Genomic DNA, 57671 nt, shown 5'->3' on the forward strand with positions numbered 1-57671 from the left:
ATAGTTCCATCAAACCAAACTGATCCTACACAATACTGCTTAAATAGTATTAGTGCATTAGAACAAGCAATGCAGACTTATGATAGTGCTGTTGCAACTGCAAATGCAAATAATCCAATTTGGTTAGCTTTAGGTAAACCTGGCTTAGATGTTGTTGTACCCGGAATAACATCACCATCACAATTATTTAGTGCTACAAACTCTAACATGGTATTATTCTTTAGCGATCCAGATATATATCCATATCCTATTTAGGAAGTGATAAGTTATGAATAAGATAAATAAGTTAATTTTTTCTTTTCCATCAAAAATTTTAAATAAATCATATATTTTAGCTTTAATTATAGTTCCTATTACTATATTCTTTCCAATACCTTCAGTAATATTCACTTTAATATTTGTAGGATTACTCTTTCAAGGGCTTTATTTACAGAGACTTATGTCCACGAACAAACCTTATATGGTTATTGAAATTCTTGCGATCCTATCATTTATATATGCTATGTTATTCTTCAAAGAATTATATAATTTAACAAACTTAATCTTTTTATCTTACCTAATTCCAGTTTCACTATGTATTTTTAGGCTTAGAAGGGAAATTAGGATAAAGATTAGTTATTTAGAAAACTCAAAAGTAGCTTTTCTTCTTTTGCTTTCAGCCTTTGTATTAGTTTGGTTTGCGAGCGGATTCTTAGATCTAGTAACAACAACTATCTCTCTGTTTGGTCAATTCGGCTCTTCCTTTATATTGTTAGACGCATTATCTGCCTTTGCCTCAGTTACTGCAAGTTCGTGGTTTATGATAAGCATGGGAATTTGGTTAGGAATACTTGGAATATTTAGGGTTATTGAATATAATAAATTGGAAAATAAGATAAGATATCTGCTAATGATGTTTGCTTACGCATTTTACAGTATTTATCTGCCATCATTTTCACCAATTTCGAATGAAGTTCAATATATTCCTTACATGTGGTTTAATGGTCTTGGGACTTATGGGCCTGTGGAGCCTTCATACTTATTTGACGGTATAATAGGTACTTTTGTAGTTACCGCAGTATTATCATTTATGTTTGGTTCAAGGCAAATATGTTCTGTGACATGTACGGCACCATATATGTTACAAGGAACATTCCTTGACTCTATGAAAAAGTATAACAGATCTTCAAAAATCGGAAGAAAGACTTTAACCTCTAGGTTAAGCTCATGGTATAAATGGGTAATGATTTTAACGTGGTCTTCTTTATTGGTATTTGCCGTTCTCTCGTACTTAGATTATGAGGGTATTATAACTTTTTCAATTTTAGGCAATGATCCTACAGTATTTTATGCAAGCTTGTATTTTAACGTAATTTGGTATATCCAATTCATGTTAATGCCATTTCTGGGGAATTATGCTTGCGTAAACAACGGGATTTGTGCTTGGGGCTCATTTAATCAATTATTTGGATATTTAGGATTTTTCAAGCTTAAAATAAAAGATCCTAAACAATGTTTAAATTGTAAAACAGTAGATTGTGCGAATGCTTGTCCAGTAGGTTTAACAGATATGAGGGCATCTTTCATAAAGAAAGGAGAATTCAAATCATTCAAATGTATAGGTGTAGGAGATTGTATAGAAGCTTGCCCTTATAATAACATAATGTTTTATGATTTTAGATCTTGGATTAGATCAAAGTTAAATAAGAAGGGGATAATTAAAGATTCTGTTGAATTACATTAGTATTATATGCTAAATATGCTGAAATATATTCAAAGATATAATGGTAAAATAATTTTTTATTCTTTGATTTTCTTCTCATAATTATTGAAACATTTTAGTTTTCATAGAAACTATACTTACTAGTAACTTAAAGTAAAGTAATCTTTCTAAATTCGTATAAAACCTTAATAAGAATATTTTTCCATTAAAGTCTGACTTTATAAAAAAGTATTAATTTCACATAATAGATTCCTCATAACTCAGGTTATTTTCAGCTTCTGATTAGTGTATTAATAGGTGAATAAAAATAAATATTTAATAGTAATTGAATAAATAGAAGTATAAATGTCCATATGGTAATTGAAACGTAGGTTATGATTTAAATAGCTAAATATTTTTTCTTAGTATAGTAATATTAACTCATCTTTGAGTTCTTCAGAAATAAATATATAAAATGGATTTTCTCTTATTTTTTTAATTACACTCTCTATTTCGTAATCCTTTGGTCTTATAATACAAAACGCTCCCTGCCTAGGAAGAATATAATTAAAGAACTTCTCTTTATCCGAAATAATTTTAATAGGAATTATAAGCTTTTTAGAGAAATTAAAAAATTTCATGAGAGACTCTACATTATTAATATCTACTAATTCAACCATGCTGACACCTTTATAATCAACTAATTACATCTTTATAAACTTTGCTTAAATTTCTTTTAACAGGGTTTATTTTCCTTTATAAATAAATCTACGATATTTCCAAAGTCATTACTTTTTTTGGCTACTCTTATTATCGTATTAGTAAATTATAATATAATTAAAAAATTTACTATCTAGGTAAATTAATAGATTATGAATTTATAGTTTTTTCATAATAATTGCAAAAGACTAGTTTTACCTTAAGATGTTAAAATTGGGCGAGACAATCGAGGCCACAAGATATATTTTGTATCGATAAATATCATTTATCCTATGCATTTCCTATGAAAGGCATTATATATTCATTTAATCAAAACTTGTCTTAAGGTAAGGATAAAGAACGATAAAATTCCTATTCCTTGTAATGGTGAGGCCAATATAAAAATTGGTGTGGTAAAGCCAAAGTCGTATAGCAGTCTCATGATTAGTCCTATATTAAGTAAGAAAAATGGAATATATGAGGGCTTTACAGAAACCCTCTTTTGAAAAGCATTAACAAATAGATCCATTAAGACAACATCTACTCCAAAGACTGTATTGAAAAGGAAACCAACTGCAATTGAGTGAATGAATACATCATAGTTAGAAATGAAAATAGAACCAATCAGTAAATAAATCCATGCAGTAGTTAAATGTAATATTGGATATCTTCTTCCCTTTGGTCTGTAAAGTCCTGAAGCGTGAAATGATAAAAACCAAGCAAAGAGCATTAACACACTTTCTCTAAATCCCATCCCTACGACCAATAAAATGAAGGCCAATATGTTTTCCCAATTTCTTGAACTGGATATTTTAATTCTAGTTACTAATCCTATATCCCTAGTCATGACTGCAAATATCATACTTGTTGGAAATATTAGATTCAAATAAGGTATTGCATATCCTAACCCAATTTGAACTGAGATTATAACAATTGTTATCATTAAAGAATAGAAAAGTAACCAGTTATAAACAGTCGGGTTTATTCCTATTCTTGATTTTCCAAGATATTCTTGCGAGTAGTAAAGTAAAATATTCATCGCAATAAGAATAAAAATAAATCCCAACTGTTGGTTATAGAAAAATGAGATTATACCGAGAATTGTAAATACTAGATAAGACGCTATCAGCCGATTATCTGCAGTTTTTCCACTCCATTCTATGCTTAACGCTACGAATATTTCATTTCCAATTAGTGAACCAAAGAAACCATATATCATTATAAACCAGTGTGCTGGAAATAAACTACTTGTCGGATCTATAAAGAATCCTTGCATATTCATAAATTCGAAAACTGCTGGTATACCCCCAAATAGTAGAAGTGTTATTCCTGAAATCATAAGTAATAGTGGTAACTTCATATGTTTCGATTTGTTTATGTGAGTTTAATATAATATACCTAAAAGATTAGGGGTGAGGTGAGCTTGTCGTTCATTTTGTCAGTCTTTGTGACACTTGTTACGGTCACAAGTAATTATAGTCAAATAATATTTGTAATATTATTTGAACTCATAAAATTTCATTTGAACTATCTTTTGTACACTTTTAATTATCAGTGAAATTAGAGTTACTCTAATTAAATCCTTTATCCTACTTTATCAAGATAGTATTTAACTACTTTTCTTAAAGCTCTCCGTAATATTTCTTCCAGAGTTGGTGCAGAAACGTTCAATCTATTAGCCAATTCGGTTAAAGTTATGCCTCTATCATCATCAAAGTACCCTAATCTATAAGCCAATTTTAATATTTCCATCTGTCTCTCAGTCAACTCGTTACCAGTTATCTCGTTTGTACTTATTACAGTAACCTTAACTCCTTGACTTGTTAGCTTTGATAAAAACTCCTTTAATGAGGAAGTATTAGGAATTAAGAGAGTATAAAGTAAAGTTCTCTCTTTAACAACTTTTATCTTTTCTACAACAACGTCAGAGGTATAAAGCACTTTACATACAGAACAACCATTTGTTCTAACCCATATTCTGTTATCTGAGAGCCTTAATACCTTACTATTACCCGATTTAAGTTTTAACACATCTTCATTTTTAACTTTGTTATCGAATAATACTATATGATCAGTTACATTATCTCCTAGTTTAACATTCTCTACGCTTGCTTTTAGGCCCATAGTAGATATAAGCTTCATTACCTCACAAGGATGATCCTCTATCAATAGAGTAACTTCAAACGGTGATTTAGGCATATACTATAACTCGTCAACTCGCTTTAAATATCTTATCTAGAAATTCCTTTAATGCTACAGCATTATTATATGGTGATTTAGATGTATAAAGTAGAGTCACATTTTCCCCTTTTTTAATCAACTGTAATAAAATATCCAGTTTAGGATTCTTACTAAGTTCTTCAAAATATTTCTTTTTAAACTCTTCCCACTTATTAGGATCATGATTAAACCATGTTCTTAATTCATCGCTAGGCGCTATATCTTTAAGCCATACATCTACCTTATCTTTCCTAACACCTCTAGGCCATAATCTATCAACCAATATCCTAATCCCGTCATCTTTTTCTACTGGATCATAAATTCTCTTTATTTTTAACATATCTCTCATTTCCTTTTTATCTAAAAACACTTTAAAATTACAGCCCTAATAGATTAGGTAATTGTTCCGGGTATGAATGATTAATAGCAATGTTAAACCAGCCCAGCTTCATCACCCTTCAGATCCTAGTGGCAATTCATCGTTCAACTATAATTAGCTAAGAGAAGAATAAAAATTAATATGAGAAAGAGCTGATTTACCTCATAGTGTTTACCCGTGGCGTAACTTATCCTTACTTTTAACTACTTCTAATTTCGCCATAGGCACCTTTGTTACCGTAAATTCAGTAATGATAAAATTTTATTATAGTAATATTTTCTTTATTATCCTAACTGAGAAATGATTTAAACAATCTAATTCGAGAGAATTTTAACTTATCTTAAAAATTAATCTTGGAAATTTAGTCAGAATAATATAGATCATATTCACTTAACCCAGTAAACTCAAAGTATCCTGAAAAGTTTCTCATATCAGTTATAATATCCTTTAATATATCACGTTCTATTTCTTTAGGAAATATTTTTTCTTCATTAAGATTGTGATCAATAACTATGCGAATGTATCTTTCAGCCCAATCCTTTCTTCTCTCCTTTAATACAGAGTTCCCATATTTTTCTATGAGTAAGTGATCATTAGAGAGGGGCTTAACATTAATCCCCATCTTTTCAAGAACTGGAAATACGTATTTATCCTCAATTTTTGCATGCCAATTGACAATAAAATAATGAGTATTTTCTAGCATCTTCCATCCTAACTCTATATTTAAGCATTCCTTGATCATTTGAAAGCGGACTCTAAGAATTGAATGCTCAAATTTCAATAGAGAAATTGGATCTATTATCATAATAAGAACTTTACAAAACTGAGAGTATTAGGTAATAAATATTTTGGTCAGATTTTAAGATAAGAAGCTCAACACATTTTGCTCCTTTATATGCAAGAAATCCTTTTACTTTTTTTCTTTCGTATTCCAAAATGATCAATTAAACTATTGCCAAGACGAGAATTTTTCTTATCTAATTTTATGAAATCAATCAAATTATCTTTTAAACTATAAGTTCACAATATTTTTATGGGCTATATAGATGCACATACGCATGTGTGGTTTAAGGAGGCTTTACCTAATGATTTCTTCGATAACAACTCTGGCTACAGCTTCACGCCTCCAAATCTTACAGATATTTTAAAGGAAATGGACAATGCAAATATTGATTATATAGTAATAATAGCTTATCCTAGTAGGGAGGTATGGAATACAAAAGAAGATTTCCCTATCAACATGATAAAAGTTGTAAAGGAATATGCAAATAGATTTTCCATTATTGGAGGAATAGAACCTAATAGGCTTACTTTACAGGAGGCAAAGGAATGGTTAGAAAAACAATATGAAGCCGGAGTATCTGGTTTTAAACTTCACCCTGTTCATTCCCACGTAAAGCCAAACGCATATAGAGAAGAAGAAGGGGGATTGAAACAACTTGAATTATTATATGAATTTGCACAAGACCACGAATTGCCAGTTATTATCCATACTGGGACAAGTATGTTCCTAAAAGCTAGGAATAAATATTCTGACCCTATAAATGTGGATGACGTTGCTGTGGATTTTCCGAAATTGAAAATTGTTATGGCTCATATGGGTAGGCCAAATTATGTTCCTACAGCGTTCCAATTAGTTAGGATAAGAAAGAACATATACGCAGAAATCTCTTCAATACCACCTAAGAAATTATTAGAATATTTAGCTAGACTAGAAGAAATAAGTTATAAAACTATTTACGGTAGTGACTATGGTGGTCCTGGGGTAAAGAGTATTAGTGAAAATTTAAGAGAATTTCTTTCACTAAATATTAGTGAGAAAGCTAAGTTAGATATTGCAAGCAATAACCCTAGATCAATGTATAAGCCTTTATCCGAATTGATGTAATTTCTATGGAAATTAAAGGATTAAATCACAAATTATTTTATCTTGGTCTATAATTGTAATTTTACGAACCTTATAATAAGTTTTTAGAATATTAAGCTTTTCTCTTGTAAATGTTCTACTTTTCAATAAATATTAACTGAAAGCTTCTAGGAACTATAAACTTAGATTTATGATAGGTGCCAAATATGCAATACTTAATCCTCATCTATATAACCTATCATGATTCAATAAAACAGATTTACTCTAATTTTCCTTATGCACTCAGATTAAGTGAATCTTGTTAGTATAACAATTATAGGAGATATGAATATTAGATAAAATAAGCTACCATCAAGAAAGCCGAAACGTATAATAGTTAAGTAATATATCATAACTCCAACCAGGTCTAACCAAAGACCATCGGCTAGGCCAACCCCTCCAATTATTCCAGATGTTTCTTGGCCTGTATACTGTCTTACAATTTTATTTAACTCCCTTCCTCTTAAATAATCAGCTAATGTACTAAAAATTACTGTAGGCATAAAGATTAAGGGAAAAGTGTTTAGTGTTAAAGGCGATATATATTCACTATACGTTACGTGCACAAAAATCAAATGAACAAAATACCATATAACTGTAACAATAACGGGTAAGGCTAAAGCAAAATATCTTGAGCTGACCACGCCTATAGGAGTAATCTCACCTGTTATTTGATTTATTATAACAGCCGGTTTCATGGAAGTCCAAAATACTAGAAAAGATATACCAAATATAAGTAGAATTGTTAGTAAGGTTACGTGATATATTGTGTTTCCCGTATACTCTATCGCAATAATGAACATTGGAACTAAAGAAAGGTTAATTAACGTTCTACTTGTGCCTATAGCTAAAAATGAAAGCAGTAATCCGACTAATGCACCATAAAGAAAGAACGTTATTTTTATCCCGGTATAAATTGAAAGTAAAATTAGAGCAACAAACATCACAGTACCCATCCATAGCTGATGAGTAGGTAATGAATCCTTAACTTCACCTTTTTTGTATCTAATTGCTGACATAATTAATGATGGTGGAATTGCAAAAAACAAGGCTAATACTGAACCCGTGAAAATTCCTAGTTTAAATGGAAAGTTTAACGTGATGTGAAAAAAGTAGTAATTAATAAATAATGACCAAAACCAGATAATATAATACTTCCCAGTCTCATTACCTTCAAATAACTTATAAGTTATAAAGGACACTATTGTAGAGTAAACTATCAGATTTACCAAAATATCTAGAAGTTGATTAAAAATCACAGAAAGATTAGGAATTTTTGGCAGAATAACATAGAAAATATTTGAAAAATGTATTATAAGGAATGATAATATTCCAGCTATGAATAGTTTAAATTCATAGGAATAGAACTTTATAACCACACTTAATCACTTTTTTACTAACATATATACATTATAGTTTAAAGTACAACAGTCTCTAACATATTTACGTAACTTTTAATTACTTTTAATCAATTCTAATCCCCTTAAAGCTATCAAATAAGCTGAAGCCATATGCCTATCAAAACCCCTCAACCTCATTAACCTCTCATGTTCATCAGAACTAGTAGTAACCCCTAGGATTAACTAAGATTACATTGAAACCCAACCTCAACGCCTTAGTCTTATCCTTAGGAGAACCATGCGAAACAACCTCAGAATACCACCAAGTCTTAAAAGAAACAACCCTAGTTACCTACTTATCTTAGTGATGGTTGTTAACACGGTTAGAGATTTGGTCAGCTCCCTTAACTTGAGGAGTGTAGAGGAGTTTCTCCGGTTCGTTGAAATTCGTTTAGGGGGTGCTATAGGTTTGATGAAAACTTTTAAGTTACGTTAAAGTAGAATAACTGCTATCACGAATATAGGCACTATATGCTACCGCCTCTAACAAACCTACGGGGATAACGAGTTCAGTGCGTCTCCCACATCGAAATCCTTGACATCAACTTCCTCACCCTTGGGTACTCTAAGACGCTTCTTGAGTATGCCCTTGTAAACACCATCCTTTAAAACGTGATATGCTATGCAAGCAAGCTTCCCCGCAAGTGCATATGTAACCTGCTTTACACTCTTGCCCCTAGCAATGAGCCTCTCGTAAAACTCGTTAAATGGTTCAAGAGGCCCCACATGCTTCGCCTCTAACATTCTTGTGGGAACCGAGAATCTGTGGGTGTTAAACATGAATCCTATATATAAATCTTGTGATTGCAATACCGTGATTTCCTTACATAGTGTTAACTATGTTCAGCCCCTAGAGTAATTTGTTACTCTCTCCTACACGGGGCTTAGTCCCCACTTGTTAGATCGTTCTAGGGGCTTCACAGCCAGCCTCTCACAAGGGGTGTTATCCCCATAGTGTCCTTGGGCTTATGTTGTTTTTCTCCTTACTTGCTTATTTATTTTACTCTCGTGATACTTGATTTTAGTAGTTCGGTTGAATTGCGTGGATTCCCCGTAGGAGGAGAGTGTCCTGAGTGCAAAAAGAGTTCGTCCTTTTGTTCCCGTTATTCCCCTTCATATGTTAAGGTCCACCCTCTAATATACAAACTTTTCTCAAAAAATTAACTTTTATTATATCTTTTTCGAATTTAATTCATTTTGTTCTTTACACGAAAAAAGAGACTCTCATATTGACGTAGTTCCTTACGGTTTATGGTGATATTCCAAAAACTCTTTTTTCTTGTTTTCTACTGAGTCTCTATTAAGTGCTGCTGTTTTTCTTCTACCTTTCTCTCCTTGAAGTTTATGAGAGAAAATAATTTTTCCTTGATTTGTGCAAGTGTTTTTGGGTGGATAGAGTCTGGTATTATCAACCTTGTTCTCCAGGGTGATCCGCTCCATCCGCTTTATTTGAAATTATTTTTGTAAAATGAATGAAGTCTAAGGACTAGGTTTAAAAATCTATGAAAACTATAATTCTTATAAAAAATTATGTGGCTATTTATTTCTAATTTCAGATGAATAATATAATTCTTACCGTTTTTAAGAAGAAATTTTATATTTTAAGTTGTTATCTTTTAAAAAGTGTTTAGTACTAGAATTTTCAGATAAATCCTTAGACTCCAAATTCATTTTACAAAAATAATTTCAAAGAATAATTTCCTCTAATTACAAAATTTTGTAATTAGAGGAAAAGTTAAGGTGGATGGAATGGTATTACATTAGGGGGAATAACACTTGATAATACCAGACTCCATCCACCCAAAAATACTTGCACAAATCAAGGAAAAATTATTTTCTCTCATAAACTTCAAGGCTGAAGAAGTAAAGAAAACACTTATAACAGCAGCACTTAGTAGGGATTCAGTAGAAAACAAGGCAAAGGAATATCACCACAAACAGCGAGAAACTACGTGTAAGAACAACCACATAGAACAAATGCTAAACTTGATCAAAACAATCTCAATCAAGGAATTGGGTGGGAGAAAAGTGTAAGAATCTCAATAGATTGGACATACAAGGGAAAACCAGTAGAAGGATTAAGCGGATCAGAATATGGTTATGCATGGAATTACGCAACAACAAGAGTAAAGGGAAAAATACTAATACTAGCATTCACACGCGTAGGAAAAAGGAATGACAAGAGTAGAGATAGTAAAGAACTTGATGGAACATATCTTGGCATTAGGCCTTGAAATAGAACTAGTAGTACTAGATGCTGGGTTTTACTCAGTAGATGTGATCAACTACTTGTCAAGATTTAATTACATTATAGCAGTACCCGTGGAGAAGGTTGGAAAACATCGTAATTTTGACGGAGAATACACAGTAAAATCAAGTGGTAAGAAGGCAACATTCTGGCTAATAGTACATCATGGTAGGGAAAAGAAATACTTGGCAAAGGGGACAAACCTAGACGTGAATAGGAGTATTGTGATAAAGTAGTATAATAAGGTTAGGACACCAATAGAGACATCATACAAGATAATCAAATCATTCCTAATCTTTACCTCGTCAAGGAATTGGTTATTCAGATTATTCATCTTCGTCCTAGCAATACTAATCTACACACTATGCTCCTCAAGGGGACAACAAGCAAAGAAGACTTCCGCTTACTACTAATTATCTTGTTATTACAAGATAATATTACTTTGCAAGAATATTTAGTTAAACTATTTTATCCAATTTTTAACTCTATTAAATTATTTTCGAGATGATGAAATTGGGGTCTAAGGAAATGCCGTTTATTATAATATGTATTCATTAAGAAGAATAAAGATACTATAGCACTTGTTTTTTTTTTAAAAAAAAGAGCGTTAAACTTATATATACCAGAAATATAAATAATCATAAGAAGGGGGAGAGAATGAGAAAACTCTTAAGAATTATCATATTGCTAGCACTAATATTACCGATGATATTTCTAGTAAGTAAAGAGACTAATGGCTATTCCGCCTCAACTTCAACCCAAAATCTTAGGCTTGTAATTTCTACTCAATGGGCTTATACGACTGCTAACGGTAATCAGACAAGTACTGCAGACCAAGTAAGTGTATATTTTGCTAATGGTACAACAACAGTAAACGGCATAACAATACTACCTGTATTCGTAGTTAATCAAGGTCAAGTTGTAGCATCTGGATGTTGGTATGAAAATGATGGAGGATTGGGAGATAGCAATGGTCCCACAATGATTCAGTATATTAATATAACTAACAGTCCTCCTAATACATACATCTATAACGTATCTCCTATTAATTGTTGGCAATATGGTTTGTATGCAACACAAACACAGCAAGCGTCATTTTCACTGACTATTACTGTGACCCCAATAGCTGGTTATTCGGTGTCTGGCACAGTTACAGCTGGAGTTTCTGAGACTTTTTACGTCTATCGTGTTGAAGGAGAAACTTATCGACCACCAGCTGCTAATCCTAATTATGTAGAAGAATGGAAATGGGCTATCAATGATCCTAATGCAAATCCCTATGCTCAAGCCGAATGGACATGGCCAACAGTTACGTTAATATATACTCCTACAAGCAATGGGTTATATCCAGAATATCAGTTAAACTTTACAGTATTTACACTGGGGCACTTTTGGGATGACTGCTTCCCATGGTCTATTTCACAAGTTGGTGCAGGATGGACAATTGTAATTTCCCCTTAAGAGGTGATCTATTTGAATAAGTGGAAATTAATATCTATTATTTTGATTGGGATAATAGTGCTAGAAGGTTTAGTATTATTTATTAGTCAACATAGATATATAACTGTAACCAATTTATCATCTGGTAATAGTGCAAAGTTAGGTAGTAAACTAGTTATGGCAGTTTCTTCTCCAGAATATAGATCGACTCCGTTAATTGGTAATTATCCATTTGTAATTAATAGTGGAATACTAACCAAAAACTTAGCGAATTATACTCTAATTATTGCATATGTAGATATTAATCTAAGCAAAGCAAAAGTAGGTGAATCATTCATGGTTTATCCATCTATTAACGTTGGTAGTAATGTCCCAGTACAATTCTTCAATAATCCTATACTAAACGTTACAATAGTTAAAAATACTATATTTAGTATGGACGGGTCAGAATATCTTAATTTCAGTATAAAAGTGAATATAACAGCATTAAATAGTATGGGAGAAGGAGGTATAACTACGATACTAGATGCTAATCCTCCAGAAAGTACAGCTTTATCTACAATATATGGCAATACTTTATTATTAGTGGGATTCCATGCATATAATTCTTCCGTAATAAGGCTAGAATTTTATGTGGCTCCAAATACGGTATCTTAAAAGTCATTTTTTATTTGTTTAGGTTTAAATTTCTTTTATGGATCCCAATCCATAGGCATTAATAATTTATGGTGAGAAAACGTGAATTCGTGGAAGACTATTTCGGTTATATTAATTGCAGTAGCTTTAATATTAGGAGGAGTAACTGCCTATAATATATATGATGTGTACTTTGTTAACCATAATTCTAATAATCCGCTATATGTATTTACGTCAGTTTCTACTCCTACATATAAACAAGATCCCGTTATAGGAAATTATAGTTTTATAATAGGTTCCGGTACTACATTTACGAATTTAGGAAATAAAACGCTTGTAGCCTCGTATGTTTACATTAACCTAACTAAAATAAAAATAGGGGACAGTTTTCTAGTCTTTGCACCGGTAAATAATGGTTCGGAGATTACTAGGATATTTTACCTTAAGCCTATAGTAAATATTACTATTTTAAATGATTCAGTATATATTTCTAAAGGTTATAAGTACTTAAACTTATTAATAAAAGTCATATATCCTGCGTTTGTAAACGATGTAGAATACGATAGTGCAACAATTATCTTAAATTATTCTATAGAGGTGACTTCAATGATTCATATAATTGATTATACGTGGCTATACGTTGAATTTTTAGCATTAAACTCGACAGTATTAAAGATGGAGTTTTATGTGGGGCCGACGACTTTTTAGCATTAATATTCTCTATGTAACATCGATAGTTAAGTATTTTATTTTTAGATAATAAGTGTGGTAAATATGTGATAGTTAATTTTTCTTAAACCATAAAATATCTTCATTTGCCTTTGAATACTATGGTTATTTATATATTAATCGAAGAGAGTTTATATAAAGAAAAAATAAAATGATTACTAGTTGCGATGAAAGCTAAACTCTAGTTATACTCTATATAATATGAATATATTTAAGGTAGATTTAAATTCTCATAAGATTAATTTAATTGTGTGAGTTTAGAGGAAGAAATTAAAAAAGTATTGCTCAATAATCCATCTATATTGATAGATGTACTAACTGCTAGACCAGAAATAATCTACCAAGTATTGGCTAAGTTGACTCCTTGGCAGAATTTGGCTACTAAGCAAGATATTGAAAAATTGAGTAGAGAAATTGAGGACATCAAGCAAAATATGGCTACTAAGCAAGAATTGGAGGAGATTAAAAAGACGATAGTTACAAAACAAGAGTTAGAAGAAATAAAGAAGACAATTGTTACGAAGGAAGACCTTAAAAATATGGCCACAAAACAAGAGTTAGAAGAAATAAAGCAAAATATGGCTACTAAGCAAGAATTGGAGGAGATTAAAAAGACGATGGCCACAAAGGATGATATAAAGAGACTAGAAACTATCATTACTGGTCTTGGTGCTAGATGGGGGATTATGAACGAAGACTCTTTTAGGCAAGGCATTAGAGAGATTCTAAGTAGTACTGGCTGGAAGGTTTCAAGGGAAATTCTCTATGACAAGGAGGGGTATGTTTATGAAGAACCTTCTGATATTGAGTATGATATTATAGTAAAAGATGGTAATGTTATATTGATTGAGATAACTTCCTCATTAAAAAGAGGAGATTTGCCAATAATAAAAAGAAAGAAGGAATTATATGAGAAAGTTAAAAATGTTAAGATAACTTTAGTTTACGTTATAACACCCTTTGTTCACGATAGATATCCTGAGAGAGTTAAGGCGATGGCTAAAGATATGGGAATAGAAGTAATTTATCCTTAAGCTTGTTATGAGGTGGAAATGACTAAGAAAGAAATTATGATAATTTAGTTTTAATATAATATTTATAGGACTAATATTGCGTTTTCAAGGTTTTAATATCTATTAAATCACGTAAATTACTCTAAAACAAAATTTATAAATGGAAATCATATAGAAGTTCTTCCTTTTCAGTTATATTCTCTTCAAGCTTAAATTCGAAAGACTGCATTTATTGAAGAGGACAGTTTTAACTTAGTATATTATGCCCCAATGATAATTTTGAACACGACACCTCCTATAATCACTACCAGCGTAAGTAGGAAAAGTATCTTATAATTTTCTGTTGACTCTCTATTAATTAGGGTAGATAGGCCTAGTAATAGCGGTGTTAAATCTATTAGATAATAGTATGAAAAGCTTGATAATGCATCAATTCCCAATATAATAGTCCACAAAGTAATCATGAGTTTTTCATTATAGTTTATAAATTTAGGTAATATTCCAAAATAATATATTAATGTAGGTATTAATTCATAAATATAATAGTTAATACTAACAGATGATGTTATGATCAGGTAAGCTGGTAAAACTGAATACAAGAAAATATATGCCCATTTAGGTAAAACGCGTAAGGGAATAATATTGCTAAGAATATCATTGCATTCTCTAAGCCCTTCACTTCTAAAGTGTAAAGAAAAAACACTGAGGAAAGCAATAATATTATTGAAATGGAATAAATAATGTAAAATGCATGAATGTGAGATAAAAGCCCACCGGCTATGAATAGAAAAATTAATGATGCAACTGCTAGAAATTGAGGTAGATATTTGGTATATTCGGATTCCTTTTTATCATTTCCCGGGCTAAGCATTATTTCCACTAATTGTCTTCCCTTTTCATTAAGCATATAATACTCTCCTTCTTTTGTTATTAATGGTTGGAGAATTTTGAGATGATAATTTAGTTTTCCAGTAGATAAATTTAGATCATGTAATATATCTGAATAGGTAGCTTTGTTTTTATTATAAAGATAAATTAATATTTCTCTTCTTGTCTTATCTTTTACAATTCTCGTAAAATTGTCTTCCATGAGCATTTTGAGTAAAATGGTTCTTAAATATTTTCCATCTGACAAGATTTTTCAAAACATTTTCATAACATAAAATTCAATATTAATATTGGGCTCTAATTATATCTTAGTTTTGAAAAGGATCTGACTTTCTTGCACTTTTGTAATATTTTGTCTTCATCGTATTAACATTAATTTTCAGAGAAGTATTCCAGAATGTATAAAGAAAAGTATTTTATCTGTGTAAATAGAAAATTTCAATATAAAGTAGATATGAGTACAAAACTCTTTAAGTACAATTTTGCGAATGATATGCCGTATGTTTTTTACTTAGTTATTAACTATAACACTTAGTATTGGCTTTCATCAATTTTAACCTTTTTCCTATTCTAAGTTTTTTAGTTATTTTAGTATATCTTCTAAAGTTCTCAGAAAACATACTTATGCCAAGTAACGTACTCCTGATCATTGTATTAATAAAATAGATTTTATATTCTGTCAAATTATAGGGCAAGGCACTTTCCTTAAGTCTTATACGAACTTAGAGATACTATTGTACTTTAGATTATGAACTAGTATAAATGCAGTTACTAATCTTTGTAAGCATGTTAGCTACATTTAGTAATCCATTAAACTCTATTATGGTTGATATATTACTGCCACGTTCAGGGTTTGTCCGTTAGATAATGTAAGCTGTATATAATAAATATTTCCAGTGACGAGAGTTAAAGCAGTTCTGAAGTTTATTGTGATCGTGTTAAATCCTATATTTAACGTGTTTGGTGAGATATCTGATGTTGTGTAATTTGTTCCTAACAGTAGTGCACTTATTATCTGCACTGAATATTGTGAATTGATTGTAACTAAAGCAATTCCATTACTTCTAAGAGTTCCTATACCCACTTGCGAAATGGGTCCACTCGGTAATTGTAGTTGTGCAAGCTGGGAGGTTGTTTGAGATAATCTTTTTAATAGGTTACCTAGACCAGTATAAACTAGAATGAAACTTATTAGGATTAGAATATAACCTACAACCGATACTATAAGGCCAATTACAGATCCAATTATCATAAGTAAACCAGCATTCTTCAGGTCATCGTTTAAGTAAATTTCTCCAGCTCTTCTATATGCTAAAGCTAGCAAGATGTAACCTATAAGGCCAATTATTCCACCTATAAATAGAACTATTACTCCCCCTACAAGCGATGGTAAAATAGAGGGAAGTGGTTGTTTAGATAGTAAAGGTAAGATAAAAATAACAGTTACTAAAGTTCCTATAGATCCAATTACAATTCCAATTAATATTAATATTGTCCCGGTTATTCCGTTTCCTAAATCTTTTCCGGTAGATACTAATATACTAAAGCCTTCTTTCGTTCGATAAAAGGACAATATAACTAATGGTAATGTAATTAATGAAGAGATCAAACCCATTATGAGAACTGTAGTAATAGAGGAGGTAATTCCAGTTATAGAGAAAGAAACTCCTAAGGTCAGTATTCCTAATATTATTCCTAAGAATGAGACAATAATATAATATAATGCTCCATCTCTAAGCTTTTCTAGTCCTAAAATCTCAATATTCTGTTGAGCCATACTATAAAATTCATATAGAATGATAAAAATTTTATCCTTGGCCAATTTTCTTTTTAATAAATCTCTTAACTAGAAAGAAACTTATTGTTACTAAGCTTAAATCTATTAATTATTCATGCTTTTCCTATAATCTGATAATAAATATTAGTCAAAAAATTATTTTATTTCACAATAACACAGATATAATATTTTTATTAGCCTATAAATTTCTTTCTGATACTAAAAATATCAGCTTAATATTTTTGCTTCATGAAGTCAATTATTTATATGTTAATGAGGAATATATATCATGCTATTAAAATTTGTGAAAGATTTATTAAAAATAATGATAATATCGTATTAAGTAAAGTTAGTAAACTATAGATATTTATTAAAATACAAAATTCAAGTTAAAGCCGATCTGATGCGGTTATTTAACTTTTTATAATAAGATAATTTATACCTAAATAAATAACGAAGAAAATAGCTAGAAATGCCTCCGTAATATCAGTAAAAATTTCTAGTAGCCACATACTCCCTAAACTGAAAAGAAGTGCTGAAAGAACAAACTTTAAGTGTGGCAGTCTAATTTTAGCTATTTGTGCTTTTAACAATGCTGTAAGAATAACTACAAGAATGCCAGAAATTATTGTTCCTAATAAGGCTGAAAAGTAGCTTTGAGGAATTAATGCTAAAATTACTAACGCAGCTTCTAACCCTTCGACTGCAGATACGGTAAATACTACTCCTATGCCTTCTTCTTTTTCTTCTTCTTTTCTCTTAAATTGTTTCTTAAAATATCTTCTTGCACTTCTAATTAATCTATAACCGAAGTAAAACAGTATTATTGCTGCAACTAAAAGAAAATAGTTAATAGGTACTAGATAAATGTATTTTCCTAACGTAAATGTTGGTATTAAAACAATTAACACTCCAGCTATAGCGTAAATAAATGGTAAATTGTTCTTTAAAATATTATGATAGATTGCTGCTACAGCTCCTGCTTCTGATAACTCAAGTAAAGAAATTCCTAAAGAGGCAAAGAATACTCCTAGGTCCATGAGATTAAAAGGGGGGTTGTAGTTATAAAAAATTAATATCTTAATTTTTACCTTAACTACTCAGGGGGTATCTCTTTAAATAAAATAGTTAAGTCTACACCCTCTCTTTTATGCTTTAAATAAGATGCTGAGAATACTCCAATAGCGAACACATATGCTAATATAACGAACAATAGAGTTGTTATATTAATCCCTTGTGTTGTTGTGAAACCTATTAATGGGTTTGTTGCGGCTTCGTATGTTAAATAGGCTAAGTAACCACTTGCTAAAATTCCGAAAACTTTCAATATCTTCTCATTATTCTTAAAACCATACAGCGTTCCAGCTAAAACTCCAAAGAATAAATATATAGCACCCAAAATTGTAGTTCCGTATAATGATACTGCAGCATTAATTGAAAATACTGGAATTAATAGGAGGAGAAGTGTGATTGTTAAATCGAGTAAGTGGGCGTATACTGGTGAGCCGTACCTATTTACTTCGGTGAATTTTTCTGGTAATATTCTATCAAATGAGAGTGCGAAAACGTATCTGGAGAACATAACAACGCCATAGGACAATGTGTAAAAGTTCCATAGTATAAGTCCAAGTCCTATAATCCATTGTAATGCTTGATTTCCAGCCAATGCTATTGCGACAGTCCAAAAGTTATAAACAAATGTGGGATAGGCTGAAATGTTAAAATTATAGCCTGCCACTAAGTCCATTTCCATAAATCCTAATGTTACTAAAAGGAATGTTACTACTGAGGCTATAATAATGTTTAATTTAGCCACTTTATCGGAATTCTTAAACTCAGCTGATACTGAAGGACCAGCATTTATCCATGGATAAGTATATAATGCAAATAGTGGAAGTAATGAAAGGGTTGCTAATAGGCTAAAGTTACTGGGTAAAAACGCTCTTTTTCCAACTGGTGCTGAAATATTATATGCTGATAAGAATGGTTGTAATTTAGCAAAGAAATCACCAGAGTTAACACCAACAACAATCATTGCCAGTAATAAGGCAAAGATGGAAAATATTCCCAATACGGTAACTAAAGTAAAACCCCATTTTGCTTTTCTAATATTAAGAGCGATAACTATTCCAAAGAAAATTGCCGAAATTGCATAGAATATTAATCTTTGGTCAAGTGTTACATTTCCGTAAGGATTTACAAAGACTGAATTTGCTAAGTTTATAAGTTGATGGTTATGATTCATTATACCTATAGTACAGAGTACTGAGTTAACTGAGGAAGCTGAGAAGAATGCTATTATCGCAAAGAATGCAGTTGATTGAATTAAATATGACAATGCTAGAATTGATCCTAAACGACCATCTATAATTCTAGAAATCCATACATAATCCCCTCCAGTTCTTCTTATTTTTAATGTCATGAAAGTATAGACTATAATCTGAGGTATTGATAGTAGAAACCCCAATATACTGGCTAACCAAAGTATTGCACCGTTACTAATATATGGAGAAATCGACTGGAATAACGCTTCTCCAGCAGACATATTGCCTAGATTTAACATAACAGCGTCTAATAGATTTACTTGCTTAATTAAACCTGAGCTCTCTCTAATGAAAAGTGATTTTTTCTCAGCCATGTATAAACTAAAAATTGTTTATTTTAAAACTTACTTTTGAGTTAATTTTTTAACTTCTTTTTTAAGCTAGAAGTCTTATAAAAATACTTTAACAGATTTTAAACTGGAGTATTAAAGTGTTTAGAGAGCAAAAATTTTAAAACTAGATATATAAAGAGTATACTGAAATTGAATGACAGTAAGTCTTAAAGGATTAGTTGAGGAGAACATTGTAGAGATTAATAATAAGCTGGGTTATAATACTTGTTGGCTTTATAATTTTAAATGGGTTAGTGATTTTGGTAAATTTGTTAGCATGCTTTTTACTAGGTCAAAATCTCTTAGTATAATATTACCATATTCCAGAGAAGATAAAGAAGTTTTAATGAACACTATAAGAAAGATAGCCAATGACAAAAATGCCTCGGTTATAATATTACTCACAGATAAAATATCTACAGATAATTTTCTAGTGTGTAACAAACAGAATTAAGTAAATTTTTACATATTATGTATTAATTACTTTTGGTAGTTCCCATTTTAGTTTCATTGCTATTATTCTCAAAACAGTAGTTATTAAAAAGGATATAATTATATCGTAATAATTACTTTCTCCTTCATATCTTAATAAGAAATAAATTCCAGAACCAATTATAACTGCGGTAGCATAAAATTCCCTAGTTAAAATGACAGGTACTTCGTTAGAAAGTATATCTCTAATTACTCCCCCTCCTACGGCTGTAATAGTCCCAATCATTATAACTAGAAGAGGAGAAGGGTCTATTGAATAAGCTAATGATGCACCAGATGCTGTAAAAGCTCCTAGACCTATTGCATCAGCGTAAAGTAACGGTTTCCCAACATTAGCAAATATCTTATAAAATAAAAATGTAAGAAAACTTGCAATTAATGCAGTTAGAGGATAGGGCAAGTACACTAAGTTTGTTGGTGGTTTTATTCCAAGAAGAATGTCAGCTGTGATTCCACCACCTAAAGCGGTTGAAAATCCTAATACTAATACCCCAAGTAAATCCATTCCTTTTTTTATTCCCTTCATAGATCCAGAGATTGCAAAAGCGATTATACCAATATAATTTGCTAATTCAAGTATTAGATTCACAAGAGATGTTATATATTATGAATTAAAAAGTTAATTAATGAGATGAAATTACTAGGATTAGTAGTGATAACAAATATTATTGAGGAAAGGTAAACTTCTCATCAGATTCGCAGTAGATATTTAAGATTTTCTCAAAGTCTTAAGCTGACGGAAAAACTCTTTCTTATTACCATAAATAGTATTAAAGTGAAATTAATATAGAACTAAATATTATTATCCCAGATCCAAGAAATTGTAGTGGAGTTAAAATCTGATGGAGTATTATTATTGCAAAAATTATTGTAAATACTGGTTCTAGTGAGGATATTATGGAAGCTGTTATAGAATCTGTAAGTCTCATTCCTCTATAAAAGAAAATATAAGCTAAAAATGTTGCTACAATACCTAAATATATTCCAGTTAATATTGAAGAACCTGTTAAGTCTGGTGATAATATCAAAAATAACAAGGAAAATGGCAAGCTCCAAAAAGCTTGAGATGCTAATATTTCTTGATCTTTATATCCTTTTATTTGCATAAATCTAGAATAAATAATAAGTAGAGCATAAGTGAATCCAGAAGCAATCCCCCAACCTATGCTAACTATGGATATTTTTGAAAAATAAATTAGATATACTCCTATTACTACAAGTATTGAAGCTAAAATCTTTCTGTTATTTATTTCATCTTTAAGATAAACTTTTGAAGCTAAAATTACCCATAACGGGGCAGTATATAAAAATACAGCTGAAAGAGAAGCTCCTAAAATATTAACACTATAGACATAAGTTTCATAGAATATAACAGCCACAACCCCCATTATCAAGGAAATCCTATCTAGGATTGTCTTTACATTTCTGAAGACCATGAAAACTAGCAATGAAGAGGAAAGGCTTCTAAATAGTATTATCTGGAATACGTTTGCATTATGTTCATAGCCTATTTGCGTAACTATCCCAATAGTACCCCATAATGCTGAAGCAGTAACTAAATCTAGGATTCCTCTTTTAATCATCTAACTTTATTATTTACATGATGTAATAAGATTAACGTGAATTGGGGGAAAATAGTAGGAATTATACTTGCTATTATATTTATTCTTCTTTATATTTCTACTATACAAAATAGCTATTATGAGGGAATTCAACAAATTAATTCATTTTCTAACGTTAGTAATGACCTAAAATTTTCCCTAGTTTCTTTTAATAAAAGTAGTCTAATAGTTAACGTTAAGAATCCTCTTAATATTTCGATTATAATCTGTAATATTAGTGGAAAATACTTATATTTAAGTAAAAGTAAAGTAATACTACCTTATAGTAATGAAAATCTTACGTTAATAATAACGAATTTTTCTGGATTTGTAAGTAATATAAATGCGAAGAATGAAACAATTATAATAAAGATAAAAATTCTTGATACAGTTATATCAGAGGAGACCACTTTATGAAATACCCAGTGTTGTTAGCATATTATATAACTTCTCTCGCGATAGTATTAATACCTATTCCTTGGTGGTATTATAGTGTAGGTGGAATTTTCCAAATTTATGATTCACCATTTCAAATTAATTTGTACTTCTTAGGTGAGAAGATAATTATTGCGGAAATATTAAATATTTTGCTTAATGCAGTGAGAATTTACGTCGCTGTAAACCTAGTCTATGGAATTATTCTTTCTATGAAAGGGAAAAACTATAGATATTCTACGATGTTTTGGTTACCGATATTCTATGTAATAGATCCTATCATTATTTATCTTGTAGTAGACTTCTTAGTAAGTAAAGCTCTTGGTGTACCTTTAAATTATCCTTTAGTAATTATTGGAAAGGAAAATCTAACAACAAAGTATCAGGGGGCAACAATAATAATGCTAATAAAATCATATCCCACTTTTGTATTTTGGTTGTCTTTAATTCCAGTTATACTTTACATAGCGTTTCTAATCGTTGAAAAAATGAAGAAAACCTAACTATCTGTGCTATTTAATATAGCATCTTTCTCAATTTTTTCTAGTTCGTTCTTTGCATTTTCATTTCTAATCTCATAATCTGTAGCTACCATGACCTTAGAGTTAGGGTCACTCATTTTTACCTGAGATACATAGTTTTCAGCTACTTTAATATTATCAACTGCACATACAACTACTCCCCTATCTCCGTCAGTAAATCTTAAGAACTCACATTGCTTCAAAAATTCCATTTTGTTTACAATTAAGGAAAATATTCCAAATACTACTATATCGCTCTTACTCAAATCTATTACCGGAATTATTTTGATAAGATTTTTATTAACTAACACATTAAGCCTTCTTATTATAGTCTTTGAAGGGATGTTAATCTCCTTAGCAATTTCTCCTATCTCCATCCTAGGGTTTTTAATAAGAGTCTTAACAATCTCTATATCTACCCCTGAAGGCTTTTGAGGATTCTGTTGAGGAAGGTAAATCATGTCATATTGCCCTAGTTCTTTGCTCATGTAAGAAATTTTATCTTGTAAATCATTAATCGAGTTTCCTTCAATCTCATAAAACATGGTCTCTTCTAAACATTTAACTTTTACGTTAACAAAGCTTGAATCGAAGTCTTTTATGTTTTTAAAACTTACTCTGCCTACGTATTTTCCGTAAAAGTTAGGATTTACGTATAATACAAAAGAGCGAATAATTTTGTCTTCTATGAGCTTATTAAAACGATAATTCAGAGAAGTAGCTGATAATTTAACCTCATCAGCAATTTTTCTTTGTGAAATTCTTCCATCTTTGAAAAGGGATAGTAAGATCTTCTTGTCTACGCTATCCATCAGTTATTAGTTTGAAACCTTATTTATATTTTTTTGGTAGAAAATATTTTACGGTAAAAATGAACTATTGTTACAGTTACTTCGGAAAATTTCTGAATTTGACAGTTGAAGAATTGCTCAATTAAGTACCCTTTTTAGTTGAATTCTTTTTTCTATAATCATTTATTAAAAATCCTATCATTATACTCAATAAAACACTTCCAATTATAGTTAATTGTTCTAGATTTATAGCAATACCAACCATTATCATAGCTATTGCTAATTGCATAGGGCCATACTTAATCATTGTTTTAAAAATATCATCCATAAGAAATAATAAGATTATGAAAATAAAAACTTTCTTTTCCATTTATTTTCATTCTCTCCTTCTCCTACTTAGCCTATAATCAGCAGTTCCCTTAGTGACTATTTCTATTAATAAAGCCTCCTTGTCTTTTTTCCTTAATATTCTTCCCAACCTTTGAAGAAATTGTCTTTTAGTACCGTAACCACCCATTACAATAGCTAACGTTGCATCTGGCACGTCTACTCCTTCATCAAAAACTGTAGATGCGACAATAACTCTATATTCACCATCTCTAAATTTTTGTAAAATTTCCTCTCTCTCGTCTTTATCAGTCTTATACGTTACAACTGGTATTAGAAAAGTCTTTGAAATTCTATATGCCATCTGAGTATCTCTAGTAAATACTATTATTTTCTCATTTTTATATTCCTGTAAAATTTCTCTTAACTTCTCTATCTTAGATTGTGAGTTTACTGCAATATTAAGTGATTCATGCCATGCTAGTAAAGCTTCCCTAGCTTCCTTATCTTTTGCAGCTAGTTTAACTAATCTATGGAAATCATCTAAGTTTTGTAACTTTAATCCCCTAGAACTTAGAAAATCCTTCAACTTCTTTCGTAGTCCATCATATCTTTTCTTTTCCTCGTTAGTTAAAGAAACATATAACTTTTTAATTTTATATTTAGCAATATATTTTCCAGCTAGTTCTTCTACGCTCTTCCTATAAACTATTGGTCCTACAAGTATAGGATAAAGCTCATGTTTTCCGTCATCTCTCTCTGGTGTTGCTGTTAATCCTAATCTATATGGAGAAGCAAAAAGTTGAGCCATTATTGAGTATCCTTCTGAGGGTAAATGATGCACTTCGTCGAATATTAACAAGGGAAACTTATTCCCTAACTCTTCAGCTCTTGTATATGCGGAATCATAAGTTATAACTGTTATACCTTTTAGCGAGTCTTCCCCTCCTCCAATAATTCCGGGATCAAAGTCTAGGTATTTATTTATTCTCTCTTTCCATTGAGTTATTAGATCTATTGTAGGAACCACTATTAGAGTAGCTACCTTCATGATTGAGACTATCTTTAATGCCACTTGCGTTTTACCAGCTCCAGTAGGAAGAACTATAATTCCTCTTTTTTCCTTTAACCAGGCTTTTACAGCCTCAGCTTGGTAATCTCTTAGCTCAATTTTATCTTTAATTAGTGGGAAAGGTAAGGAGTCTATTACATTCTCCTCGACTTCTATTTCTTTCTCAAGGAAATATTTTCTGACATCCCTATACTTGAAGGCTAATGCAGAATAAGCCTTTAGCTCATCACTCCATTTTAAACCTGGAGCATAAGCATCTGAGAGTATTAACCCTTTAAAGTATCTTAAGTATACCACATCATACTTTTAATATTTCTTCTTAATATAATTTAGTGTGTTACCGTGGGAATTAGCAAGATTTTCCATAGTTAAAGATGAAGTATTACCTCATTTTGCTACGAATGAGGATTTAGATTTAGCTAATGAGATAATTTCTTTGTTTAAAGCTGGTAAAAAATTAGGGGAGATCGATGAAGAGATTGAATATTTAGAAAAGATTTATGACCATAAACTTGTTAGGGCTTTTGTTAAATTATTAACTAGACTTTGTGAGTTTGAATTAGATTCACCTATACCACCAATTCAAATTAGAAGAGAGTTATTCAAGTATGGACCGGTACTTGACGAGAAAGAAAGGGAAGATATTATTCAAAAAGTTAGTAAAAAACTAGGAGCTGATATAATGCGTTTTGTTTTTTCTGATTTAGATGAGGAAAAGAAAATAATAAAAGCGCCAACTATCTCCGCTGAAGATTTAATTAGATGGTATAATCTCTCTCTTTTACAAACACTACTTTTCAAGGCTTATAAATTAACCGTTTATGTTTCTTCAAACTGGAAGGAAATAATAAGAAGGGCAAAATGGTTAGGTTTAATGTATTTTGCCTATGATAAACCATTAAGGTTTGAGTTTTTAGGCCCTGCAACATTAGTCAAACTAACCGAAAAATACGGAAGAAATCTTGCTGTTCTTTTGCAATTTATTATTTCTTCACAGAATTGGAAAATAGAGGCTGAATTAGTTTTAGGAAAAAAGTTCAAAAGAGTATACAAATTAAAACTAGCTAATTTCAAGGAATTAAAAGAATTAGTGATTGATGAGAAGAGGTTTGATAGTAGTGTTGAAGAGAAGTTTTACAAGGATTTTACAAACGTAATTAAGGGATGGAAAATAATCAGAGAACCCGAACCTTTAGTTGTTGATAATAGAGTATTTATCCCAGATTTTCTAGTAGAAAAAGGAAATCTAAAAGTTTATGTTGAGATTGTAGGTTTTTGGACGAAGGAGTATATAAAGGAAAAGTTAGATAAGTTAAAGAAAGTAAAGTATCCAATTCTTATATTATTAAACGAAGAACTAGGGAAAGAGAAGTTTAATGGTATGAACGTGATAACTTACAAAAGAAAAATAGATATTTCTTTAGTTTATAAGTGGCTAAGAGAGCTAGAAAATAAATATCTAAATGAGGTAAAGGTTGATTATACAATTTCTGGGGATATTATAAGTCTGAACGAGATTGCTAGTAAACTTTCTCTACCTGTTGAGGTTATAAGAAAAAATATTAAGATTTTCCCTGGCTATATATTCTTAAAGAATTATTATGTTAGCGAGAAATTTTTAGAAAAACTACGTAATGAAAATTTTGACAATAAAAGTTTAAAGGAGCTTGTATCAGCCTACGGCGATTATATAGTGGAAGTGCTAGAATTCTTAGGTTATAAATTAAAATGGCAAGGAATCTCAGACGCAATAGTTATAAAGGACAAAAAAGTAAATTAAATTATGAATGATGCAATTATAGCTGGAGCAAAGAAATTATCAGAATTAATTAATGGTACTGTCGAGGCGTATGTTGATGAAGATGGAAGTTACTATTTAATTGGAATAACTGATATGGATTGTAGAACAAATGCGAGGATAATTACTCAAGTATTAGATGAAATTTATAAGCATACTGATTCCATTAATGTGACTATTCTATTAATGGAGAAGAATGCGTATAAATCATATATGGAAAAAAATAAAAGTGCATTAAAAAGAGTATTATGATTAATTTTCCTTATTTAGTAAAATTTATTAAATCAGGAGAAAAATTAAAGATAATTTGATGTGTTTCTTTTTAGCACTAAACCAATCAGAATTAATTATGTCTTTTAAACATTGTTTGAAATTTTATTTAGTATAACTCTCTTGTTGTTGAAAAATCTAGGTCTAATAAAAATATAAAACATCGTAGGAATGGCTCAAAAGAGAATTTATAGTAGATTTTGAGATTATATAAGAGCTAAAGATTTTACTGAATTCTATATAGAGAATAATTTGGGAAAAGTTTATTAAACTCTAATTGATAGAATTTGTTATGAAATATCTTGCTATTTTACTTCTACTAATTGGATTTTTAGGGATTATAGCATATAGCCAGTCTTCACTAATTGCAAAACCCCTGTATCTTTCAATTTACTCAACATTTACAGTTTTTAATGTAGTAAATACATCTTATAATGGTATAACTAATATTAGTAATTCAATATATTATGTTATTTCTAATTCATGGATAAAGATAGTTATAGTTAATTTCACTACACAGCAACAAGTAGCAACATTAACAGCTTATTTTACCACTTCTGATGCTAAATGGATTTATTACGATCCAACTTTAGGTTCTGTTATATTCTTAGTTAATGTTAGCTCTGATAAACCAATAAATGTTGCAGTAACAACGTTGAACATTCCTGGACCGCTATATAATGTTTCTGGGACTCCAGTATCAGAAGTTACAATAATTCCATTAGGGTATTTAACTCTAGCTAATGGTACTCCGGTAAATGAAACTGCAGTATTTGTTAATTATTTAAATGGAACAGCTGTGGTCAAATCAATGATTGATGGATTAGCCGGTTATTATGTCTTATATTATGTCACTTAATTTCAGAGTACACTGTCCCCTTATTTTTTTAAAATACTTACATGAGAGGTATATCTAGTATTTTAGGTACCTTAATTTTTCTTCAGATATTATTGCTAGCATTACTTATAATAATTCATATACAGAATGGAGAAACACAAGTTACAATAAATACTATACAAAAACTTCAATCGCTAGCTGAGGATTCACCAGTAACAGAATTCGTGCAAAACGGTGTGGCTTACATTTATTCTCCAAATCCAATGATAATTACTCATATAATATATCCTAATGGTTACATTGCGAATACTTCAATAATAGTAACAAAAGTTCCAGCTTCTGAGGTTTTACAAGGATATCCTTGGGCTATTATAGTGACTTCTGAAGGAAGTTGGTTTAATATTAGCAAAATAGGTAATAATGACTCTTCTTCCGATTCAATTGTATTCCCATATTATCATAATTATGGTATACCATTTTCCGGTCCTATTAAGAGTATATCTAGCGATCCTAATTGGACCTATTTAGGCGGAGTTTACGGCCCAGCAGGCTATGCTTTAGTTCCCTTAAATGTTTCTATTAACGGTCAAACATTTAATTACGGTGTTTCTGGTGTAGAAGTAGTCGTTTATCCAGCACAACAAAAGGGATGGATAAATATGACCTTTTATGTACCGATACAAAATGATAGTGCAAATACGTCAGCTCTTAACATTGGTCTTTATACACCTGTAAATATTACGTGGTACGCTTTTCCATTTTTAGCTGGATCTGGAACTCCTTACTATGGATATACCATACAATACCTATATACGTATGTTTGGTTTAGTGAACAGATAGTTAATCCTTATACCTGGTATTATTACCAATTGGGGTCTGTATATCCGCCCAGTAATCCAGCATATAACTCACATTATTATGGACCAGAGCTTGATTATTTCCCAGCTTATACTATTAGTGGTGTATATATTCAGTATCCATATATGGGGTCAAATGCTCAAACACCTCCCCATTTCTACTTTAACACTTTATATTATACAAATCCTATAGAAGTATATCAATTTGACATAAATATATATAAAGGTGAGTGGTTATTATACGGCTATAGTGAGCGTTTCCATACATGGCAATTACTTTACAACTATACTTATAATTACACTAAGTACACATACTATTTATTGATCGAAAAAGAAGTTACACCATGGGAAGTAATAAGTTATAATGTAAATATCACCAGTATGGTATTTCCAAGTAGTTATCCACTTTACATACTAGTTCCTCAGAATGTATATCTATTACAAGTCCAGCAGAGTTAAAATAAAAGTTTTTATCTATTATTTTTTTTAAAACTAAATTAGAAAAATTAAAAATTTTCTTATAGTAAAATTTTAAATTTAATTAATTTTTGGTTAAAACACATGCTGATTAATAGACGTTAGGGAAGATTTAGTAATGTAGCACTTTAACTAAGCTAGTTTACAGTATATATTTCTGGAAATATAAATTCTATTATTTAGTTTTAAATTAACTGAAGACAGAATTAGATCTCCTCAACTTTTAAAAATCTAGTTGACCCTTCTTCTATTCCACCAGCAATTATTATTATAGTGTTCTTTAAACCTACTTGTCTAGCTATGTTTTTGCTCTTTTCAACAATATTATCTAGACTATTTAATTCTTCTGAAATAAAAGAGTAGATTCCATAACAAAGTTTTAGTCTCTCGTAGACCCTTTGATTTTGAGTTAATACTATTATTGGAACTACTGGTCTTAACCTAGATATCCTTAGTGCTGAAGCACCAGTCCTAGTATAAACTACTATACCAGATGAAGAAGCCAGATTTGAAGCAGATACAGCTGAATATGCTATTGCATCATCTATATTTTTTAGTGGTGGTGGAGGTCTGGGTTTAAAAGATCTCTCAACACTTAATATTAGCTCATGCAAAGTCCTTACAGCATCTATAGGATATTGGCCCATGGCAGTTTCATCACTAAGCATTATCGCATCAACACCTTGAATTATTGAATTTGCAACATCAATCACTTCAGCTCTAGTTGGAATTGGAGAAGTAACCATTGACTCAAGCACTTGTGTGGCCAAAATTACGGGCTTACCATATAATCTAGTCAGTCTAACAATTCTTCTCTGAGTTTGTGGTAAATTAGCTAAACCTACTTCTACTCCCAAATCGCCTCTAGCAACCATTACACCATCGGCTTCCCTTATTATCTCTTTCAACTTCTTTAACGCAGATTTTTTCTCTATTTTAGCTATTATCCAGGCTTGGTCTTTAACAATTTCTTTAGCTTTTCTAATCTCCTCTGGTGAAGTTACAAATGAGAGTCCAATAAATGTTGCTCCCATTTCTAAAGCATATTTTAATAACTCTAAATCCCTATCAGTCAATCCTACTGGTATTTCGGAATCTGGGATGTTTATACCCTTTCTGGATGTTAAAATACCTCCTTCTTCTACTAATCCCTTAGCGTAATTGTTTCCAGCCTCTATTATTTTTACTCTAATTCTTCCATCAGATATTAGTACCTCTGAACCTTTTCTGATAAGTTTAAAGAATAAAATATCATCTACGGGGATTTGAGTTCCAAATTCTATGGTATCTCCAGGTTTAAGTAATATCATATTTTTCCCTAAATCACCGATCCTAAGCTTTGGCCCTGGCAAATCTACTAGAATAGGAACTCTATTTTTTACTAGATTAAAGTACTTTTCATGCTGTTCTTTATCTCCATGCGCGAAATTTAACCTTATTACGTCTACATACTTTACTAATTCATCAATGTGATTTTCACTACTAGGTCCCAAAGTCGCGATAATTTTGGTCTTTCTAAACATATGACGATGTACCTCTCCTAGATGCTGTATTTCCGAATTTTCTATTTATTCTATTAATGACAAATATTCCAGCATTTCTCACGGTATAATAAGCGTCTAAGAATTCATTTGCTGTTAATCCTTCCGAATAAACTATCTTTGAAACCTGAATAATTTCGGGCACTTCAGAATTAGGTGGAAGTATTGCTATATCAACGCTCATTTTTAGAAGATCTTCTACAAGGTTACCTAGAAATTCTCTTCTTTCTTCTTCTTTCATATTTCCTATTGCAGATTTATGATTAGGGTGAATTAGTATGCCCATTGTAACGAGATAAAAAGGTGAGTCCTTATTTATTCTAATAATATCAACAACTGGAAAACCTTGAGGAGGAGAAGTAGCAATATGAAAATACTCCTTTGCCTCTGGAGGTTTCCTGATCATTAAGCCCAAATCTTTCATAATCTTTTCTATTTCCTCATCATTCATAATTTTACATTTGCCATCAAATAAAAAATGTTTTTGCTATATTATGAAATTCTTATGGACACTTAGTAATGGATTAACATTTCTTTAATTTTAATCTCTCAATTCTTATCTTCTTGTTGAGCAGTCGCATAACACTACTACACAAGATATTAAAAGCAAGTTAAGGTGAAAATCTTAGTCTATAATAAAGTATGTACAATATGTATGAAGATAAGATTAAAGTAGACTAAGATAGAAAGAATAAAAGTAAAAGCTAAACTTAAACAATCTTGCCAGCTTAACGAGATTGCTATTCTGAATACTAAAATTGAAATAAGAAAACTGAGGATTAAAGATAATAATGGTAACGAAATTATATATAGAAATAGATAAAAAAAGAAAATATTAAATAATGTTGCTATAAAAATTCTGGTAATATAAAACGAATTAGATATTAATTTAGTTATAATTGAAGTAGTTAAGGATAAGAAAAGAAACAAAAGAATAAAATGGATCAAAATAAATAGTGTTATATCCACATGTATATAAGAGTAAAAACAAATTTTAATTCTTACTCATACTTTTTAAGCATTTTTAAGATAAAGTTAATTAAGTTTATCTTTTAAATATAAAATATGGATAAGAATTGGTTTTCAACTCCCCAAGAGATAAGAGAAGGAATAAAATATCTATCAGCCCACTTTTATCCAGCAAGTATAATGGACAGATGGAAGATATTAAAGAAATTATCATTTGAAAAAGCAAAAATAATAGCGAATTATTCCTTGCAACAAGTTATTGAGGAAATAGAGCATTTCGACTTCTTTAATGAATACTTCAAAGAGGATCCATTAACTACTGTTAGACTTCCTCCTTCTTACATAAAATTATTCGATGGATTAGTAGAAGACTTCCAGAGTTCTAGATGGAGAGAAAACATTGCAACAAGATTTCATATGATAACTGAAGGTGTACTAGCTACTGTAGGATTAAAGATACTTAATGAGACTTCAAGAAAATATAACTTGTTAAAATTTAATGAGGGTATAAAAAGAATAATAGAAGATGAAGCAAGGCATGTAAGTTTTGGTCTTTCCCTAATCGAAGATAAAGAATATGCTGTAAAAAGAGTTGAGGAATTGTTTCCATTAGCGGTACAAATCGTTAAGGAAGGAAAAGATAAAATTGAGCCACTAGGGTATTCAATACAAGAACTAGTTAATCTAATGGAGGAACTAAAGAAGGCTAGGATAAATAAAATTTTAGGTAGTTAAACTAAACTTTTTTTATACCATAAAATAATTCATTATTTGGTAATAGAGAATTTACCTTATATAGGAAAGTCCTAACTGGGAAAAACCCCTGCTTTGTCATCACTCTTCTTAGCTCCCAGGGGAAATAAAGATGGTAATATCTCTCTACTACAAGGTTATTAATCCTACTTCTCAGAAATACATTTCGTCTGAAAAAGAATCTTGGTTGAACTAGCCAGACGGTAACTAAAACCTCTCCTTCACTTTTTAGGCATCGATAACATTCCTTTAGCGCTAATGAAGGATCTTTTAAATGATGTAATGAAGCTATATAAAGTAAGGAGTCAAACGTGTTATCTCTAAAAGGCAAATACTCCATATCAGCCTGGACTAAATTATCACAACCCTTTTTTCTAGCCTCAATTAATTGCCTTAAAGCAATATCTAGGCAAATAACAAAACGTGATTCTAATGCTAAACAATTTTGACCCGAACCACAACCAATATCACCAACTATTTTTCCCTTTATTAACGAGAGATATGGAACAGGCTTTCGCCTATGTACAATATGTTCATAAGCGTTCTTTACTTTTTCCTTCTCACTCACATTTTTATAACTTCTCGTTCTTTCTTAAATTTATGAGACTGGGAAAGATTGACGAGAAAATCTTTTCTGAAATAATTTATCCCAATCTAGGGAAAAGACATAAGGAAGTTATTGTTGAACCTCAAAGTGGTGTAGATACTGGTGCTATTGATTTAGGTGATGGCAGAGTTTTAGTTGTAAAATCAGACCCAGTATTTATAGTTCCCCAATTTGGGTTTAAGAAAGCTGCCTGGTTTGCTGTTCATATTTTAGCAAGCGATGTTATGACTTCTGGAATTCCTCCTAAATACGCATTAATTGACTTAAACTTACCTCCTAAGATCAGAGATGAAGAATTCAAGGAAATGTGGTTAGGAATTCATGAAGCCTTAAACGAGATAAATGTAATGGTAGTAGGTGGGCATACTGGTGTATATGAAGGGACAGATTATCCCATGGTTGGAGGGTTTAGTATGATTGGTATTGGCGAAAAAGAAAAGCTAGGTACCCCATCAAAGGTTAGAATAGGTGATTCAATTATAATTACTAAAGGACCGGCAATTGAAGCTACTGGACTTTTAGTTAATCTTTATCCCGAGTACTTCAGGGAGAGACTTCCTCAAGATATATTTAAAGAAGCTTATGACATGTATTGGAAGATGAGCTGTTGGAAAGATGGTTTAATTGCCTCAAATGTTGGAATTCATTTGATGCATGATGCAACTGAGGGTGGAGTATGGAATGCATTAGTAGAAATCGCTACGGTTACGAAGAAAGAATTAAGAATTTATGAGGATAAGCTTTTCATAAACAGAGCTGTTAAAGAAGTAACATCGTTAGTTAATATAGATCCTTGGTCTTCAATAAGTGAAGGCACAATGATTATAATAAGTGATAAGGGCGAGAAAATTGTTGAAGCATTGAAGAGAGAAGGAATAGAAAGTGCTATTGTTGGTGAAGTTAAAGAAGGTGATGGAGTTACATTAGTTAAGAAAGATGGTAGTAAGCAGAGAATAGAAAAGCCTGCAGAGGATCCGTTTTGGAGAGTATTCTTTGAATTGTCAAAAAAGGCTTAAAGTTAAATTTTTTCACTCTTATAACTCTATGTGAAAGTAACTGTACAATTGGTAAGAGAAAATAAGGAAATTGTTGTTGAACTGCCAGAGAAAGCTACTGTAAAGGATTTGCTTAAAAAGATCGGATATAGAGTTCAAGGTAGTGTTGTTGTAAAAGATGGTTTACCAATAGTTGAGGATGAAAGATTAAATGATGGTGATAAAGTTCAAGTTTTTTTAGCAGCTTCAGGTGGATGAAGTGGAGAAAATTGATGATATTTTAAGGCGTAAACATGAGATCCTCAGAAATCTGAGAAGTCCGGATAAGAGTATAAGAGATGAAGCATGGAGACTTATAACTTATATAGTAGATACCGGAAACGGAAAGTACCTTGAAGACTCATTAGGTTATTTAAGGTCTTTATTGTGGAATAAGTTACAAGGAGTAAGAGATGAAGCGTGGTCTCATTTACCAGTTTACAAAGCTCTTCTAGTTCAAGGTATAGATAGGGCATTAACTGCTGACTCAGATAGGATTAAATGGTCAGCGTGGTCTCACGTCTTAGAAATGATTCAATTAGGTATAGTAGAGAAAGATAAAGTAATCGAGGTTAGATACTCTTATTGGAGGTTACTAAAAAGTAGATGGGCTACAATTAGAAAGAAAGCTTGGAATTTATTTGTTGAATTAGTTAAAGAGAACATATTTCAACCCAAAGATAAGGAAAGGTATATAGATTTTCTAAAACATAAAAAAGCTAGTGTAAGAATTTATGCGTGGGAAGTAAGTTCACAGTTAGTAAATCTAAACTTTATTACAAAAGATGAATTGCTTCAAAATATTCAATTTCTACAAGAATTAACACAAAAAGAAAGCAATGTTAAAAAAAGAGCATTGAAAGTATTAAAAAGGTTAGAAAGTTGAAAGTCGGAATCGTAGGAGGAGGAATTGTAGGCTTATTTACAGCCTATTATTTGCTGAAAGAGGAAGCAGAAGTCACAATATTTGAAAAAGATTTCTTAGGTAGCGGATCAATTCATGCCGCTGGTCTAATTGAACCATATAGGTTTGATAGAATAAACACTACTGGTATGATTATTAAGATGCTTAGATACATAAGTAAAAGAGTTACATCAGTAAAAAGTCTAAACAAAGCATGGGTAATAGAGTTACTTAAGAATCTAGATAAAGAACCACCAACAGAAGCTTGGGAAACTATGAAGGAAATGGCTCTATTTTCCTTAAAAGAATATAGGAGGTTAGCTGAAGAAAAGAACGATTTCGATTATGAGGAATCTGGGCTGTTAGAAATTTACTCTGATGAAAAGGAGCTCGAGAAAGGAATTATTGAGGAGAAAAAGAGTCCCTTTAGACCTAAGTTTGAGATTATGGAGGTTAAGGGCTTTGCCGGTGGTATTTATTTTCCAGAGCTATCAAAAGTTGATACTCACAAATTTATTGATAGGATTACAAAGGAGATTAAGGATGCAAAAGTAGTTAATGTGAACGTAGATAAAGTATCTAAGGATGCAAAAGTGTATTACTCTGGAAAAGAGGAGAAATTCGATAAAGTTGTTTTATCTGCTGGAGTATGGTTAAGGAACGTAGGTTTACCTATAACTGCATTTAAAGGTTATGGTTATAGAGTTAAAGGCGAAATGAAAGTAAATTTCCCTTCAGTCCTAGCTGAGTTAGGCGTTGCAGTAGTAAAAAACTCTGACTTTATTAAGATTACTGGTGGTTTTGACGGCGATTTTTCTTCAGACTCTTCTAGGGCTGAAATATTTCTAAACTATGCTAAATCTCTAGTTAACATAAGTTATGTTTACGATTTGTATATGGGCTATAGACCTTGCTCTCCTGATGGTTTTCCAGTTATCGGCAAAGCTGAAAACGTTGTAATCTCTACGGGTGCTTGTAGACTTGGTTGGAGTTATGCTCCATCAATGGGGAATATAACTACTGATTTAGTTTTAGATAGAAGGAACGACGTTGGTTATCTATCTCGATTTATAGGTGGAAGAAATTTAAGCCTTTAAGTAATATCTAAACATATGACTATAGTTAAATCCGAAATAATTCGCAAACTAATGGATGCTAAGAAATTCCTTTTAGACGGATATATAGATGAAGGTGTTAAAATTGTCCTTGAAATTACTAAATCATCTACTAAGAGTGAATACAATTGGTTCATTTGCAACTTGCTTGAAAGCATTGATTGCAGATACATGTTCCAAGTATTGGATAAAATAGGAAGTTACTTTGACTTAGACAAATGCCAAAACTTAAAGAGCGTTGTAGAATGCGGTGTGATAAACAATACTTTAAATGAGCATGTTAATAAGGCATTAGATATATTAGTAATTCAAGGAAAACGCGATAAACTAGAAGAAATAGGAAGAGAAATACTAAAGAATAATGAAGTAAGTGCTTCTATTTTAGTTGCTATAGCTAATGCATTGAGAAGAGTAGGAGATGAAAGAGATGCAACTACCCTATTGATAGAGGCGTGTAAAAAGGGAGAAAAAGAAGCCTGTAATGCAGTAAACACTCTTACAGTAAGAAGTGTCATGTAATCTAAACTTTTCCATAGAGTATATAACTCTTCGAGAAAAAATTTGATTTATTTTCTTTGTATTTATTGATGAGATTTTACGTATGCTAAGTATAATATAAATAACTAAAAGTATATAATCTAACTAAAAGGTGCTGAATGATAGTATGAATATTGAATCTCTTTTATTTAATTTAAATAATATAAATTAATATATGAACTTACTTATTGTAGTTACAAGTTCAAGGGTATTAAAAGAGATAGCACAAGAACCTAGTAGTAACTACTATTTTCCTAGTTAATGATTGTAATCTGTTACACCTTTAAGGCATATTTTGATTTAAATACTTGTGTAGATAAGATTTCATTATGGATAGTGAAGTTGAAAAATTTGCTAGATTTCTCGAGGAGTATGCTAATTTTTTGAAAAGTGGTAAAAAGATAATCGATATTCCTTTAACACCTGAAGAACTTCTTGAAGAAGCTTCAAGAGTTAGAGCACTTTCAAGGATAAAACGAGAAGGAAATCTTATAGTCATCTATTTAAGTGAAGGTGAGGCCGAGCATTGGGCTCATTTTGAAGGTGAAATAATTATGCTCTTTGATAAACTTTATAGACCTCTTAAGGTTGAGATTGAGGTTAAGGATACGATGGATAGTGAAAAAGTTCTTTCAAATATTAATAGTGGTAAACTATCTGGTGTGTCTTTTACCTATAACGGCGTTTTCATTACAATAATCCTGGCAAATGGTGAGGCCGAGCATTGGGCTCATTTTGAAGGTGAAATAATTATGTCACTCGACAAGATATTTAAGCCTCTTAAGGTTGAGATTGAGGTTAAGGATACGATGGATAGTGAAAAAGTTCTTGAGAATGCTGGCCTTCTCTCCTCACGTTGAAAGGCATAAAAATGATATAAGTGCGTACTTGAAAAAACTCAATTGTAATGTTGACCCATTTAGTGAGGAAATTTTATATTTTCTAGAGAGAATAAGAGGTATTCCACAAATACCTAATCAAAGATTAGGGGAGACTGAGAGATGGAGAATAATTCTCCACTTTCAATGTTGTGCTAAAATAAGGTATGTGATTGCGAGAAGAGGGGATGAATTAATCTTAGTTACCGCACATCCTGATCCTGATGCAGAAAAATGCGTCGAAATCACTTAAAAATGACAAAAAGAAGAAAAAGCTAGGGCTGATAAGAGAGATGCTGACCTCCTCCTCGCCCTAAAGGGCGAGGGTTCCCTTAGGGCGGTTCATAGGTTTGTGGTTTACCACCTTCATCCTCACAACTTCATAGCTAGTGGGTGTTATACACACCCACCCCGCTCCGTTCGTCCAGCGGTAGACCACGGGCTGGGTCTTCAGCCCATTACCCCTATCCCTCACCAAGAGTTGCCCTCTGCTCTTGGCTCTTGGGGACTCGGGGATATGTAGTTCTGTGCGGGGACACATATCTTCAGTATGCCCACCTTTGTGGGCTTCCCCGCACTTTATTAATAGTTTTAAGCTAAGATTAAAAACTTTACCCCGCCTTAAAAGGCGAGGCTTGCCCCGCGTTTTGTCAGTTTTAAGTTAATTTCCGTGGTAGGGAATTATAAAGAGAAACTTCACTGATATCATAAGTAAACTTTAAATGTTTACAAAAGAAGAAAACATTATGACAACTACCGTTATATCAATAAGAGTTGACGAGAAATTAAAAAAGGAATTAGAAGAGTTAGGAATAGATTATCCTAGCTTAGTTAGGAGCTACTTAGAAGAAGTAGTAAGGAAGGAAAAAATGAGAAGAGAATTAAAAGAAGCAGATAGGATAAGAGAAGAGCTTTTAAAATCTCATGGATATTATTCTTCTTCTGCAGAACTCGTTAGAGAAGATAGGGATAATAATGACTATTATTGACACTTCAGCACTCTTTGCACTCTATATTCCTGAGAAGATGAGTGCATTCATAAGAAAAGAAATTGAAAATGTAGACGAGTGTTACGTTTTGGATTTGATATTTTATGAATTCCCAAATGTTATCCGTAAAAGGATAGTAAGAAATGAGTTAAGCAAAGAAAAGGGGGACGAAATATTAGCGAGGGGTTTATCTTATATAGATTTGTGTAAAGTAGTAAGTGGGAAAGAATTAGCTAAGACAGCTTACGAAATAAGCTTAAAGTATAGCTTAACAACTTATGACGCGTCTTTAATAGCTTTAGCAGAGAAAGTAAACGATATTATATTAACAGCAGATGAGAAACTAATAAGAGGAATTAGAAATGTTCAAGAAATCTCGAAATATTTTATATTCCCCGATTAATATTTTACTTAGGAAATATTAGTTAAATCTGTTTAATACTTATAAGTTTCAGAACGTTAAATAAAGCCATATTAACTCAAATTCTTTCTAGATTGGAAAGAGCTTTTATGCTTGTCTACGTTAAATATAAATATGATATCTTTTACAAGTGAAAGCTATGCTGAAAAGGATGAAGTATAATCCTTGTGCTATTAGGTTAGAAGAGATTTCAGTGTTGAGGACTATCTCTTATGCTTGGTAAATGAACATAAAGTAAATAAAATTATGAAGATAATCGTTTAGATAATTTAGAATTAAGAGAAATAAAATAATAAAAAAATTCTATAAACTTATTATATGAATTGATTTCAATAACTTTTTAATTCTATATCTTTTATAATAAAAATCTTTAATTGCTCATACTACTCCAATTATATTTATTTTAATATTTTCATCAAAATGCTTAGGTTTATTCAAAGAGATACTAGTAATTCTTCCTATAAATTCATTCTTATCATTTATTTTAAATAATTGATTAAACTTCTTTTCAAAACCTATTGTAGAACTTGGTTTACCACTAATACCATATCCACAAACAGATCCAGAAGTATGTGCTGGGTAAATTTCTACATAATCTGGTAGCTCTTTTAACTTACTTAGACTATAGTACAGTTTTTCTGCTGAATCTTCACCACCTATATCGATTCTCCCTACAGTGCCTACAAAAAGCGTATCACCAGTTAATACAGCCCAAGGTTCACTCCAGCTTTCATCCCTTCTTCTATCATAAATTAAAATAGAGATGCTATCTGGTGTGTGCCCAGGAGTATGAATAATTTTTATTTTGACATTACCAGCCTTTATTTCCTCACCGTCTTTAAGTCTCTCAACTTGAAAGCTAACTTTAGACTCCTCATGGTAGTATACATTAGCATTAGTAAGGGATTGTAATTTTCTTGCTCCAGATATATGATCTGCATGAGTATGTGTATCAATTATGTATGCAATTTTCATATCTCCAAGATCTTCAGCCAATTTTATAATTTCATTAATATGTTCATATTTAGGGTCTATAACAAAAAGTTCTCCAGCTTCACTACAGCCAAAAATGTACGTTATACATCCTCCTGTAGGACTTATAATTTGTCTAAATATCATAAATTACAATATCTACCTAAATTATAAAAAACTTATTCACTTTTATAAGTTAATAATTCAAAATGTTCCTTAGCTTGAATAACACACCCTTTACAAGAGTCTATTATTATTTCATCATCACCATTAAATGTTACTAATAAAGAATCATCAAAAATTATAAATCGAGACTTTACGTTATCTATCTTTATCTTCCCATGTAAATTTAAATCATTAGATGACGTAACTACAGTTAAATTCCCATCAAAATTTTTTAAAATTTTTATTAACCAATCTGGTAAATTATCATAGACAACATCAATTTTATTACTCTTATTAGCAAGATCTTTAATTATACGAATAATGGTTTTAATACCTTTAACATGCAAACTACGCTCTGTCTCGTTTTCTCTTCTCTCATTCCAAAAAGATGTTATTATTTTAATATAATTATCCATCTCATTAACAATTTTATCTCTGTAAATTTTTAATGCAAAAGATGGATCTATTATTTTTACCTTTTTAGGTCTTCCTTCAATTATCCTAACTAAGCCCTTATTCTCTAGTGATTTAATTACATCATAAACTTTCTGATATGGAACTCCAGACTTCTCAGAGATCTCTCTTATAGTAGAATTGCATAGAGATAATAAAGCAGAATATACTTTAGCCTCATAAAGTGAAAATCCCAGTTTCATTAAAGTTGTCTCTAATTCACCACTCATAGTGAATAATTGATTTTTATTACTTTAAATCTTACTATATTATGAATAAGCACTTTTTGTTATTCACAATTTTAGTTTTCTTTACGGGATTATACTTAGGAACTTTAAGAATAGATATACCAGAATTCGAAAAACAACTTCACATTCCGTTAGAGCTAAGTGTTCTCTTACCATTAGTCTTTTTCGGATTTATAAAAGGATCTTGTAATTATATAGCGGGAAGACTTTCTGACAAATTAGGAAGAAAAAAACTACTTATAATAGGTTGGATTGTAGCAATATTCTCAATACCCTTATTATTTCTACCCAACATTTATACAATTATAATTATTTCTATCTTGTTAGCAATAAATCAAGCATTAACATGGACAACAACAGTAACTTCCCAAATTGATATATCTGGTAAATTAAGGGCTGGATTAGCTACTGGAATTAACGAAATGTCCGGTTATTTAGGAGTTTCAATAGGAAGCTTACTTGCTAGTTACATATTTAAAATAAGCTTTGTAATTCTTTTAATCACATCTATTCTAGCAGTCATACTTTCGTACACGGTAATGGAAACTAAAACACTAATTAGGGAAAATAATGAAAATATAAAAATAAAATGGATTCCTATAACAAAAATCAGTATTGCTGGATTATTAGAGAAATTTGTTGATTCCTCATTTTTTATACTAATTCCTACTTACTTACTCTTACAGCATTATTCCTTAACTTTAGTGGGATTAATAGTATCGAGTTATGCTTTTGTATGGTCATTTTCACAACCATTGTTTGGGTATTTAGCAGATCTATATAGTAGGAAATTTATATTAGTCATAGGATTTATATTAATGTTCTTAGGATTTATCCATTATTCATCTTATCCAATGTTATTTTCAGTAATAGAAGGAATAGGGATGGGAATGATTTATCCAAATTTAATAGCTGCTGTAAATGACATAATTAATGAAAAAGTAAGGGGAAAAGCCTTAGGTTATTACAGACTTTATAGGGATTCTGGTTACGGAATTGCTGGTATAGTAATACCATTACTTTACATATTACTTGGTTTCAATAAAACTTTACTGGTTATAGGAATTTTACAACTTCTTTCATTAATCTTAATACTCTAAACCCTTATAAGATGAAAGGGCTAACAGAAAAATTGATGATTCTCTCTCACCAATCAATTAAAAATTTACTAGGCAAAGTTATTTTAAATTACTCTGAGGAAAATGTCAGAGAAAACGGCTATGATTTAAGAATCTGTGGAGATAAATATTACGAGCTAGTTCAAGGTGCCGAATTACCGGAAAAGAAGGCAACATTAAGAGAAATAGAATTTAAAGAAAGGGCTATCTTAAGCGCAAATCACACTTATTTATTTGAATCTTGTGAAGAATTTAATATGCCAGCAGACTTAGCAGTACTAATAACCTTAAAAAGCACATTAGCAAGAAACGGTTTTTTGGCACCTCCAACAGTAATTGATGCTGGCTATAAAGGTAAAGTGAACGTTGCAATTACAGCTGTATATAACTCCTCTCTCAAAAAAGGTATGGCAACACACCATTTAATATTCCTCAAACTTGATAAACCAACAGAAAGATTGTATAATGGAAAATATCAGGGTGGTATATTGATTTAACCGCATTAAAAGGATTTACCATTGAAATAAAATACTATCTTTATACATTACCTTGTTTCCCGTTATTATTTTACAATTATTTATTTCACTCGTATTCCTCACTCCAATTGATTTCAGTAAAATCTCGCATATTAAAGACTCTCTATCCTTGCTTACCAAGAAATTCATATTAAACGGTTTAACCATTCTTTTTACTTCTGGAAAAATTCTGGATAAAATTTGTAAAACTTCCAATTCTTTAACCTTACATCTAAATCCTTCTATTTTACAAAGGATGTTAGAGGAAAACACATGAAATTCTGCCTCTGTAAAGGAAAGGGAATTGAAGAAACTGATATTTGAAGGAGGAACATTATGAAACTCAAGATAATATGATGAAGGAGAGATTTCCTCTTTAGGAATTAGCTTTTCAGCCTCATCTAAAGGAAGATTTTCTATCGAGAGGATAACATTTTCAGACAAAATAATCCTTGTAGATAACTTATCAGAAATGTACCTTACCTTATAGTTGTAAGCCCTTATTCTATATTTCTCTAAAAATGAGAGCAATTGAGATAAATCGTCACTGTCAGTAGTAATCACATAATTTTTTGCAATTACTTTTTTCACGAGAATAGTTTATAAAGTAAGATAAAAAGTCATTCGTATGAAGCAGAAACATCAATACTGTTTCCATTGCCAAGACTAACTACAACCGTGTATATACTTCCTTGAGTTAGAGTATATGATTGCGGAAACTCAACAGTCAAGGAATGAGTACCAGCCTGGAGTTGTATATTAGTGGAATTAACTAAAGGAGTACCAACAACTTCTACGTTAGTTATAGTTATCGGTAAGTTATTCCTAATAGTGAAATTTAGATAATAATGTCCGTTATGGGAATATAACACAGCATCATATACTTGATAGGCTTCTACTAGCGGTGATAAACCACCAAATAGTCCGAAGATAAAGGCTACAACTATAAGAGTCATAAGAACTGCAGCAGTTAAGATAATAAGATGGACAATACCTTCGCTTAACCCTCTCATAAATAATGATACGTAAAATATCTATATAAATTTTTATGAAGTAGTGGTTCTTAATAGCGAGAATAAAATACAATCAGGCTAAAGATTAGTTAATTAAAACTACTCGTAGTTTGTCATGTATAAGATTAATCAAGAAGACTATATATTTCCTCAACATCAGTTATTTCATAAGCTTCTGGAGTAAATACCCCTTGGTTAATAGGTACGTACTCTATGGAATCTCTGGTCTTTATTTCCACATCCTTAAGTGCAAAAAGGACATGAGGGTCTTCTAAATCTTCCCTCCAGAAGTGAATGTGAAATCCCCTCCTTGTAGTTAAAACTAATCTAGGTTTTAAACCCTTCATTTGCTCAATTATTTTTCTGTCTTTGGAATCTATATCTACCATAAAAATCTTGAAGTCTATATGTCTAGGAAGTTCAGAAAAGAGTATTTTTGAAATATCAGGCTTCTTCTCACATTCTTGCAAGAATCTTACCACAGCCTCCTTAGATGCCTTTGAAATATTGACGGGATTTAAAACATGCATTATCTTTATCCACTCCTTTCTTATCTTTATTCCCTTAACCTCAAACTCAACATTATCCCTAATTGCTGAAAGAATTTTTACTGCCTTTAGAGGCTCAACGTCCCATATTCTATAAAGTACTTTATCTATTCTTAACCCCTGCCGTTTAGCCTCTCTATCTCTTGAAATTAGATAAAATAGGTAAGTCTCTTCATCATTAAGCTTAGGCAAATACTCATTAAGATATTCCTCTAGGCTTAATTTTCTCATTAAAGCAGAATATGAGAGGGGCGTTAAAAATCTCAACTATTCAACTCAGCAAGCATAAGTTCAATTAAACTCTTAGTATATGGTGATATTATCAGGCAAATAAGATAATTTCAGTTAAGAGCTTAATGGAACAGAATATGAACTCAACTAGAATATGAAGGGCAAAGTATTAACTCCTTCTCAACTAATGAAATCTAGTAAAGAGGACGAAAGTCTTTATCCTAAGATGAGAGATAGTGTAAATGCTTACAAGTTTATAGAAAGTCAGTTTAGTAAATCTTGTCAGCAATAATCTTTCAACTTCTCAAGGAAATCCTTTACTCCTCTTCTCTCACTTTCGAGATTTATGTAATTAATGTCTATTCTATCCTTTTGGGCACAATAAACTAGGACAGCCTTATTTCTATCCTCAGTACTATTCCAAAATTTCCACGCTTCCAAATAAGTTAATATCACCTCTTCTGGAGGAATAATGTAAACGTGATAAGAGTCAACTTGTATCTTAAGTGGAGGTTTGCTTTTATTATAAACGTTACCAACTATATCAATCCCCTTTTCCGATATTTCCCTTATTTTAGGTAAATATATTCTTAGTCCAAAATCCGATATTTCCTTTAGCAAATCTCGCACTAAGTTTTCTGCCACACCTTCTATTATCACATCTACATCTCCTGTTCTATAGCTTCTACCAGAATACAATTCTGCAGCAAAACCACCAACAATAATAATCCTACCTAGACCCTTATCTTCCAAAAGAGTATTTAAAATTGCCAAAAACTTCAAGAAACGATCGGTCTCACTACCTTTTAATTCACTTATTCTTGAAAGTAATTCCCTAAGCAACCAGTCTTGTAATATATTACATCACCTTCTATTTTCCAGCAGCCCAACTCTTCGAGCAATTTCATGTTTTCTTCTCCCAACTTAGCCAGTCTCTTTAAATCTTCCTCACTAATCTTACTACCTCTAGGTCTCGGTCTGTTCTCCAATAACTTTATTACTATTTTTGGATCTACCACACGATTACCTATTGCCTATGCTAATTAAAGTTTTGTTAAAGTAAGCAATGGAGACATTTCAATTAGCTTAGAAAATCTAGCTTAGAATATTATAGGAAAATCTATTTTATTTTAAGTGGTTAATGACTTTATGGATAGTGTCGTCATTTGCATATAAATTTATTAGATGGCTTTCTTTATAAAGAGTATAAATATTGAACTAATATATTACTATGTGATAAAAATTTATAGAAATATAAATAGCTTAGTGACGACACTATGACTTTATGGGACTATTTTATTTATTAATAAAATTATTATTCAACAGTTTTAATAACCTAGAATTAAATAATATACATTCTATCTTTAATTGACGATATATTAAATCCTAAAATTAGGAATAAACTTTGAAGTAGCTATTCTTCAGATTATATTTTATAGTTTAGCTTAGCATAAAATTTTATTACCTATTAAGATATTTGGGAGAAATTAAATTTAAATTCCAAAAGTAATTGAAATTAGAGTGATTTAAGGCTCCTATATAAGGAGCTGGTCTCGTAAATTTCACGAAGAAGAAAAGGAATTAGAGGACTAAGTAACTAGTAGTGATTAAAAATAATTTTAGTTGCGATAAAAGCCGACTCTGCTTTTTAAAATCTCTAAATTATATTTTGTTTGTGGAGGAGTTAATTAAGAGGGCTAAAGAATACAACATTGATGTTAACGACTTAATAATTGACGCAATTTCTAGGAAAGATCCTAAAGAAGCGTTCAATTTAAGGATAGAATTGGCAAAGAAATATTTTGCTGAGGCAGAGGACTATTTAGCTAAAGGAGACGCAATTCAAGCTTCAGAAAAGGCTTATGAGACTGCTGAAGAGATAGTTAAAGCCTTAGCAGAGAAGTTTAACACACCAGAATGTCAACAGGCAATGAGAGAGGGAAGATGGTTTACGTACTGGTTAGCTTCAGCAGTAAATAGACTTTCTAAGGATTTAGGGGATTGGGTTTTAAACGGCTGGAATTCGGCTTATACTCTTCACGTCTGGGGGTTTCATGAGGCCTAAGCTTTCAGTGACAGATATCACAGAATACTTTAGGAAAGTTAAGGAGATGTTGGATAATGCAATAAAAATGAGTTAAATTTAACAAAAATTATCTAAAATATGTAAGCCTCAACTCCTAATTAGTTTTGAAATTATTCTTGGTTTTATATTTTAAATTAAATAGAAAACATTCTAAGAATTTTAATATTAAATCTTTGTTTGGTCTTCTCAACTAGTATCTTAATGTCTTTCTTATAATTCTCTATTAAATCTTTATCCATACATTTCCTTGCAGTAAAAAGTGTTACGGCTGATGTCCACATATCTATTATATTATCTCCAAGCTTATGAGACAGCTGTTAATGCATCATTAATGTCTTAAAATCCCACCCGTACTCTTCTGCCTCCTTTATTATTTCTTTGAGGAGTTTTATAGCTTCTTCGTCAGCCTTATAATATTTTTCACAAGCTTAAACGAGACCGCCTTTAGCTAAAAGCTTCTCAGCCTATTCATAATATATTTCTGCACCAATACTTATGATTGAATAAACATTATAAAGCATACTTTTAACTCTTTCTTACTTACGTTTTAAATGAGTGTAGCATAGTATCGTCATTAGGGTATAGTATAAATTTATTAATTAATGAAAATCTCTATATAGAGAAGACGCTAAGAAAAGATTTTATATATCCTAATGTAAATATAGAAATATAAATAGCTTAATGACGACATTATGTCCACACTCACGATTTACCTAATAAATACAAAAATATATTTGTTAGTGCAAAAAGAGCTATGTGTTTAAGTTACAGTATCCTAAAACCCAAGTTATCTACGGTAATGATGCTCTCGAGTGGTTAAGCAGTGTAAAAAGTAGTAAAGTAGCTATAGTTACAACTAGAAGTTTACTGAATAGTAAACTATTATCAAACATATTAAGCTTAATTAAGGGTGATGTTATTGAAGGACCCAGACAACATACCCCAGAAGAGGATGTAGATAAATTAGCCAGAGCTCTCTCAAATTACGATACTGTTATAGGTTTGGGTGGGGGGAGTATAATTGATGGTATAAAAATAACCTTTCGGGGATATTATATAGCAGTACCTACAACATTTGCTGGAGCAGAGCATACGCAATCTGGAGGTTTTACGTCAGAAGGGTTAAAGAAAAGTAAAATTGGAAAGGATATTGATGTGATAATTTTAGACCCAAGGGCTACATTAGAGACTCCTAAATGGTTACTTTTAGCGTCTGGAGTTAGGGCTATAGATCACGCAATAGAAGCCTTATATTCCAAAGATTCAAATCCATTTACAGATTCATTAGCAATTGAGGGATTTAAGAAATTAATAAGATGTTTAAAAGATCTGGATTCACTAGAGAATAGAGGATTATGTCAAATTGGAGCTTGGTTATCTTCACTAACAATGAGATATGTAAGGATGGGAATAAGTCATGTCTTTGGATACGTATATGGTCCAAGATATAACATTCCGCATGGTATCACTTCTTGTATTTCTCTTCCTCATGCAATAAAGCTAAACTATGAAATTGCTAAAAATAAATTACGAGAAATCGAAATTAATGATACTCCTTTATATGAATTTATGGAAAGATTTTTGGCTAGTTTAGGTATAAGGAAAAAACTCAGTGAATATGCTAAGCTAGAAGATGCCTTAAGGTACGTTGATGTATTTGTGAATTTAGTTAATAATAGTGGCAATCCAATAAAAATTGATATTGAAACTGCTAAGAAATTCATTGATGAGGTTTACTAATTAAAGAAGGAAAAAGTTAAACTATCTATTGTTGTTTATAATCTTTTATGTGAACTACGAAAGGTAATTCTTTGACTTTTCTAATTAGGTTTTCATCAGCAGTATAAACTTTATCATTTAGAACCTTACCCAATGCTATATAGGCGGCGTCATATATTGTTATACCGTATCTAAGAGATAAGGAAACCATTTCGTCTAACATGTCCTCGAAGCCATAAAGTGTTATCTGAAAATCGGATAAAATTTTACCTACTTCTTCCAGTTCTTTTTCTCCCAGACTATAAGTATATTTTAATCCGTTTAGCACTTCAAAGGGGAGAATACAAGGTGCAGATAAATCCTCTAAACCTTTCACATATGCCTCCTTAAGAATTAAGGCTTCTTTACTATAATTTTCATTAGCAAACCATTTTATTACAACTGAAGCATCTATAACTGCCAATTCTTATCTCTCCATTCTCTTATAATTTCTTCCGAACTCTTACCGCCATAATTTAAGAAGAATTCATAAGATTTGACTGAGGCTTCTGCAATTCTCTTATAATCTTTTCTTTTCCCTTTCTTTTTCTTCTCTTCCTCCTCAATTACCTCTTCTATCTTCCTCCTTATTATTTCACTCCAATTTATATAACTCAATTCGTCCATCTTTTTCTTTAACTTCTCATCGATTCTTATACTAATTACTGGCATATGTAAAGAATCGAATTCGTATATTATAAGATTTACGCCCATGTAATAAATGTATTACAGATATTTTACCACATCAATAGCTTTTAATGATATCGTAGAGAGAGACTCTATCTAGTGTAACTCTTTGGATAGCAAATGTATGTTGTATATTATTTTTTTATTAGAAATAGTCTAATATCATTTACAAAATTTTGGTGTCTTCCATAGTTCATTAAATTTTTATCAAAGCAGATTTTTTGGAACATTCTTTTAAATTTGAGAAAAAATGATGAGTTTAACTTCTGATGAAAAAACACTATGCAAAATAGTATACAAAGTAAACTTTATATACATAAGTTCTGATTTCTTTCATGTGACTGAAGTTATAAGAGTTAGTAAGGATGTGAAAGATAAATTAGTTAAAATTGCAGCTGAGTTGCAATTAAGTAAAGGTAAAAAGGTTAGTTTAAATGAGGCTATAGGATATTTAATAACTTTTTATGAGGAGAATAAAAGAAGTAAAAAAGATTCGCAGTTATTGATATCTCTTTTAGGTTCTGCTAAAGGGATTAGGGAAGAATTTGAGAGGTCTAGGATAGAAGATGAGAGTAGTAGTTGATACTGGAGTATTGGTTGAGGTTTTAGAAGGCTCTGAACTCGGAGAGAAATTTATCCAGTTAGTCAGTAGAGGGAAATTAGAACCTATAATCACTAATTTAACTCTAATTGAGTTAACTTATGTTATATGTAGAAGATATGGGACGGATAAAGCCAGAGAACTAATTATGAAACTTTTAGATTCAGGTTATTTCAAGTTAGTTAACGCATTAGATTTTGCCGACGAGATTGTTAAAGTAAAGTGTAATAATTCTCTTTCTATAATTGATGCGTCAGTTATTGCTACGGCTAAGGGGCTCGGGATTACTGCATTGTTTAAAATGGAAAAAGAGTTAAAAGATAAAAAAATAGATAATTTAATATTTATTGAAAATCTTATTAATATTTAATTTAGAAATAGTCTACTTAATTCAAATTATAACTAGAAAATAAGAACTTGTTAACCTTCATCGTGTGATCTCATCATTCCAGAACATCTTAAAGAAGAGTATTGACGACAAAACTACTGGAATTACTAGTAAAGTAATTGCTAATGTTAAGCCTATGAAGATTGCTATAAAACCAATAATAGCTGGAACTAAAAGGAATAATATATTGTTATACGCTAAGAAGTAGGAGTTTACAGCGTTTCTTTCTTCTATCCTTGTAGCCCTACTTATCATTATTGTAGACATCGGGAATATTGAACCGTGAGGAATTCCTAATAGTGCTATTACGACTAGAAACAGAGAGTATGAAGGTGCATATAGTATACCTATTAGACCAGCTATGGTAATAAGTATTGAAACTAATAACGGTAGTCTTAAATCCCTAAATGGTCTTATAGTCATTGACAACCTAGTTAAAAATGATATAATATAGAAAGGTAAAAAGACAGAGTAAGCCTCAAAGTTAGATAAGTCAAACCTTTCTTTTGCTAAAATTGCTAAGAATGTTGTAAATGCTGCAAACGGTACATTATAGGTAGTTATTGATAAAATAGATGCAATTAATCCCTTATTTTTAAGCACAGAAATTCCAGATTCTTCTCTTTTTACATCAGGGAATTTTATGTTAAAGGAAATTATTGTTCCTAGGATAGCTAATGGTAAGAACCAAAGGAAAATTTGTCTGTAGTTAAACATTGTCAATAAGTAAGACTCCAGAGCTGGGCCTATTATTAGACTTAGGCTTAAACTTGTAGAATAAAGCGATAATAATCTCTCTGCCGATCTCCTATCCTTTGTTAAACTAGCTGCTGTGACGAGGTTTGGCATTATAAAGCCAAAAACTAAACCGGCTAATGCTGAAATAATCCAAATAGTTATAACGTTTGAATAACTAAATAAGATTAATGAGAGTGCTATTATTACATTAGAAGCTATAAACACTTTTCTTCTAAATTGTGCGTTTAATCTAGGATTAAGATAAGATGTTGAAAGAAAAGTAAAGGCGAACATGACTGTGGATAAAAGTCCAACTATAGAATCTGGTAAAGAGAGAACATATTTTCCCAGAAGTGGTACTGTTGTGGTTACCATATTGTTTACTGATCTTGCTGATACTGTCATAAGGACTAAAATAATCGAAGCTAAGATCAAGCTATTTCTATTTTCAGTCATTGCAAAACTTAATTGTTGGGTGTCAAATTTAAGCTTTAATTATTACTTTTTAAAATTTTTTAAAACATAATGAAGTTTTATCATTAATGATAGTATGAGTGGAACTCACTAGGATTCTCACTCATGTTTTTTATTTCCCGTTATAATGAGTAATCGTGCCACTGATAGTATTTGTAGTTATCTTAGCATTGGCAATATCCCACGCATTTGAACCAGATCATATAGTAACATTAAGATTGATGAAAACTAGGAGGGACTATGCAGTATTTGGTCTCTCCCACGGAATCGGTTTTGCATCGATAGCATTACCCCTCGTAATTATACTTTCAATAATTCCAGAATTGGAACTAATTGGTGATCTTATAGGATTAGGGTTTTCTGTAGTTTTACTTTACGGAGAGATAGTAGGAAAAGAATTCGAATTTAATGTGTCAAAGTCTTTAGGATCTGGCATACTTCAAGGGGCTTTTGCTATAACTCCTTCAAAGCTTGTTGTTGCAGTGTTAGCTTCAGAAGTAGGTCTTCTCCTAGGGTTAACCTATATAGTTTTATTCGTGATAGTATCATCTTTGACAATCTTTTTAGTGGGCTTTCTTTTATCCTATATAAATGTTAAAAAGGATTTGAGTAGGATAATTAATATCTGTATAGCTCTCGTTACAATTATTTATATCCTGCTGAGTATACTAAAAATATGAGCTCAATTCAAATTGTATACGAGCCCTACAAAAAGATTATAGTTCATGAGATAATTGAATTTTCTTTTGAAGATTTGATTTCTGAAGTTTTAATGCAAGCTAGAGCTTTAGGAGGGACGTCAATACCAACAATAAATTGGTGTAACGGTATAGCATTTATAGTAACTCCATTTCCACCTACAGAAGATATTGTTAAGGAAATGTTAGCTGGAAATATACATTATGCTGGAGTACTATTCGCAAAAAAAGATAATTTTGAACCAGAAATTAGAGGTAATTTTGGGGTAGTCAGATTAGTAAATAGGTGTAATAACCCGAATTATAAGAAGTTAGCAGAATATTTAAAGTCATTCTCTAGATGAATACCACCAGCAATACACTTCATTCCTATTAATTATAACTTTAGGTGGGAATGAGGTAACGCATGTTCTAAATAATTTTCTATCCTTTTTTGCAAAAGTACAATAATCATGAAAAGGACAACCTCTAAAAGCCGGCTCACCTATGTAATTAACTTCTATCTTTTCTCCCTTTTTACCGATATTCAGAGTAGAGTTCTTTAACGCAAGTGTATAAGGATGGTAAAACTCAGAACTATTCGTAGAATATTCTAATAGTCTTCCGCCATAAATTACATATATTCTATCACATACATTTATATAATCGAGATCACTAAAGAAAAATAAGATTTTAAAATCTAATAGATTTGATATTTTAATTATCTCCTTTATAGCTAAATTTTTCAATTGTTCCTCAAAAGTCTCCATGAAGTTTTCTACTATTAGAAGCTCTGTTTCACCAAATGCAACCTGAGCTAGTTCTACTTTAAACTTTTCAAACTCAGATAATTCTTCTAATTTAGCATTTTCATCTAAGTCTAAAAGGGAAAGAATAAATTGAGATCTTTTACCAAATCTTTTCTCATAAAGGTTGTATACCTCAGAGACTTTTAAGGGAATGTTAATTCTGTCTCTAGGAATTATCCTAACCTTTCTTGTATCTGTCTTTTTTAGCAATATTTCTTCTATTTCCTCTTTATCCTTTCCAGAATTCCCAATTATGCAACTTATTTTATGTATTTCTAAATCTATGTTTGAAATGAACTTCCCAGATATATTTTGTATTACCATGGGAATCCCAAACATTTTAACCTTCTACCTCCTAGATCAACTAGCTTTGGAGTAATGTTTTTACAATTGAGAGTTGAAAACCTACAATTTTCACTATATATACATCCTTTCCCAATTAGGTTTTTTCCTTTCAATTCACCTCTAATTAAATCTATTGTATACGGATGATAAGGATATTCAATCACATTGTATCCCTCTTCTACTATTTCACCCCTATAAAGAACTACAACATAGTCAGTTAATCTAGATATAACTGCTGGATCGTTATCAAAAACAATAAGTTTCATATTGAATGTCTCTTTTAAATCCAAAATAGAGTTAATTAGAAGTTCTATTTCTAAAGTGCTTAAATTATATTCAATATCATCTATGAAGATATATTCTGGTTCAAGAAATGAAGCTAATGCTAATGCTGTCTTCTTTAATTCTAATGGTTTTAACTGATTCGGATAAGAGAAAAGTACCTCTTTCTTCATGCCCAATATTTTTAAAATCTCTTCAGCAGTCTCTAAAATAGCCTCTTCATTTTCAATTCCATGGCTTATCCCAATTTCAATAAAGTGTGATGCTATATCGTAGATCGGATTAAATAATTTCATTGGATCATAAAATATAACAGAAATTTTAGTCCAATATATCTCTTCATTGTATCTTGTAATATCTATGTCATCTAAGAGAATTCGTCCACTAAAATCTTTTGTCAACTTAAAAGTAGCATTTATTATTTCTTCCTTACCACTATCCCTTTGTCCTAATATTCCAGAATCTTCTTTAATCTCAAGTGAGAAACAGTTTAACTTTCCTTTTACGCTTAAACATTCGTACTTTAACATTTTTAAATCCTCCTTATTTCATCGGCTAATAATTGAAGTAGGATAAGTATAATACCCCTAAATATTGCTGGTATAAGAAACAGCCACCAGTCTGGAATTAAGTGTGATGCCGTATTAAGTAATGTAGTCAGAGTCGGATATCTCGGATCACCAACACCTCCAATAACACCCATAGCTGTGTAAGTAGATATTCCGTCTATAGCTGAAGGTATAATTAATTGAATGGTCTGCTTTACTCCCAAAACGTGAAAACCTATTCTTATTGGAATCCTTTTAATTATTATCCTTAACGATTTCCCAATGGACTGAGTATAAATTACTTCAGCAATTTGTCTAGCAAAAAGGGGCCAACCAGTTAGGGCGACTACTATAGCGGTTACGAAAAAATTTGCTTTTAATGCTGTTCCAGTAGGTATGCCGTAAAACAATGCTATTGAAAGTAAGAAAGGTAATCTGGGTATAGAATTTATAGAGTCAGCAACTCTAACCATAGTAGTTCTTACTTTCCCTCCTATAATCCCTGCAATAACACCATAAGTTACTGATAGTAACGTCTCAAGTATGCCAACTATACTACCAAATACTAATGTGTTAACTATTGCAACGGCATTTACATTTATCATATTTTCTCCATTGATATAAGTACCTAAAGGGTATGAGGGATTAGGTGGTGTTAATGGTTTCCCTTTAGGTAATTGATAAAAGTCAAGGAATATACTTAAAGTTACAATAGAAATAAATAGTCCTAACAATACGTAAAGTCTAATCATTACCTAGTCACCCTTGGATCCATAACACCATAAATAATGTCAGTTATCAGATTAGATAACAGAGCAATAGTAGAATAGAGTACCATCACTCCTTCTACTATTTTATAGTCCCCATGAAATATGGCTATTTTTAATAACTCACCTAAACCTGGCCATAAGAATATTCCTTCAACTAGCATTTCAGCAAGTAACATTTCAATAAATGCTGAGGATATTGATGATAACATTACTACCGTCACATTACCTAGTAAATGCCTATAAATTAGGATGGTTTCTTTTAATCCCTTGTAATTAGCTGGAATACTTTTTACATTAGATAGAAGTCTATTACTAAATATTCCTACATAGGGGAAAAATAAGGATATGAGTGGCATGAATAAATACGGGAATATATTCTCTTTTGGAGTACCATAAGGGAAAATGTCGAGGAAGAAATGTAAAAGGTAAATTACTATTATTGATAGTACCCATGATGCTAATGCGGTACCAATGTATTTCCATTTATCAATAATATTTCTTAGCCTCCTATTGGTCAAACTATAAATTGAAAGAAATGCACTTAAATATACAGTTAGTGCAAAGGAGATTCCTAGAAGTAAAGAAGTATAAGCTAAGGCTGTTAAAACTAGGCTAGTAACTGAAATTCCAAAATATGAACTGTTACCTAAATTAAATAAACTCATGTCATAAATAGTTTTTATTATATTTCTTCCATGAAGCGATTCGAGTATAATAACTACAGTTATTACTAGAATAATAGAGATTAGGAAGCTGGAAAATCTTTTGAGCACGTATCTATATAAGGAACCTCCTACAGCGTAACCTTTTGTTAGCTCTTCTCCTAGTATTCTTGATTGGAAGAATAAAGTTGTTCCTTTAAATCCAATAAATGAGGCTGTTAATACTAAAAAAAGGGAAAATGGAGAAAGATATGCATATGGTTGTATATAACCATGTACAATATACACGTATCTTGTCGTTGTATTAAAATGATATATGGTAACATTCTTTAGAAATATAGTCTCATTGAAGGTAATTATTGTAGCGTTCGGATTTCCATATACTAACACACTCCAATAATAGTCTTGCCATCCTGGTTGTGGATAAGCGATATTACTCTCATTATAATAAAAGAGCATAATTTGTTTAGATTCTATCGAAATAAACGAAATAATTAAACCTAGTATTAAGAGAATTATAGAAATATAAAGTAAATATGAGCTTTTCACAAAAAAGGGTTCAACAGTATGCTTAAATATTTATCTAAGATCAAATGCTTAGATACTTCTCTCTTAAATACTTAAGCAAATCATTAGGATCGTAAGTTTTTCCAAAAGCTCTTATTAGTAACTCCTTAGGAGAATAAGTAGCACCGTACTTACATATTTTTTCACGTAACCATGATTTAACATTATCAAAATTTCCTTGGGATATATCATCTTTCAAGTTCTTATAAGAAGAATATATCATTCCAGCTACTACATTACCTAAAGTATATGTAGGGAAGTAACCTATTGACCCTTGAGACCAATGAATATCTTGTAAGATACCTTCACCATCATTTTTTGGTCTAATTCCTAAGTATTTTTCCATGAAATCATTCCATATTTCTGGTAATTCCTCAACTTTAATATCTTCGTTCAATAGCTTCTTCTCAATCTCATATCTTAACGCTATATGAAAATTATAAGTTACTTCATCAGCATCTACTCTGGTCAAACTTGGCCTAACAGTATTTACATACTTGTGTAGCTCTTCTTCATCATAATCCTTCAAAAATGAGAGATTATTTTTCAAAATCGGAAAGACAAGATGAATAAACTCCTTACTTCTTCCTATTATGTTCTCCCAAAATCTAGATTGAGATTCATGAATTCCAGTAGATGCACCTTGGGCTAATGGGGTCATTTCTAGGCTTTTATCAATAAGTAACTCATAAATAGCATGTCCACTTTCATGAACAACTGAGTAAATTGTCTCCTTGAAATCCTTCCCCTCATATCTAGTAGTTATTCTCACATCACTCCCAGAAATTCTAATCGTAAAAGGATGAGCTGAAACATCCATTCTAAATGAGTCTTCTGGCATTTTTAGTAATTTCAGAATTTCTCTATTTACTTTTTCCATATCTTTAATCTCATATTCAACACTTTCTAATGGATGGGAAGCCGGATAATAGCCCTTTTCCCTTACTTTATTTAGTATGTCCTTTAGATTAGGGAGTAGTATATTGAATATTCTATCACCATCATCAACCGTAAATCCCTCTTCATATAGGTCTAAAAGTGCGTTATAGGGATGTTTTTCATATCCTAAATACTCAGCAATCTTCCTCTCCAAATCCACAATTTTCTCTAAATAGGGCTTAAACTTACCGAAATTTCCTTCATTCTTTGCATTTCTCCAAACTATTAACGCCTCAGATATTATCTTGTCTAGCTCCTTAATTATCTCTATAGGAACTTTAACATAATACTTAATTTCTCTATTTAGTACTCTAATGAAACCTTTCTCTTCATCAGATAAATTTTCTTTTCCTTCATATTTCTGAACCAAATTGTTGAGTTTTAGATATTCCTCCTTAATTAACTCACTAAATACTCCAGTAACTTCTCCTCTTACGGAAGCGTCAGCTGGGGGCATGTAAGTTTCTCTATCCCAACTCATTAAACTTAAAGCATAATTTAAACTCCAGATCTTTTTATATTCTTCAACGAGTTCTTTTATGTTCTCAAAAGGCATAATAAACTTATGATTTAGAGGTTTAAATTGATTAGTCTTATAAGCTATAGATATATCTTTTTAATTATGTTTGATGGACTAGCTAAATTTATCGTAAAAAGATGGTATATAGTAATAATTATTTGGATTGTGTTAATTATATTAGCAACACCCCTTTCTTCTCTTTTCTTAAAATCTGTAAGCTATCAAGTCGCGATTTCAGTACCAGGCAGTACATCAGCTAAAGCTGAGAATATTGTTTCAAACTACTTTAAGCTTCTAGGAGCTTCAGGCTCTAATGGAGTTTTAATAATAGAGGGTAATGTTAGTCAATATTCCTCATTTTTAGCTAATCTAACATCTTACGGCAATATCTCTATTTATGATTTCTATACAATAGAAAAAGGTATACTTAACACCACCCTTAACAAATTATACCCAGAGGTAGATAATTTATCTAACATACTTCTGAACATAAGTAAAAGTGAAAGTAACACTTCAGCAAAACTCTCCAATGAATATTCTAATCTAACTTCTGAAATAAATAAGCTAGAAGAATTACATAATGGAACACTAGAAGTTGAGAACGAGTTTTTGAACGTCAGTGAAACAATAAATTCAACTGCGCTAAAGATTGAACAAC

The 57671-nt window shown here is 31.2% G+C and carries 68 protein-coding genes and 6 pseudogenes (2 of these 74 running past the window's edge); 36 read left to right on the top strand and 38 right to left on the bottom strand.

Going from position 1 to position 57671, the window contains the following annotated elements; all coding sequences use genetic code 11:
- Both STK_RS08885 and STK_RS08890 read left to right on the top strand, forming a co-directional pair.
- Positions 1 to 255 carry the end of a hypothetical protein gene (locus STK_RS08885; RefSeq protein ID WP_010979645.1) on the top strand. The gene continues 804 nt to the left of window position 1, outside the view, so only the last 255 of its 1059 coding nucleotides appear in the window; the start codon falls outside the window, past its left edge; the stop codon is at positions 253 to 255.
- Positions 256 to 268: 13 nt separating this feature from the next.
- Positions 269 to 1723, top strand: a complete 1455-nt coding sequence (locus STK_RS08890) for a 4Fe-4S binding protein (RefSeq protein ID WP_010979646.1) — start codon at positions 269 to 271, stop codon at positions 1721 to 1723.
- A 380-nt stretch (positions 1724 to 2103) separates the two neighbouring features.
- Here STK_RS08890 and STK_RS08895 read toward each other — a convergent pair whose 3' ends face one another.
- From STK_RS08895 to STK_RS08915, 5 genes are all read right to left on the bottom strand, one after another.
- Positions 2104 to 2361, bottom strand: a complete 258-nt coding sequence (locus tag STK_RS08895) for a DUF4898 domain-containing protein (RefSeq protein WP_010979647.1) — start codon at positions 2359 to 2361, stop codon at positions 2104 to 2106.
- Between the two features lie 341 nt (positions 2362 to 2702).
- Positions 2703 to 3740 carry a hypothetical protein gene (locus STK_RS08900; RefSeq protein ID WP_010979648.1) on the bottom strand — a complete coding sequence of 346 codons (1038 nt, stop codon included), beginning with the start codon at positions 3738 to 3740 and terminating at the stop codon, positions 2703 to 2705.
- A gap of 224 nt (positions 3741 to 3964) precedes the next feature.
- The gene (locus tag STK_RS08905) at positions 3965 to 4579 is read right to left on the bottom strand and encodes a helix-turn-helix domain-containing protein (RefSeq protein WP_010979649.1); all 615 of its coding nucleotides are present in this window, start codon (positions 4577 to 4579) and stop codon (positions 3965 to 3967) included.
- A gap of 13 nt (positions 4580 to 4592) precedes the next feature.
- A complete protein-coding gene (locus STK_RS08910; RefSeq protein ID WP_052846979.1) occupies positions 4593 to 4940 on the bottom strand; it encodes a DUF488 domain-containing protein in 348 nt (115 codons plus the stop codon).
- A 400-nt stretch (positions 4941 to 5340) separates the two neighbouring features.
- On the bottom strand, positions 5341 to 5784 hold the full coding sequence (locus tag STK_RS08915; protein WP_010979651.1) for a hemerythrin domain-containing protein: 444 nt from the start codon (positions 5782 to 5784) through the stop codon (positions 5341 to 5343).
- 228 nt (positions 5785 to 6012) lie between these two features.
- Between STK_RS08915 and STK_RS08920 the strand changes: the two genes are divergently transcribed.
- Complete coding sequence (locus STK_RS08920) at positions 6013 to 6867, top strand: amidohydrolase family protein (protein ID WP_010979652.1); 855 nt, start codon at positions 6013 to 6015, stop codon at positions 6865 to 6867.
- A gap of 266 nt (positions 6868 to 7133) precedes the next feature.
- Here the strand turns inward: STK_RS08920 and STK_RS08925 are convergent, their stop codons facing one another.
- Both STK_RS08925 and STK_RS16000 read right to left on the bottom strand, forming a co-directional pair.
- Positions 7134 to 8264: a hypothetical protein gene (locus STK_RS08925; RefSeq protein ID WP_010979653.1), complete on the bottom strand. Its 1131-nt coding sequence runs from the start codon at positions 8262 to 8264 to the stop codon at positions 7134 to 7136.
- A gap of 75 nt (positions 8265 to 8339) precedes the next feature.
- Positions 8340 to 8571, bottom strand: a pseudogene (locus tag STK_RS16000) (hypothetical protein); the annotation flags it as partial.
- Here STK_RS16000 and STK_RS14900 point away from each other — a divergent pair.
- A pseudogene (locus STK_RS14900) lies at positions 8572 to 8721 on the top strand (IS701 family transposase); the annotation flags it as partial.
- Between the two features lie 56 nt (positions 8722 to 8777).
- Here STK_RS14900 and STK_RS08930 read toward each other — a convergent pair.
- Both STK_RS08930 and STK_RS08935 read right to left on the bottom strand, forming a co-directional pair.
- A pseudogene (locus tag STK_RS08930) lies at positions 8778 to 9005 on the bottom strand (IS110 family transposase); the annotation flags it as partial.
- A gap of 522 nt (positions 9006 to 9527) precedes the next feature.
- On the bottom strand, positions 9528 to 9725 hold the full coding sequence (locus STK_RS08935) for a hypothetical protein (protein WP_052846606.1): 198 nt from the start codon (positions 9723 to 9725) through the stop codon (positions 9528 to 9530).
- Positions 9726 to 10061: 336 nt separating this feature from the next.
- Here STK_RS08935 and STK_RS15305 point away from each other — a divergent pair.
- The 5 genes and pseudogenes from STK_RS15305 to STK_RS08960 all read left to right on the top strand — a co-directional run bounded on the left by STK_RS15305 (position 10062) and on the right by STK_RS08960 (position 14372).
- Positions 10062 to 11041 (top strand): annotated as a pseudogene (locus STK_RS15305) (DUF4322 domain-containing protein).
- A gap of 149 nt (positions 11042 to 11190) precedes the next feature.
- Positions 11191 to 11994, top strand: coding sequence for a hypothetical protein (locus tag STK_RS08945; protein WP_010979655.1), 804 nt, complete (start codon positions 11191 to 11193; stop codon positions 11992 to 11994).
- Positions 11995 to 12006: 12 nt separating this feature from the next.
- The gene (locus STK_RS08950) at positions 12007 to 12630 is read left to right on the top strand and encodes a hypothetical protein (RefSeq protein ID WP_052846607.1); all 624 of its coding nucleotides are present in this window, start codon (positions 12007 to 12009) and stop codon (positions 12628 to 12630) included.
- An 81-nt stretch (positions 12631 to 12711) separates the two neighbouring features.
- Positions 12712 to 13317 carry a hypothetical protein gene (locus STK_RS08955; protein WP_010979657.1) on the top strand — a complete coding sequence of 202 codons (606 nt, stop codon included), beginning with the start codon at positions 12712 to 12714 and terminating at the stop codon, positions 13315 to 13317.
- 272 nt (positions 13318 to 13589) lie between these two features.
- Positions 13590 to 14372, top strand: a complete 783-nt coding sequence (locus tag STK_RS08960) for a PD-(D/E)XK nuclease family protein (protein ID WP_010979658.1) — start codon at positions 13590 to 13592, stop codon at positions 14370 to 14372.
- 239 nt (positions 14373 to 14611) lie between these two features.
- Here STK_RS08960 and STK_RS15695 read toward each other — a convergent pair whose 3' ends face one another.
- The 5 genes from STK_RS15695 to STK_RS08980 form a co-directional block, all read right to left on the bottom strand.
- Positions 14612 to 14950 carry a hypothetical protein gene (locus STK_RS15695; protein WP_232616562.1) on the bottom strand — a complete coding sequence of 113 codons (339 nt, stop codon included), beginning with the start codon at positions 14948 to 14950 and terminating at the stop codon, positions 14612 to 14614.
- Positions 14923 to 15441, bottom strand: a complete 519-nt coding sequence (locus STK_RS15700) for a winged helix-turn-helix domain-containing protein (RefSeq protein WP_232616458.1) — start codon at positions 15439 to 15441, stop codon at positions 14923 to 14925. Before STK_RS15700 ends, STK_RS15695 begins: the two co-directional genes overlap by 28 nt.
- A 618-nt stretch (positions 15442 to 16059) precedes the next feature.
- A complete protein-coding gene (locus STK_RS08970; RefSeq protein WP_010979661.1) occupies positions 16060 to 17016 on the bottom strand; it encodes a DUF973 family protein in 957 nt (318 codons plus the stop codon).
- A 413-nt stretch (positions 17017 to 17429) separates the two neighbouring features.
- Positions 17430 to 18056, bottom strand: coding sequence for a membrane protein (locus STK_RS08975; RefSeq protein WP_010979662.1), 627 nt, complete (start codon positions 18054 to 18056; stop codon positions 17430 to 17432).
- A 56-nt stretch (positions 18057 to 18112) separates the two neighbouring features.
- Complete coding sequence (locus tag STK_RS08980) at positions 18113 to 19654, bottom strand: APC family permease (protein ID WP_010979663.1); 1542 nt, start codon at positions 19652 to 19654, stop codon at positions 18113 to 18115.
- Positions 19655 to 19826: 172 nt separating this feature from the next.
- Here STK_RS08980 and STK_RS08985 point away from each other — a divergent pair, with 172 nt between their 5' ends.
- Positions 19827 to 20126, top strand: coding sequence for a DUF4898 domain-containing protein (locus STK_RS08985; protein WP_052846608.1), 300 nt, complete (start codon positions 19827 to 19829; stop codon positions 20124 to 20126).
- A gap of 15 nt (positions 20127 to 20141) precedes the next feature.
- Here STK_RS08985 and STK_RS08990 read toward each other — a convergent pair whose 3' ends face one another.
- Entirely contained in the window at positions 20142 to 20753 is a 612-nt protein-coding gene (locus tag STK_RS08990; protein ID WP_010979664.1) for a trimeric intracellular cation channel family protein, read from the bottom strand.
- 181 nt (positions 20754 to 20934) lie between these two features.
- Positions 20935 to 21747, bottom strand: a complete 813-nt coding sequence (locus STK_RS08995; protein WP_010979665.1) for a DMT family transporter — start codon at positions 21745 to 21747, stop codon at positions 20935 to 20937.
- Between the two features lie 36 nt (positions 21748 to 21783).
- Here STK_RS08995 and STK_RS09000 point away from each other — a divergent pair, with 36 nt between their 5' ends.
- Positions 21784 to 22182, top strand: a complete 399-nt coding sequence (locus STK_RS09000; protein WP_010979666.1) for a hypothetical protein — start codon at positions 21784 to 21786, stop codon at positions 22180 to 22182.
- Positions 22179 to 22703: a hypothetical protein gene (locus STK_RS09005; RefSeq protein ID WP_010979667.1), complete on the top strand. Its 525-nt coding sequence runs from the start codon at positions 22179 to 22181 to the stop codon at positions 22701 to 22703. The genes STK_RS09000 and STK_RS09005 overlap by 4 nt, the downstream gene beginning before the upstream one ends.
- Here STK_RS09005 and STK_RS09010 read toward each other — a convergent pair.
- The 3 genes from STK_RS09010 to STK_RS09020 all read right to left on the bottom strand — a co-directional run bounded on the left by STK_RS09010 (position 22700) and on the right by STK_RS09020 (position 25208).
- Positions 22700 to 23533 (bottom strand): winged helix-turn-helix transcriptional regulator, encoded by an 834-nt coding sequence (locus tag STK_RS09010; RefSeq protein ID WP_010979668.1) that lies wholly within the window; start codon positions 23531 to 23533, stop codon positions 22700 to 22702. The two genes, STK_RS09005 and STK_RS09010, sit on opposite strands and share 4 nt — an antisense overlap.
- 121 nt (positions 23534 to 23654) lie before the next feature.
- Complete coding sequence (locus tag STK_RS09015) at positions 23655 to 23840, bottom strand: hypothetical protein (RefSeq protein ID WP_052846610.1); 186 nt, start codon at positions 23838 to 23840, stop codon at positions 23655 to 23657.
- Positions 23841 to 23888: 48 nt separating this feature from the next.
- On the bottom strand, positions 23889 to 25208 hold the full coding sequence (locus STK_RS09020; RefSeq protein ID WP_010979669.1) for a DEAD/DEAH box helicase: 1320 nt from the start codon (positions 25206 to 25208) through the stop codon (positions 23889 to 23891).
- A gap of 37 nt (positions 25209 to 25245) precedes the next feature.
- On the opposite strand from STK_RS09020, the gene STK_RS09025 reads away from it, so the two are divergent.
- From STK_RS09025 to STK_RS09040, 4 genes are all read left to right on the top strand, one after another.
- Positions 25246 to 26691, top strand: a complete 1446-nt coding sequence (locus tag STK_RS09025) for a DUF790 family protein (protein WP_010979670.1) — start codon at positions 25246 to 25248, stop codon at positions 26689 to 26691.
- A gap of 3 nt (positions 26692 to 26694) precedes the next feature.
- The gene (locus STK_RS09030) at positions 26695 to 26961 is read left to right on the top strand and encodes a hypothetical protein (RefSeq protein ID WP_052846611.1); all 267 of its coding nucleotides are present in this window, start codon (positions 26695 to 26697) and stop codon (positions 26959 to 26961) included.
- A 310-nt stretch (positions 26962 to 27271) separates the two neighbouring features.
- Complete coding sequence (locus tag STK_RS09035) at positions 27272 to 27838, top strand: hypothetical protein (RefSeq protein ID WP_010979671.1); 567 nt, start codon at positions 27272 to 27274, stop codon at positions 27836 to 27838.
- A 41-nt stretch (positions 27839 to 27879) separates the two neighbouring features.
- Positions 27880 to 29133 (top strand): hypothetical protein, encoded by a 1254-nt coding sequence (locus STK_RS09040; protein WP_010979672.1) that lies wholly within the window; start codon positions 27880 to 27882, stop codon positions 29131 to 29133.
- 224 nt (positions 29134 to 29357) lie between these two features.
- On the opposite strand, the gene pyk is transcribed toward STK_RS09040, so the two are convergent.
- Both pyk and STK_RS09050 read right to left on the bottom strand, forming a co-directional pair.
- Entirely contained in the window at positions 29358 to 30674 is a 1317-nt protein-coding gene (gene pyk / locus STK_RS09045) for a pyruvate kinase (protein WP_010979673.1), read from the bottom strand.
- On the bottom strand, positions 30667 to 31143 hold the full coding sequence (locus STK_RS09050; protein WP_010979674.1) for a DUF2299 domain-containing protein: 477 nt from the start codon (positions 31141 to 31143) through the stop codon (positions 30667 to 30669). The genes pyk and STK_RS09050 overlap by 8 nt, the downstream gene beginning before the upstream one ends.
- A 614-nt stretch (positions 31144 to 31757) precedes the next feature.
- On the opposite strand from STK_RS09050, the gene STK_RS09055 reads away from it, so the two are divergent.
- A complete protein-coding gene (locus STK_RS09055; RefSeq protein WP_010979676.1) occupies positions 31758 to 32396 on the top strand; it encodes a hypothetical protein in 639 nt (212 codons plus the stop codon).
- Position 32397: 1 nt separating this feature from the next.
- Here the strand turns inward: STK_RS09055 and STK_RS09060 are convergent, their stop codons facing one another.
- A complete protein-coding gene (locus STK_RS09060) occupies positions 32398 to 32982 on the bottom strand; it encodes a class I SAM-dependent methyltransferase (RefSeq protein WP_010979677.1) in 585 nt (194 codons plus the stop codon).
- 32 nt (positions 32983 to 33014) lie between these two features.
- Between STK_RS09060 and STK_RS09065 the strand changes: the two genes are divergently transcribed.
- The 7 genes from STK_RS09065 (at position 33015) to STK_RS09095 (ending at position 37742) form a co-directional block, all read left to right on the top strand.
- Positions 33015 to 34037, top strand: coding sequence for an AIR synthase family protein (locus tag STK_RS09065; protein ID WP_052846612.1), 1023 nt, complete (start codon positions 33015 to 33017; stop codon positions 34035 to 34037).
- Between the two features lie 30 nt (positions 34038 to 34067).
- The gene (locus STK_RS09070; RefSeq protein ID WP_010979679.1) at positions 34068 to 34274 is read left to right on the top strand and encodes a MoaD/ThiS family protein; all 207 of its coding nucleotides are present in this window, start codon (positions 34068 to 34070) and stop codon (positions 34272 to 34274) included.
- Entirely contained in the window at positions 34267 to 34941 is a 675-nt protein-coding gene (locus tag STK_RS09075) for a hypothetical protein (protein ID WP_010979680.1), read from the top strand. The genes STK_RS09070 and STK_RS09075 overlap by 8 nt, the downstream gene beginning before the upstream one ends.
- A complete protein-coding gene (locus tag STK_RS09080) occupies positions 34938 to 36056 on the top strand; it encodes an FAD-dependent oxidoreductase (protein WP_052846613.1) in 1119 nt (372 codons plus the stop codon). The genes STK_RS09075 and STK_RS09080 overlap by 4 nt, the downstream gene beginning before the upstream one ends.
- 15 nt (positions 36057 to 36071) lie before the next feature.
- The gene (locus STK_RS09085; protein WP_010979682.1) at positions 36072 to 36593 is read left to right on the top strand and encodes a DUF1955 domain-containing protein; all 522 of its coding nucleotides are present in this window, start codon (positions 36072 to 36074) and stop codon (positions 36591 to 36593) included.
- Positions 36594 to 36940: 347 nt separating this feature from the next.
- Entirely contained in the window at positions 36941 to 37471 is a 531-nt protein-coding gene (locus STK_RS09090; RefSeq protein WP_010979683.1) for a hypothetical protein, read from the top strand.
- Positions 37446 to 37742, top strand: coding sequence for a hypothetical protein (locus STK_RS09095; RefSeq protein WP_052846614.1), 297 nt, complete (start codon positions 37446 to 37448; stop codon positions 37740 to 37742). Before STK_RS09090 ends, STK_RS09095 begins: the two co-directional genes overlap by 26 nt.
- 60 nt (positions 37743 to 37802) lie before the next feature.
- On the opposite strand, the pseudogene STK_RS15310 reads toward STK_RS09095, so the two are convergent.
- Positions 37803 to 38066: pseudogene (locus STK_RS15310) on the bottom strand (hypothetical protein); the annotation flags it as partial.
- 169 nt (positions 38067 to 38235) lie between these two features.
- Here STK_RS15310 and STK_RS09100 point away from each other — a divergent pair.
- Both STK_RS09100 and STK_RS09105 read left to right on the top strand, forming a co-directional pair.
- Positions 38236 to 38478 carry an antitoxin gene (locus tag STK_RS09100; RefSeq protein WP_198429672.1) on the top strand — a complete coding sequence of 81 codons (243 nt, stop codon included), beginning with the start codon at positions 38236 to 38238 and terminating at the stop codon, positions 38476 to 38478.
- Complete coding sequence (locus STK_RS09105) at positions 38465 to 38881, top strand: type II toxin-antitoxin system VapC family toxin (RefSeq protein ID WP_052846615.1); 417 nt, start codon at positions 38465 to 38467, stop codon at positions 38879 to 38881. The genes STK_RS09100 and STK_RS09105 overlap by 14 nt, the downstream gene beginning before the upstream one ends.
- 396 nt (positions 38882 to 39277) lie before the next feature.
- Here the strand turns inward: STK_RS09105 and STK_RS09110 are convergent, their stop codons facing one another.
- Both STK_RS09110 and STK_RS09115 read right to left on the bottom strand, forming a co-directional pair.
- On the bottom strand, positions 39278 to 40018 hold the full coding sequence (locus STK_RS09110) for an MBL fold metallo-hydrolase (protein WP_010979688.1): 741 nt from the start codon (positions 40016 to 40018) through the stop codon (positions 39278 to 39280).
- Positions 40019 to 40050: 32 nt separating this feature from the next.
- A complete protein-coding gene (locus STK_RS09115) occupies positions 40051 to 40719 on the bottom strand; it encodes a TrmB family transcriptional regulator (RefSeq protein WP_010979689.1) in 669 nt (222 codons plus the stop codon).
- 41 nt (positions 40720 to 40760) lie between these two features.
- Between STK_RS09115 and STK_RS09120 the strand changes: the two genes are divergently transcribed.
- The gene (locus STK_RS09120; protein WP_010979690.1) at positions 40761 to 41837 is read left to right on the top strand and encodes an MFS transporter; all 1077 of its coding nucleotides are present in this window, start codon (positions 40761 to 40763) and stop codon (positions 41835 to 41837) included.
- A gap of 35 nt (positions 41838 to 41872) precedes the next feature.
- Positions 41873 to 42352, top strand: a complete 480-nt coding sequence (locus STK_RS09125; protein WP_052846981.1) for a dCTP deaminase — start codon at positions 41873 to 41875, stop codon at positions 42350 to 42352.
- Between the two features lie 15 nt (positions 42353 to 42367).
- On the opposite strand, the gene STK_RS09130 is transcribed toward STK_RS09125, so the two are convergent.
- The 3 genes from STK_RS09130 to STK_RS09140 form a co-directional block, all read right to left on the bottom strand.
- Complete coding sequence (locus STK_RS09130) at positions 42368 to 42961, bottom strand: hypothetical protein (RefSeq protein ID WP_010979692.1); 594 nt, start codon at positions 42959 to 42961, stop codon at positions 42368 to 42370.
- Positions 42962 to 42990: 29 nt separating this feature from the next.
- Positions 42991 to 43383 carry a DUF973 family protein gene (locus STK_RS09135; RefSeq protein WP_010979693.1) on the bottom strand — a complete coding sequence of 131 codons (393 nt, stop codon included), beginning with the start codon at positions 43381 to 43383 and terminating at the stop codon, positions 42991 to 42993.
- A gap of 125 nt (positions 43384 to 43508) precedes the next feature.
- Positions 43509 to 44162 carry a hypothetical protein gene (locus tag STK_RS09140; protein WP_010979694.1) on the bottom strand — a complete coding sequence of 218 codons (654 nt, stop codon included), beginning with the start codon at positions 44160 to 44162 and terminating at the stop codon, positions 43509 to 43511.
- 154 nt (positions 44163 to 44316) lie between these two features.
- Between STK_RS09140 and STK_RS15315 the strand changes: the two genes are divergently transcribed.
- Positions 44317 to 44454 carry a hypothetical protein gene (locus STK_RS15315; RefSeq protein ID WP_198429673.1) on the top strand — a complete coding sequence of 46 codons (138 nt, stop codon included), beginning with the start codon at positions 44317 to 44319 and terminating at the stop codon, positions 44452 to 44454.
- Here STK_RS15315 and STK_RS09145 read toward each other — a convergent pair.
- Positions 44445 to 45005: a hypothetical protein gene (locus STK_RS09145; protein WP_052846617.1), complete on the bottom strand. Its 561-nt coding sequence runs from the start codon at positions 45003 to 45005 to the stop codon at positions 44445 to 44447. The two genes, STK_RS15315 and STK_RS09145, sit on opposite strands and share 10 nt — an antisense overlap.
- On the bottom strand, positions 44978 to 45181 hold the full coding sequence (locus tag STK_RS09150; protein WP_052846618.1) for a hypothetical protein: 204 nt from the start codon (positions 45179 to 45181) through the stop codon (positions 44978 to 44980). The genes STK_RS09145 and STK_RS09150 overlap by 28 nt, the downstream gene beginning before the upstream one ends.
- Positions 45182 to 45837: 656 nt before the next feature.
- Here STK_RS09150 and STK_RS09155 point away from each other — a divergent pair.
- Positions 45838 to 46303, top strand: a pseudogene (locus tag STK_RS09155) (PaREP1 family protein).
- Between the two features lie 701 nt (positions 46304 to 47004).
- Positions 47005 to 47988, top strand: a complete 984-nt coding sequence (locus STK_RS09165; RefSeq protein WP_010979697.1) for an iron-containing alcohol dehydrogenase — start codon at positions 47005 to 47007, stop codon at positions 47986 to 47988.
- A gap of 25 nt (positions 47989 to 48013) precedes the next feature.
- On the opposite strand, the gene STK_RS09170 is transcribed toward STK_RS09165, so the two are convergent.
- On the bottom strand, positions 48014 to 48430 hold the full coding sequence (locus STK_RS09170) for a type II toxin-antitoxin system VapC family toxin (protein ID WP_052846620.1): 417 nt from the start codon (positions 48428 to 48430) through the stop codon (positions 48014 to 48016).
- Entirely contained in the window at positions 48418 to 48678 is a 261-nt protein-coding gene (locus STK_RS09175; protein WP_052846982.1) for a hypothetical protein, read from the bottom strand. The genes STK_RS09170 and STK_RS09175 overlap by 13 nt, the downstream gene beginning before the upstream one ends.
- Before the next feature lie 352 nt (positions 48679 to 49030).
- Here STK_RS09175 and STK_RS09180 point away from each other — a divergent pair, with 352 nt between their 5' ends.
- On the top strand, positions 49031 to 49276 hold the full coding sequence (locus STK_RS09180; RefSeq protein ID WP_052846983.1) for a hypothetical protein: 246 nt from the start codon (positions 49031 to 49033) through the stop codon (positions 49274 to 49276).
- Entirely contained in the window at positions 49260 to 49664 is a 405-nt protein-coding gene (locus STK_RS09185) for a PIN domain-containing protein (RefSeq protein ID WP_010979701.1), read from the top strand. The genes STK_RS09180 and STK_RS09185 overlap by 17 nt, the downstream gene beginning before the upstream one ends.
- Before the next feature lie 57 nt (positions 49665 to 49721).
- Here STK_RS09185 and STK_RS09190 read toward each other — a convergent pair whose 3' ends face one another.
- Positions 49722 to 50876: an MFS transporter gene (locus tag STK_RS09190; RefSeq protein ID WP_010979702.1), complete on the bottom strand. Its 1155-nt coding sequence runs from the start codon at positions 50874 to 50876 to the stop codon at positions 49722 to 49724.
- Between the two features lie 155 nt (positions 50877 to 51031).
- On the opposite strand from STK_RS09190, the gene STK_RS09195 reads away from it, so the two are divergent.
- Complete coding sequence (locus tag STK_RS09195; protein WP_010979703.1) at positions 51032 to 51574, top strand: hypothetical protein; 543 nt, start codon at positions 51032 to 51034, stop codon at positions 51572 to 51574.
- A complete protein-coding gene (locus STK_RS09200) occupies positions 51571 to 51936 on the top strand; it encodes a hypothetical protein (protein WP_010979704.1) in 366 nt (121 codons plus the stop codon). Before STK_RS09195 ends, STK_RS09200 begins: the two co-directional genes overlap by 4 nt.
- On the opposite strand, the gene STK_RS09205 is transcribed toward STK_RS09200, so the two are convergent.
- From STK_RS09205 to STK_RS09225, 5 genes are read right to left on the bottom strand one after another with little or no spacing between them, the layout of a single operon-like run.
- Positions 51922 to 52704 carry a hypothetical protein gene (locus STK_RS09205; RefSeq protein WP_052846621.1) on the bottom strand — a complete coding sequence of 261 codons (783 nt, stop codon included), beginning with the start codon at positions 52702 to 52704 and terminating at the stop codon, positions 51922 to 51924. The two genes, STK_RS09200 and STK_RS09205, sit on opposite strands and share 15 nt — an antisense overlap.
- A complete protein-coding gene (locus tag STK_RS09210; protein ID WP_010979706.1) occupies positions 52698 to 53537 on the bottom strand; it encodes an ATP-binding cassette domain-containing protein in 840 nt (279 codons plus the stop codon). The genes STK_RS09205 and STK_RS09210 overlap by 7 nt, the downstream gene beginning before the upstream one ends.
- Before the next feature lie 2 nt (positions 53538 to 53539).
- Positions 53540 to 54307: a hypothetical protein gene (locus STK_RS09215; protein ID WP_010979707.1), complete on the bottom strand. Its 768-nt coding sequence runs from the start codon at positions 54305 to 54307 to the stop codon at positions 53540 to 53542.
- Entirely contained in the window at positions 54307 to 55536 is a 1230-nt protein-coding gene (locus STK_RS09220; RefSeq protein ID WP_010979708.1) for an ABC transporter permease subunit, read from the bottom strand. Before STK_RS09220 ends, STK_RS09215 begins: the two co-directional genes overlap by 1 nt.
- Before the next feature lie 40 nt (positions 55537 to 55576).
- Entirely contained in the window at positions 55577 to 57049 is a 1473-nt protein-coding gene (locus STK_RS09225; protein WP_010979709.1) for a carboxypeptidase M32, read from the bottom strand.
- Between the two features lie 66 nt (positions 57050 to 57115).
- On the opposite strand from STK_RS09225, the gene STK_RS09230 reads away from it, so the two are divergent.
- Positions 57116 to 57671: the 5' portion of an MMPL family transporter gene (locus STK_RS09230; RefSeq protein ID WP_010979710.1), read on the top strand. 2855 nt of this gene lie beyond the right edge of the window; 556 of the gene's 3411 nt are visible here — the first part of the coding sequence; its start codon is at positions 57116 to 57118; its stop codon lies beyond the right edge, outside the window.

The sequence above is a fragment of the Sulfurisphaera tokodaii str. 7 genome (assembly GCF_000011205.1).
In the GTDB taxonomy this organism is placed as follows: Archaea; Thermoproteota; Thermoprotei_A; order Sulfolobales; family Sulfolobaceae; genus Sulfurisphaera; species Sulfurisphaera tokodaii.

Coding starts and splice junctions, on each gene's coding strand:
- STK_RS09015 (WP_052846610.1), bottom strand. CDS start 23,840: ATGGATGATATTTTTAAAACAATGATTAAGTATGGCCCTATGCAATTA.
- STK_RS09140 (WP_010979694.1), bottom strand. CDS start 44,162: ATGAGAAAATTAAGCCTAGAGGAATATCTTAATGAGTATTTGCCTAAG.
- STK_RS09095 (WP_052846614.1), top strand. CDS start 37,446: ATGCTGGCCTTCTCTCCTCACGTTGAAAGGCATAAAAATGATATAAGT.
- STK_RS09190 (WP_010979702.1), bottom strand. CDS start 50,876: ATGACTGAAAATAGAAATAGCTTGATCTTAGCTTCGATTATTTTAGTC.
- STK_RS09040 (WP_010979672.1), top strand. CDS start 27,880: ATGAGAGGTATATCTAGTATTTTAGGTACCTTAATTTTTCTTCAGATA.
- STK_RS09210 (WP_010979706.1), bottom strand. CDS start 53,537: ATGTTAAAGTACGAATGTTTAAGCGTAAAAGGAAAGTTAAACTGTTTC.
- STK_RS09135 (WP_010979693.1), bottom strand. CDS start 43,383: ATGAGAGGGTTAAGCGAAGGTATTGTCCATCTTATTATCTTAACTGCT.
- STK_RS09225 (WP_010979709.1), bottom strand. CDS start 57,049: ATGCCTTTTGAGAACATAAAAGAACTCGTTGAAGAATATAAAAAGATC.
- STK_RS08915 (WP_010979651.1), bottom strand. CDS start 5,784: ATGATAATAGATCCAATTTCTCTATTGAAATTTGAGCATTCAATTCTT.
- STK_RS09175 (WP_052846982.1), bottom strand. CDS start 48,678: ATGCCAGTAATTAGTATAAGAATCGATGAGAAGTTAAAGAAAAAGATG.
- STK_RS08910 (WP_052846979.1), bottom strand. CDS start 4,940: ATGTTAAAAATAAAGAGAATTTATGATCCAGTAGAAAAAGATGACGGG.
- STK_RS15315 (WP_198429673.1), top strand. CDS start 44,317: ATGAAGGGCAAAGTATTAACTCCTTCTCAACTAATGAAATCTAGTAAA.
- STK_RS09090 (WP_010979683.1), top strand. CDS start 36,941: ATGGATAGTGAAGTTGAAAAATTTGCTAGATTTCTCGAGGAGTATGCT.
- STK_RS08905 (WP_010979649.1), bottom strand. CDS start 4,579: ATGCCTAAATCACCGTTTGAAGTTACTCTATTGATAGAGGATCATCCT.
- STK_RS09200 (WP_010979704.1), top strand. CDS start 51,571: ATGAGCTCAATTCAAATTGTATACGAGCCCTACAAAAAGATTATAGTT.
- STK_RS09005 (WP_010979667.1), top strand. CDS start 22,179: ATGAAATACCCAGTGTTGTTAGCATATTATATAACTTCTCTCGCGATA.
- pyk (WP_010979673.1), bottom strand. CDS start 30,674: ATGTTTAGAAAGACCAAAATTATCGCGACTTTGGGACCTAGTAGTGAA.
- STK_RS08945 (WP_010979655.1), top strand. CDS start 11,191: ATGAGAAAACTCTTAAGAATTATCATATTGCTAGCACTAATATTACCG.
- STK_RS09115 (WP_010979689.1), bottom strand. CDS start 40,719: ATGAGTGGTGAATTAGAGACAACTTTAATGAAACTGGGATTTTCACTT.
- STK_RS08980 (WP_010979663.1), bottom strand. CDS start 19,654: ATGGCTGAGAAAAAATCACTTTTCATTAGAGAGAGCTCAGGTTTAATT.
- STK_RS08900 (WP_010979648.1), bottom strand. CDS start 3,740: ATGAAGTTACCACTATTACTTATGATTTCAGGAATAACACTTCTACTA.
- STK_RS08920 (WP_010979652.1), top strand. CDS start 6,013: ATGGGCTATATAGATGCACATACGCATGTGTGGTTTAAGGAGGCTTTA.
- STK_RS08895 (WP_010979647.1), bottom strand. CDS start 2,361: ATGGTTGAATTAGTAGATATTAATAATGTAGAGTCTCTCATGAAATTT.
- STK_RS08975 (WP_010979662.1), bottom strand. CDS start 18,056: ATGGACCTAGGAGTATTCTTTGCCTCTTTAGGAATTTCTTTACTTGAG.
- STK_RS09120 (WP_010979690.1), top strand. CDS start 40,761: ATGAATAAGCACTTTTTGTTATTCACAATTTTAGTTTTCTTTACGGGA.
- STK_RS09125 (WP_052846981.1), top strand. CDS start 41,873: ATGATTCTCTCTCACCAATCAATTAAAAATTTACTAGGCAAAGTTATT.
- STK_RS09055 (WP_010979676.1), top strand. CDS start 31,758: ATGGATAAGAATTGGTTTTCAACTCCCCAAGAGATAAGAGAAGGAATA.
- STK_RS08935 (WP_052846606.1), bottom strand. CDS start 9,725: ATGGAGCGGATCACCCTGGAGAACAAGGTTGATAATACCAGACTCTAT.
- STK_RS08890 (WP_010979646.1), top strand. CDS start 269: ATGAATAAGATAAATAAGTTAATTTTTTCTTTTCCATCAAAAATTTTA.
- STK_RS08995 (WP_010979665.1), bottom strand. CDS start 21,747: ATGATTAAAAGAGGAATCCTAGATTTAGTTACTGCTTCAGCATTATGG.
- STK_RS09010 (WP_010979668.1), bottom strand. CDS start 23,533: ATGGATAGCGTAGACAAGAAGATCTTACTATCCCTTTTCAAAGATGGA.
- STK_RS15700 (WP_232616458.1), bottom strand. CDS start 15,441: ATGGAAGACAATTTTACGAGAATTGTAAAAGATAAGACAAGAAGAGAA.
- STK_RS09205 (WP_052846621.1), bottom strand. CDS start 52,704: ATGGTAATACAAAATATATCTGGGAAGTTCATTTCAAACATAGATTTA.
- STK_RS09030 (WP_052846611.1), top strand. CDS start 26,695: ATGAATGATGCAATTATAGCTGGAGCAAAGAAATTATCAGAATTAATT.
- STK_RS09085 (WP_010979682.1), top strand. CDS start 36,072: ATGACTATAGTTAAATCCGAAATAATTCGCAAACTAATGGATGCTAAG.
- STK_RS09035 (WP_010979671.1), top strand. CDS start 27,272: ATGAAATATCTTGCTATTTTACTTCTACTAATTGGATTTTTAGGGATT.
- STK_RS08970 (WP_010979661.1), bottom strand. CDS start 17,016: ATGGCTCAACAGAATATTGAGATTTTAGGACTAGAAAAGCTTAGAGAT.
- STK_RS09105 (WP_052846615.1), top strand. CDS start 38,465: ATGACTATTATTGACACTTCAGCACTCTTTGCACTCTATATTCCTGAG.
- STK_RS09065 (WP_052846612.1), top strand. CDS start 33,015: ATGAGACTGGGAAAGATTGACGAGAAAATCTTTTCTGAAATAATTTAT.
- STK_RS09215 (WP_010979707.1), bottom strand. CDS start 54,307: ATGATTAGACTTTACGTATTGTTAGGACTATTTATTTCTATTGTAACT.
- STK_RS09110 (WP_010979688.1), bottom strand. CDS start 40,018: ATGATATTTAGACAAATTATAAGTCCTACAGGAGGATGTATAACGTAC.
- STK_RS09100 (WP_198429672.1), top strand. CDS start 38,236: ATGACAACTACCGTTATATCAATAAGAGTTGACGAGAAATTAAAAAAG.
- STK_RS09050 (WP_010979674.1), bottom strand. CDS start 31,143: ATGAATGATGAGGAAATAGAAAAGATTATGAAAGATTTGGGCTTAATG.
- STK_RS08985 (WP_052846608.1), top strand. CDS start 19,827: ATGACAGTAAGTCTTAAAGGATTAGTTGAGGAGAACATTGTAGAGATT.
- STK_RS09185 (WP_010979701.1), top strand. CDS start 49,260: ATGAGAGTAGTAGTTGATACTGGAGTATTGGTTGAGGTTTTAGAAGGC.